The following is a 55,227-nucleotide window of genomic DNA, read 5'->3' on the forward strand; positions in this document are numbered from 1 at the left end:
GTGCCTGCGGAATAAGCGCTTACGTCCTTTTGCGTGACGCGTTGCACCTGCCGGGTTTCGCCCTGGCCAATCACTGACACCGTGCCCAGTGTCACGGCAGCGGTGTCGTCGCTGGTGGGCACCGTGACTGAGGTTGGCACATCGTCATCGGCCTGAATGAACGGGCTGATCAGGCACAGTGAATTCAATGAAACCAGCAACGCAAGGCGCGTTATCGGGAATCGAGAAGCACGCGGTATCGATCGATTGTTCATGAAAAGGTTTTCCTGGGGCGTCAGGGCGCCGCGCTTGCGACGGGGAATCTGCAGGACGGTGTTAGCGTTGACATGAGTCCAGTTCGCCCTTCAAGACGTACGAGTCTGTCGTGTTTTCGAGGGGCTCGTTTCAACGAAAGGGCTCGTTTGAACTGGGGGTGATATTAATACTCGCTGTGTGTATTAATTATGACCAGTGGCGTGTTATCCCGATTTTTCTGCCGGTCAATGCCGACTCGGCGTGTTGGCAGTTGGTCGTAAATTTCATTAGGCAAGGCGTCCGTTGCGATGCTATCTGTCCAGACTCAGTGGGTTCAGCCCAATCGTGAATACGTATTTCCGAAGGCCGGGCAACAGGGCATCACCCTCTGAATCCGCGGTTTGCACCTTGGACTGAAACGGGAGAACTCGATGAAATTGCTTCGTTACGGTGAAAAGGGCCAGGAAAAGCCAGGCCTGCTTGATGCTGCCTACCAGATCCGCGATCTGTCCGCACATGTCACGGACATCGCTGGCGAGGTGTTGAGCCCGGCAGGCCTTGCCAGCCTGGCTGCGCTTGATCCCGAAAGTCTGCCTTTGGTGGCGGGCCGACCGCGCATCGGGGCGTGCGTCGGGCAGGTCGGCAAGTTTATCTGCATAGGCCTGAACTACGCCGACCACGCAGCCGAATCGCGGATGGAAGTGCCCAAGGAACCCATCATATTCAACAAGTGGACCAGCGCAATTTGCGGCCCGGACGATAACGTCGAAATTCCTCGCGGTTCGCTCAAGACTGACTGGGAGGTCGAGCTGGGCGTGATCATCGGCAAGGGCGGGCGTTATATCGACGAAGCCGTTGCCATGGAGCACGTTGCCGGTTATTGCGTGGTCAACGATGTGTCGGAGCGCGAGTGGCAGCTTGAGCGCGGCGGAACCTGGGACAAGGGTAAAGGCTTCGATACCTTTGGCCCGATAGGTCCTTGGCTGGTGACCCGCGACGAGGTTGCCGACCCTCACTCGCTCGACCTGTGGCTGGAGGTTGACGGTCATCGTTATCAGAATGGCAATACGCGCACGCTGATTTTCAACGTGCCGCAACTGATCGCCTACCTGAGCCGTTGCATGAGCCTGCAACCGGGTGATGTCATCTCCACGGGTACGCCGCCGGGTGTGGGCCTGGGCGTCAAGCCAGAGCCTGTCTTCCTGCGCGCAGGGCAACGCATGCGCCTGGGGATTGCGGGGCTGGGCGAGCAGAATCAGTTGACCGTTCAGGCCGACTGATTCGCTGCCTGCGGGGAGTCGGCAACCGACTCCCTGTTACATAAAAATATCAGCCCTGCACAAACGCCAGCAGGTCTTTGTTGAGTGCCTCGGCATGGGTCACGGCAAAGCCGTGCGGCGCGCCGGGATAGACCTTCAACTCTGCACCCTTGATCAGCTCGGCGGCGCGCTTGCCTGATGCTTCGAACGGCACAACCTGATCACCATCGCCATGAATCACCAGGGTCGGCACATCGATTTTCGCCATGTCCGCACGGAAGTCGGTTGCGGAGAACGCCGTCACGCAATCCAGCGTGCCTTTGAGCGAGGCGAGCAGGGCGATGTTCAAGGTCTGGGCCTGTACGCCCTCGGAAACCTTCTGGCCTTTGTTCAGGCCGTAGAACGGCGTGGCAAAATCACTGATGAATTGTGCGCGGTCCTTGAGCAGACCCTCCTTGATGCCATCGAACACTGATTCGTCGACGCCTTCCGGATTGTCGTCAGTCTTGAGGAAAAACGGTGTGACCGAGCCCAGCAAGGCCAGTTTGGCAACTCGCTCGCTACCATATTTTGCGATATAGCGCGTCACATCGCCGCCGCCCATTGAAAAGCCCACCAGCGTCACGTCGTGCAGATCAAGGTGCTCGATCAGCTCGGCGATATCGTCAGCGAAGGTGTCGTAGTCATAACCGGTCCACGGCTGGCTGGAACGACCGAAGCCTCGGCGGTCGAAGGCAATGGTGCGATAGCCCCGGCTGCTGAGGTATTCCATCTGGTATTCCCACATATCCGCATCCAGCGGCCAGCCGTGGCTGAACAGTACCGGCTTACCCTCGCCCCAGTCCTTGTAATAGATCTCGGTGCCATCTTTTGCGTTGAACGTGCTCATGCAGATTCCTCTCGATGTCGGGTTGATCGGGCAAGCGCTCTGGTGCACAGGCTCATGCATGCCTTCGGCAGCCGCCGATAATTCCGGCAGTTGGCGCTTTGCATAGTTCAGTCGGGAAGAATGAGCGTACTGTTCTGGCGCAATTTTTTGAAACATCGGCTCATCGTATTTCCCTGCCGGAACCGAACTTGCCGGGCATACGGGAATCAGTTCCTTGGGATCAAAGCGCGCTTTGGCCTGTGCATGGTTGTATTTGTCCATAGAAGGAGAGAACTGCGTGGCGTCTCAGCTGAAAATCTTGATCCTGTCGGGTCTGCTGCTATTCGCAGGCAGTTTCAATCTCCAGGCAGCTGATGTACCTGCGCTGCCAATGGGCGCTGCGGTGCCGACCGACGACAAAGCGGCCGAGAAGGCCGATGGCAAAGCAGCTGACAAACCTGCGGCGAAAGCGGATGACAAGGCCGCTGAAAAGGCGGATGCGAAACCGGCAGACGGCGGGGAGCCAGCAGCGGCCGAGGCCCCGGAACTTCTGGTGCAGGGCGGGTTGCTCGGTGCCATCAGTTCCAGCATTGATGACGTCCAGGAAAAGCTTAATCTTGACGACAACCTCTTCGACGCCTGGCAGCTGCGCGCCGACCGTGCAGCCGACGAGCTGGAGAAACTGGTCAACAAGCGAACTACACGTTCTCCGTGGAGTGTTGCCGGGGACTTCCTTGCCCTGTCGTTTGTCTGGATCGGCTCGTTTGCCGTTCTGACCACGTTGGGTCGTTTTCTGGCGGTGCGCTTGTGCCGAACGCCATTCATGCGGGTGCGCGAGCGCAGTCAGGCGCTGCTCAAATACGTATTGCCGTTCACCTTGCCAGCCATCGTCTGTCTGCCATTGACTCTCTACGTCAGCCACTTCATGCCGTCTTCAGTGGGCCGTGCGCTGGCGCTGTGCTTTGCCTATGCGACCAGCAGTGGCATCGTGTCGACCTCGGTGCTGCTCTGCGTGATTGTGATGTTCAACTCCGGGCACAAGCGCGCCGCGGTACGCATGATTCGCCGCTACGCGCCGAGGCCACTGTTTGTGGTCGGTTTTCTGGCGGCGCTGAGCGATGCACTGACCAGCCCGCAGATCGCCCGCCAACTGGGCAGCAACGTCACCACCAGCGTTGCGGTGTTCACCGGGCTGTTTGCGTCGGTGGTGTTCTGCATGCTGATCATCAAGGTGCGCCGCCCGGTGGCGCACCTGATTCGTAACCGTTCCTTGAGCAGCCGCCTGCAACGGCCAGCACTGCAGCAGTCGCTGAAAATCTTCTCCAACCTGTGGCACTTGCCGATCCTGCTGATGATTCTGGTCTCGGCGATCAACCTGATCGGAGCCGGTGAAGACAGTCAGGAAGCGCTGCGTTGTGCGTTGTTCACCACCATTCTGCTGATCGCCACGGTATTTTTGAGCACAGTGTTCCAGCACCTGTTCAAACCGACCGAATCCCTGGGGCGCGGCGGGCATGTGTACAAGGCGCGCCTGCTGAGCCTGGTGTACGCGGTGTTGCGCATTGCGCTGGCCATCGGGTTCATCGAGATACTGGGGCGGATCTGGGGCTTCTCGATGTTCGAGTTTGCCCAGCGCAATACGCTGGGGCGCGTGATCAGCGATTCGCTGAGCAGCATCGGCCTGATATTTGTGGTCACCTGGCTGCTGTGGGTGGTGCTCGACACGGCTATTCAGGAAGCCCTCAAACCACCAGCGAACCATCGCAGTGGCCGCCAGCCGAGTACACGAATCAAGACCATTTTGCCGCTGCTGCGCAACGCGGTGAAAATCATTCTGGTGGTGATCTGCGCGATCACCACCATGGCCAACCTGGGCATCAACGTTGCACCGCTGCTGGCGGGTGCTGGGGTCGTCGGTCTGGCCATCGGTTTCGGTTCGCAACAACTGGTGCAGGACGTGATCACCGGTCTGTTCATCATCATCGAAGACACCTTCTCGGTGGGCGATTGGGTAGTGCTCAGTACCGGCCACTCCGGATCGGTGGAAAGCCTGACCATCCGTACCGTGCGCCTGCGTGACGGCAAGGGTTTTGTCCATTCCGTGCCGTTCGGGCAGATCAAGGCGGTTACCAACCAGTCGCGGCAGTTCGCTTATGCGTTCTTCTCGGTGCAGTTCACTTACGACTCGGATATTGATGATGCGCTGGCGCTGATCCGCGAAACCGGGCAGTCGATCAGCGATGACATTCTGCTCAAGCACAACCTGCAAGGGCCGCTGGAGGTGTTCGGCGTCGACAGCATGAACCTCAACGGCATGGTGTTGACCGCGCAATTCCGCACCTCTTCCGGTGGTCAGTACGCAGTGGGGCGCGCCTTCAACGAGCGCCTCAAGCGTCTTGTGGATAAAAACCCGAACGTGCGTTTCGCGCAGACTTATCCACAGATGGTCATGGGGCCGGGCTTCAACAACCCGCAGGCTGGCGTCGAAGCCGAGGGGCCTCCTGCGCCCTCGGACCCTGCCGCTGCGACACCTTCTGCGCCGACACCTGCACCGCTTGGTCTGCCCAAGGGCAACAGCCCGCCGGGTCCGGCAGCTCAGTGATCAATCGGGCGGCATGAGACGGCTGCAACGCGTTGTTGCGGCGTCATTGCCCCGCCGGGCTGCGCAACTGTTGGGGGTTGGCAGGCAACGTGTTATGTTTGCAGGCGTTTTTCAATTGTTCGTTTGATTATCTGATACCGAGCCTGCTGACTCTATGCGAATGCGCCTTATGCTGTTGGGCGGCGGGAATGCCCTCGGGCAGGCGCTGATTCGTCTGGGTGCCGAGGAAGACATTGGTTTCCTCGCACCACGTCCACCGCAAGACGGCTGGGACGTGGCGAGCCTCACGCAACTGCTTGATGACACCCGCCCCGATGCCCTGATAAACCTTGCTTACTACTTCGACTGGTTTCAGGCGGAGACCGTGAGCGCAGCGCGCCTGACCCACCAGGAGCGCTCTGTCGAGCGTCTGGCCGAACTGTGTCAGCACCACAACATCACGCTGGTCCAGCCTTCCAGTTATCGTGTGTTCGATGGCTCGCGCGCGACTGCCTACAGCGAAAAAGACGAGCCAGTGCCCTTGGGTCTGCGCGGTCAGGCGCTGTGGCGTATCGAGCAAAGCGTGCGCGCCACCTGTCCGCAACATGTGCTTGTGCGTTTTGGCTGGTTGCTGGATGACAGCGCCGATGGCGTGCTTGGCCGCTTTCTTTCGCGCGCCAAAGAACCCGGAGAGCTGCTGCTGGCCGATGATCGACGCGGCAACCCGACGCCGGTCGATGATGCGGCGCGGGTGATTATTTCAATCGTCAAGCAACTCGATTGCGAAGCGCCGCTGTGGGGCACGTACCACTACGCCGGGCACGAAGCGACCACGCCACTGGCGCTGGGTCAGGCGGTGCTCACCGAAGCACGTCTGCTGCACCCGCTGGCCATTGAATCGCCCACCGCACAGGCTCACGCCGCGCGTCCCGATGCAGCCGAGGAACCGCAGCACGCGGTGCTGGCCTGCAAGAAAATTCTCCACACTTTCGGCATCAAGCCCCGCGCCTGGCGGGCCGGCTTGCCAAGCCTGCTGGACCGGTATTATCGACATGTCTGACGCTCCTGTTCTGATTACGGGAGGTGCGGGTTTCATTGGCTCGCACCTGACCGATGCATTGCTTGCCGACGGGCATTGCGTGCGTATCCTCGACAACCTCTCGGCGGGCAAGCGCAGCAATCTGCCGCTCGACAACCCGCGGGTTGAACTGATCGAAGGCGACGTAGCCGATGCCGAACTGGTCAAGCGCGCTGCGCAAGGCTGTAAGGCAGTGGTGCATCTGGCGGCGGTGGCCTCGGTTCAGGCGTCAGTTGATGACCCGGTGCGCACCCATCAAAGCAACTTCATCGGCACACTGAATGTCTGTGAGGCCATGCGCGAAGCGGGCATCAAACGCGTGATCTTTGCTTCCAGCGCGGCGGTATACGGCAACAACGGCGAAGGCGAAGCTATCACCGAAGACACCACCAAAGCACCGCTGACTCCGTACGCATCGGACAAGCTGGCCAGCGAGTTCTACCTGGACTTCTACCGCCGTCAGCATGGTTTGGAGCCGGTGATCTTTCGCTTCTTCAACATCTTCGGCCCGCGCCAGGATCCGTCGTCGCCGTATTCGGGCGTGATCAGCATCTTTGCCGAACGCATCCAGAAAGGCCTGCCGATCAACGTGTTTGGCGACGGCGAGCAGACACGCGATTTCTTCTACGTGGGCGACCTGCTCAAGCTGCTGCTGCAGGCCCTGTCACGGGAAAGCGCCATCGAGGGCGCGATCAACGTCGGCCTGAACAAGACCACTTCGCTCAACGAGCTGCTGGCCGCGCTTTCGCAAGTGGTCGGAAAACAGCCGGAAGTGAGCTATCAGGCACCGCGCTCGGGCGACATCAAGCATTCACGGGCCAGTAACCAGCGTCTGCTGGAGCACTTCAGCATTGATGAGCCGACACCACTGGTTCGTGGGCTTGAGTTGCTGATGGGGCAATGAGCCCCGCATCGACTGTAAGTGCTGATCGTCCCCACGCTCTGCGTGGTGATGCATTTCTGGACGCTCTGCGTCCGCTCTTGAGCGTGCGGTGCAGCGCCTATTTGTGACGCAGAGCGTCACGAACTGCATGCCGACGCGGAGCATCGGTACGATAGCCAGGAGTCCGGGCCGGGTTAAATCACGGCACGATAATCAGGAATCCGGCACGCAGAGTTCAAACCACAAAACACAAAGGCACCCGCTGAGGGTGCCTTTGTGTGTGGCGCTTGAAGGTGTGCAAGTCAGAACTTGTAACCCACGCCCACCATGTACACCCACGGGTCGATATCCACGTCGACCTTGGTCTTGCCGACGGCCAGGGCAGAAGGGCCGTCCACAGTCGCTTTGGTATCGATGTCGACGTACCAGACCGAGGCGTTGACCAGTACGTTGTCAGTGATCATGTAGTCCATGCCCAACTGAGCAGCCAGACCAACCGAGTCCTTGAGCTTGAGGTTGCTGAAACCCTGATCCTTGCGATTGCCGGTCAGGTCGGTATCGAAGAAGGTGGTGTAGTTGATACCCACGCCCGCATACGGTTGAAATTTCGACGAAGGTTCCATCGGGTAGTACTGCAACGACAGCGTCGGCGGCAGTTGCTTGATATCAGCCAGCTTGCCGTCCAGGCCTGGCCCCAGGCCTTTTACTGAAACGGTGTGGCTGAACGGTGTAGCAGCCAGCAGCTCGATGCCGACATGCTGGGTCAGCATGTAAGCGAAGGTCAGGCCGAGCTGGTTTTCGCCATCGACAGTGGCTTTGGTGCCGGAGACCTTGGCACCGTCCAGACGGACTTCGCCGCTGTCTTCATTGGGCTGGACGTGCGCAACACCGGCGCGAACGATGAAGTCGCCAGGCTCGTAGGCATGTGCCGCGACCGGGGCGGCGATGGCAAGCGCGACAACAGACGCGCGTAGCAAGTGCTTGTTCATGGAGGCTCCAGAGATCAGTCAAAATTTATGGGCATAATGTTAAAGCGCTGTCGAGCGGCGACTTTGACTCAGCTCAATGAAATCGCTGGGAACCTCGTCATCCTTATGAATCCGGCAACTCGTAGACAAGTATCTTGTCTGCCTGCATCTGATAACCCGCTTCTGCCAGTTCGCTGGTAGACGATTTGGCCTGCATCGGTCCTTCGATCCAGTACGGCTGATACAGCTCATCGACCTTCACACCCAGCTCACTCGTGACATGCACGATCTGGTTCGCTGGCGGCGGCGGCACATGGATGCAGGCACCGAAATACGGCACCAGCAAAAACTCCGTCACTCTGCCTTCCTCGCTGACCTCAAGTGGCACGATGTAGCCCGGTAAACGCACCAGCTTGCCATCCAGTGCCTTGACCACTGGCGCATGCGGAGCCAGTTGATGGGCCGCAGGCGCTGCCTCCATGGCCAGTGCATCGGACAGCTTGGACATATCGTGTATCGGAGCCGTTACCGGCTTCACCACGGGTGCATCGGGTGGAATCATGTCATTCCAGGTCAGTTCACGCGGCTCGGCGGCCCACAGTTGAGTGGAAACCGAAAGCAGCAGAGTGAGTAGCATGCGCCGCATCATGAAGGTCCTCATAAACGAATCGACAGTCCATCGGCCAGTGACTGCCTGTAGGCTCGCCAGGCTGGCACGGTTCCCATCAACAGCGCGCAACCGAGAATGGCACCGAGCAGGGTCCATTCATATTGGCCAGGTGGCATAGACGACAGGTACAGACCGTAGTTGTCGAGCACGTAGTCTCTGGCCACGAAGATGCCGATATAGAGCAGTGCGAGGCCGCTGATGACACCCGCAAGTGCCAGGGCGAAGGCTTCAAGTATAAGCAGACTTGCGATATGCCAGGGCCGTGCGCCGACCGAGCGCAGGATGGCCATCTCCCTGCGTCGTTCATTGAGGCTGGTGAGAATCGCGGTCAGCATGCCGATCAGACCGGTCAGCACCACGAACAGCGAAATTACGAACAGTGCCTTTTCAGCGGTGCCCATCAGGCTCCACAGCTCTTGCAGCGCCACGCCGGGCAGAATCGCCAGCATGGGCTCGCCACGGTATTCGTTGATTTCGCGTTGCAGGCTGAAGGTTGAGATCTTGCTGTTTAAACCCAGCATGAAGGCGGTGATCGCAGTCGGCGTCAGATCCATATTGCGTGCCTGATCGGCAGAGATACGCTCGTTGCCTCGCGCCGGTGCGCCGTTGTGCCAATCGATATGAATGGCTTCCATGCCGCCCAGGCTGATATGCAGCGTGCGGTCCACCGGTGTACCGGTCGGCTTGAGTATGCCGACCACGGTGAACGGCTTGTCGTCATGCTTGACCAGACTGATCGCCGCCACACCGTGCGCCAGTACCAGCTTGTCGCCCAATTTATAATGCAGCGCCTTGGCGACCTCCGAGCCCAGCACTACCTCAAAGGGGTCAGTCTTGAATTCACGTCCTTCGGCCATTTCCAGATGTTGTTGGCGACCGAACTGATAGTGCTCGAAATACGCTTCGTTGGTGCCCATCACCCGATAGCCACGATGGGAGTCGCCCAGCGAAATCGGGATCGCCCATTTGACCTGTTTGCTCTGGGCAAAATGCTCAAAGCTGTCCCAGCGAATGTTGTTGGTGGCGTTGCCGATGCGAAATACCGAGTACAGCAACAGGTTGATCGAACCGGAACGTGCGCCGACGATCAGGTCGGTACCGCTGATGGTGCTGGCGAAGCTGGAGCGGGCTTCGGTGCGCACCCGCTCTACGGCCAGTAACAGGCACACCGACAGCGCAATGGCGAAGGCAGTGAGAAACGCGGTGAAACGGCGGTTGGCCAGGCTGGCCATGGCCAGACGAAACAGATACATCTCAAATCTCCACGGCGACGGCGGCGCGATTCAGGTCGCTGAGCGACAGATTGCGATCAAACAGCGGTGCCAGGCTCTGGTCATGACTGACAAACAGCAGGCTGGCCCCGGCCTCGCGGCATTCGGCGAACAGCAGGCGAATGAACGCTTCGCGAGAGTCGGCGTCCAGCGCCGAAGTGGGTTCGTCGGCGATCACCAGTTCAGGTTGACCGATAAGCGCACGGGCCGCGGCCACGCGTTGTTGCTGGCCGATGGACAGTGAGTCGGCACGTCGCGTCAGCATCGCCGGGTCTTTCAGGCCCAGGTGGGCGAGCAGGGTGGTGGTCGCTTTTTCGACGCTGCCGTGGCGTTGCTTCGCACGCTCGGCGCGGACGTTGGAAAAGTGGCAGGGCAGCTCGATGTTTTCTCGCACCGACAGAAACGGCAACAAATTGAACTGCTGAAAGATGTAGCCGGTGTGATCGACTCGGAAGCGATCACGTGCTGCCGCCGACAGTGTCGACAGGTCCTGATTCAACAGGCGAATGCTGCCGCTGACAGGTTTTTGCACGCCGCCCAGCAGGCCCAGCAAAGTGGTTTTGCCGCTGCCGCTGGGGCCTTTGAGGAACAGGGTTTCGCCGGTTTGCAGGCGAAATTCAGGGATGTCCAGTAACTGCGGATGGCCTGGCCAGTTGAAGCTCAGGTTCGATAGCTCGATCAGTGCTTGGGTCATGGGCTGACTCACGCTAGGTTGGAAATTAAAAGACCGGGCCAGGCCCGGTCGTTGTACCGCAGAGTGTGATCAGAATTTCAGCGTTGGGTTGGCTGCGATCACTTCTGCGCCCGATTGGCCGCCTGGCGAGATCAGTTGTACCTGAAGCTTCTTGGTGTCGGGAAAGGTTTTGAAGATTTGCGACAGGTCGAGCCTCTTCAGAACGGCCGGTGCGTCACAGACGAACTTGTAGTGACCGTGAATTTCGCTGTGCTCATGATGATCGGCATCGCCGCCCTGAGCGTGCTCATCGTGATCGTCATCCTTGTCGCCGAACAGCGGGCTTTCCAGTTTCACCGAGGTGGCCGAGCAATTGGCGGCATCGGCGATGCTGAACAGCGCGTTGGGCTTGAGTAGCAACTCGCGCGCCTTGGCGACTTTGGCCTTGTCTTCATCCGAAGTTGCAACGTGCTCGAAACCGACGATATTCATGGCCGGGCTGTCGAATTCAAATTCCAGCGTCTTGCCTTCCAGCACCACATCCAGACGTCCTACGCCATGCTCGTGGGCTCCCAGACTGCCGTGTTCATCGCCGTGATCATGGTCATGTACTTCGGCTGCGTGGGCAGCTACGAGTGGCAACAGGGCGAAAGGCAAGGCGAGTAGCAAACGGCGCATAGCGGACTCCGGGGACAATATTGATGAAATTTGTTATGTGATCTTATAACAAGTGCCGGTGGGCGTGGACGTGTTTTTGTTCAAGCACTGGACTATCCGGTCTTCATGGACCGTTATTTGGCGGCGTTATCTGGAATACCCTAGCCCGTGCTTATGCTGAAGTAGTCTCAGCCTTTGCGTCATCAGGTCCTACTCTGAAAAATGAAAATCGCTGTACCTGCGCCGGATGCGCCGGGAGGGTTTTCATCGCCAGCCGAGTGTGACATCAGGGAAGATACTCATGAACAAGCTCCATCCGAATAGAGAAATCCTGCGTGCGGTGTACAAGGATCCAACTCGAATTACCGAATTCGCCGACGCTGACATTGTGCTGCACAAAGCCGATCAGGGCGCTGGTGGTGGCTTGTCCATAGCCATTGGCAAGGACGCAGTGCTTTCCCACGAAATCAATCTGATCAGGCGCACACGTCAGACCCTCTACATGGATGTCCACGACATCATTGCCAACGAGCACTATGGCTCGGTGCTGGGAGAGATGCGCGCCAGTTGCGAGGGCCGGAAGATCATCATGCCGTTTTGCGGCCTGTGGCGGTTTCGTGATGGCAAAATTGTCGAGCATTGGGAAAATGTCTATGACGTGCGGGCGCTTGGCAACTTCATGAACGGCAAAGAGCCGGTCATCAGCCAGTGGCGTTACGGTTGATCATGGGCATGCGCGCCAGCCTGTGGGAGCATGTATGCCTGACTGTCAGCAGGTACACATCATGTTGCGTATTCGTGGAACCGTAGGCCAGTGGCCGGTGGATTTGACTCTTGAACTGGACGAAGGCGACTGGGCGCAACTGGGCGCGCAGCTCAAGGCGGCAGCTCCCGACTTATCGGCCGCCGTGGTCGAGAGCAAGCCGCTCAACCAGGACGACAGGCTGTGGCAGGTCGCACAGGAGTTGTTGCAAAAGGCCGGGCAGATGAGTGGGCCGGATCTGCTGGGGCAACTGGAAGGGCTGGCCGGCAGTACCGCGGCAGGCAAGCATTTGCTGGTGCGCCTGCGTCACTCTGCGAACGTGAAGGTCGAGAGCGGCGGGGATGCGCCGCTGTACAGCTGGGTCGACGCGACGTGATCTGACCTGGTTGTTCAGTCACCGGCACCCGCGCGGTGCCGGTGGCAAGCTGGCTTAATACAGCGCGGCGAACAGCTTGCGACGGTATGCGGTCACCAGTGGATGCTCATTGCCCAGCAGGTCGAACACTTGCAGCAGCGTCTTGTGCGGCAGGCCCTCGGCGTAGTTGCGATTGCGAATGAACAGTTTGAGCAAGCCATCCAGCGCGGCTTCGTACTGTTGACGCGACAATTGCTGAATCGCCAGTTGATGCACCGCTTCGTCATCCTGAGGGTTTTGCGCCAGACGACTTTTCAGTTCGGCCACATCCGGCAGGGTGGCCGCTTGTGCCAGGAACGTCAGTTGCGCCTTGGCACCCGCCAGCTCGGCTTTGTGTGCATCACCGGTAACGGCGTCCAGCACTGCCTTTGCCTCGCTCAGTTCGCCACGTTCTGCCAGGCAGCGCGCATACAGAATCAGTGCTGCGGCATTGGTGTTGTCTTCGCCCAACAGCACCTTGAGCAGTGCTTCGGCTTCGGCAAAACGGCTTTCGGCAAACAGCTCTTGCGCTTGCTTGAGTGGATCGGCGGCCGGCGGAGGCGGCATGACGACATGCTGTTCGAGAATCTTGCGGATTTCCGATTCAGGCTGGGCTCCGGCAAAACCATCCACCGGCTGGCCGTCCTTGAACAGCACCACGGTCGGCAGGCTACGAATACCGAAGCGCGCAACAATGTCCTGCTCGATGTCGCAATTGACCTTGGCCAGCAGCAATTCGCCCTGATAACTCTCGGTGATTTGCTGCAGCAGGGGCATCAAGACCTTGCAGGGCGCACACCACTCGGCCCAGAAATCGACCAGTACGGGCTGGTCGAACGATTTGTCGATCACCAGTTGATCAAAGTTCGCGGCGGTTGCGTCGAAGATGTAAGCAGTTTCCTGGCTCATTGCACGTCTCGAAGAATCTGAATGCCGCCAACTATAAAGCCCGCAGGGCAATGCTGAAAGCGGCGTCGGCGGTGGGGCATCGTCCTTGCCCCGCACGCTCAGCGCTATCCACACATCTGCTTTTGATTCTGGCCGAAGGCCGTGGGAGCGAACGTGTTCGCGAAAGGGACGGAAAACTCTCTGGAAATTTATCGTTTGAACGACCTCCTTCGCGAACAAGTTCGCTCCTACAGAGACCGTTTAGCTGAGCGCTCCCGAGCTGTTATTTAGCGCTCACCGCGCCGCATGATACAGACTCACATCCCGAAACTCGTGGGGTTCAGCCAGGTCCGGCAGGGTGTGCGCATGCAGCATCGTCAGGCGCTGGTAAGCAGCGTGCTTGAAGTCGCGCACGCGGGAGTCTGCCACCAGTGCTTCGCGGCCCCGGGACAGAAATTGATCCAGCAGCGGCAGGTTGGCGCGGTCGTACAGCACGTCGGCAACCAGAATCAGATCAAAGCGATCCGCTTCGGCGAAAAAATCCGTCGAGTAGCTTAACTGCACCTGGTTGAGTTCGGCATTGGCCCGGCAGGCAGCGATCGCCAACGGGTCGAGATCACAGGCCACCACCTCAAGTGCCCCGGCCCTCAGCGCGGCAATACCTGCCACGCCCGAACCAGCACCGAAATCCAGTACCCGCTTGCCTTCTACCCAGTACGGGTTTTCGGCCAGAAAGCGCGCCAGAGCCAGGCCGCTGGCCCAGCAGAAGCTCCAATACGGTGGCTCTTCCAGAATGCGGCGCGTTTCATCCGGGCTGAAGGCACGGTCCATGTTGGCATCGTCGATCAGCCACAGTTTCAGCTCAGTGCCCGGCAACGTTGTGACAACCAGCCGGGCGTCGCCGAGCAGTTCGCTCAGCGCGTCCTGAAGGTGTCGCGGAGCAATCATGGCGCCTTGACGAATTGCAATTGCCCCAGTGCCTGAGTGGTGGGCTGGTCGATGCGCATCGACGGCAGGTGCAGTATCAATTGCCCCGACTGACTGGCGCGGCCGCGCAGTTCGACACGCCCGCCTACCGGAAAGGCTTCCGGGTTGAAGCGTAACTGGAACGGCAATGACTGGCCGTTGCCCTTCAGCAAGGTGTTGGTCAGCAGCTTCTGTGGACGACCGCGCTCGTCGATCACCAGCATCGCCAGTTCGACCTCGGCCCCGGCAGGTACGCCGAGCAGTTGCCCGCTGAGTTCACGTTGGTACGGTTGCAGCGGGCCGGGCCCGGCAGGCACTTTGATTGCCGGGGCGACGGGCGGTGCCGCAGCCGGTTTTGGTGCGTCATTGCTGCTGCACGCGGCCAGCAAGCCAATGAGGCTGAGTAGAATAACGGGGCGTAACGTCATCAAGAGCTCCACAAGACAAAAATCGAAAGGCTGAGTGACGCCATGCATGCAGTATTACCGAGCGCAGGCAATTTCACATCGCTTTAATGCGCGTCTATATACCGTAAACCCTCAGCCTTGTCTTGCCAGCAGGATGCGCTAACATGGCGCTCCTCATTCTTTCGTTGCCAGCCACCATGCACTGTCCCTTCTGCGGTGCCAATGACACCAAAGTCATCGACTCCCGCCTCGTCGCCGAAGGCGAGCAAGTACGCCGCCGACGCGAGTGTCTGGCCTGCGGCGAGCGCTTCACGACGTTCGAAACTGCCGAGCTGGTTTTGCCGCGTCTGATCAAACAGGATGGCAGTCGTCAGCCTTTCGATGAAGAAAAACTGCGCGCCGGTATGCAACGTGCGCTTGAAAAGCGTCCGGTGAGTGTCGAGCGCCTCGAGGCGGCACTGGTGCACATCAAGCACAAGCTGCGAGCGACCGGCGAGCGCGAAGTCAAATCGCTGGTGGTTGGCGAACTGGTCATGGCCGAGTTGCAAAAGCTCGATGAAGTGGCTTATATCCGCTTCGCCTCGGTGTACCGCCGCTTTCAGGACCTCAACGAATTTCGTGAAGAAATCGACCGTCTGGCCCGCGAGCCGGGTAAGGAATAAGTGCATTGCTGACTGAACAGGCGGCTCTCGACGTTCATTACATGGCGCGTGCGCTGGAGCTGGCGCGTAACGGGCTCTACTCCACGCACCCCAACCCGCGCGTCGGCTGCGTCATTGTGCGTGACGGCCAGATCGTCGGCGAGGGCTGGCATGTACGGGCTGGCGAGCCGCATGCCGAAGTGCATGCCCTGCGCCAGGCCGGCGAACTTGCCAGAGGCGCGACCGCCTACGTCACCCTTGAACCGTGCAGCCATCAGGGGCGCACGCCGCCCTGTGCCGATGCGCTGGTCAACGCCGGGCTGGCGCGGGTCGTCGCGGCCATGCAGGACCCCAACCCTGAAGTGTCCGGTCGTGGCCTGTTGCGCCTGATGAATGCCGGTATCGGCGTTCAATGCGGCGTGCTGGAAAGCGAAGCGCGAGCGCTGAACAAAGGCTTTCTCAAGCGCATGGAAACAGGACAGCCCTACATACGCGTGAAGATGGCCATGAGCCTGGATGGCCGAACCGCTATGGCCAGCGGCGAAAGCCAGTGGATCACCGGTCCCGAGGCGCGTTCCGCCGTTCAGCGTCTGCGCGCGCAGTCGAGCGTAGTGCTGACCGGAGCCGATACGGTGCTGGCCGACAAGGCCCGCCTCACCGTGCGCCCCGATGAGTTGGGTCTCAATGCAGAATTGACCGCGCTGGCCGCTGCGCGTCCGCCCCTGCGGGTATTGATTGACGGTCGTCTGCGTGTGCCGCTGGACGCGCCGTTCTTTCAGGCGGGCAGTGCGCTGGTCGTGACCTGTGCTGCGGCGTCGGCGCGAGGTCGCTATCAGGAAGAAGGCCACGAAATGCTGGCACTGGCTGACAGCGCCGGTCATGTGGACCTGCGCAAGTTGATGGGCGAACTGGCCACGCGTGGCGTCAATGAAGTGCTGGTCGAAGCCGGTCCGCGGCTGGCGGGTGCCTTTGCGCGTCTCGGGCTGGTCGACGAGTTTCAGATATTCATTGCCGGCAAGTTTCTCGGCTCATCGGCCCGGCCGCTGCTCGACCTGCCGCTGGCGCAGATGAGCGAAGCGCTGGAGCTGAACATCGTGCAAATGCGTGCCGTCGGTAATGACTGGCGAGTCATCGCTCTCCCTGTGCGCGCACCCGGCGTATAATTCCCGGCTTTCGCCTTGCGCGCAGCCCTTGTTCTCCCGGAGGACCCATGTTTACCGGCATTATCGAATCCATCGGCAGCATCCGCGCCCTGACTCCCAAGGGCGGCGACGTCCGCGTTCACGTGGAAACCGGCAAGCTCGACCTGAGCGACGTCAAGCTCGGCGACAGCATTGCCGTCAATGGAGTATGCCTGACCGCCGTCGAATTGCCCGGCGACGGCTTCTGGGCTGACGTCAGTCGTGAAACCCTGACCGTAACTGCCTTCGTCGATCTGAAGAGCGGCAGCCGGGTCAACCTGGAAAAGGCCCTGACTCCGACCACGCGTCTGGGCGGTCATCTGGTCAGCGGCCATGTTGACGGCGTGGGCGAAATTGTTTCCCGTGCCGATAACGCCCGCGCCATTCAGTTTACGGTGCGTGCTCCGCGCGAGCTGGCCAAATACATCGCCCATAAAGGCTCGATCACGGTCGACGGCACCAGCCTGACGGTCAACTCGGTCAATGGTGCCGAGTTCGAACTGACCATCGTGCCGCACACCCTCAGCGAAACCATCATGGCCGACTACCAGCCTGGCCGTAAGGTCAACCTGGAAGTAGACCTGCTGGCACGTTACCTGGAGCGCCTGCTGCTGGGCGACAAGGCCGCCGAGCCTGGCCACGGCACGATCACCGAAAGCTTTCTGGCCGAAAACGGCTACCTCAAATCCTGAATTGATTGAAGGGGGTGCCGCGTGGCGCTCAACACTATCGAAGAACTGGTTGAAGACATTCGCCAGGGCAAGATGGTCATCCTCATGGATGACGAAGACCGCGAGAACGAAGGCGACCTGATCATGGCCGCCGAATGCGTGCAGCCCGAGCACATCAACTTCATGGCGCGTTTCGCCCGTGGCCTGATCTGCATGCCGATGACCCGCGAGCGCTGCGAAACCCTCAAACTTCCGCTGATGGCACCGCGTAATGGCTCCGGCTTCGGCACCAAGTTCACCGTTTCCATTGAAGCCGCGGAAGGTGTGACCACTGGTATCTCCGCAGCTGACAGGGCACGTACCGTTCAGGCTGCCGCCGCAAAAGAAGCCAAAGCCGAAGACATCGTCAGCCCGGGGCACATCTTCCCGCTGATGGCTCAGGCCGGTGGCACTCTGGCTCGCGCCGGTCATACCGAAGCGGCCTGCGACCTGGCGCGCATGGCCGGCTTCGAACCGACGGGGCTGATCTGCGAAGTCATGAACGACGACGGCACCATGTCGCGTCGCGCCGAACTTGAAGAATTTGCCCGGCAACACGACATCAAGATCGGCACCATTGCCGACCTGATTCACTACCGGATGATCCATGAACGTACCGTTCAGCGGATTGCCGAGCAGCCGATGGACAGCGAACTGGGCAGTTTCAACCTGGTGACCTACCGCGATTCGGTCGAGGGAGATGTGCATCTGGCGCTGACCCTGGGCAAGATCTGCGCAGAAGAACCAACCCTCGTGCGTGTTCATAACATGGACCCGCTTCGCGACCTGCTGATGGTCAAACAGCCCGGCCGCTGGAGCCTGCGCGCCGCCATGCGAGCGGTTTCCGAGGCTGGCAGTGGCGTTGTGCTGTTGCTCGGTCATCCGCTGGATGGCGATGTGCTGCTGGCTCACATTCGCGAAACGGCAGGGCAGCAACCGATCAAGACGCCGACCACTTACAGCACGGTGGGTGCCGGTTCGCAGATCCTTCGTGACCTCGGCGTGCGCAAAATGCGCCTGATGAGTTCACCGATGAAGTTCAATGCGATATCCGGTTTCGATCTGGAAGTTGTAGAATACGTGCCCTCCGAATAAATACCGGCAGGTCGGGGCGTGCGAAAGACGGTTTTTCGCAGCTTTTGGCCTGACAGTTGCGATTCGTGGCCTAATATCCCTCAAAGTCCGCCCCAAGGCGGGCTTGCTCTTTAATACGAGACTCACCGAATGACCTTGAAGACCATCGAAGGTACCTTCATCGCCCCACAAGGCCGCTACGCCTTGGTAGTGGGCCGTTTCAACAGCTTCGTCGTGGAAAGCCTGGTTAGCGGTGCCGTTGATGCGCTGGTACGCCACGGTGTCAGCGAAAGCGACATCACCATCATCCGTGCGCCGGGTGCGTTCGAAATCCCGCTGGTCGTGCAGAAAGTTGCCCAGCGCAGCGAATTCGCGGCCATCGTCGCACTGGGTGCGGTGATCCGTGGCGGTACTCCGCACTTCGAATACGTTGCAGGTGAGTGCGTCAAAGGCTTGTCTCAGGTGTCCATGGAGTTCGGCGTTCCGGTCGCTTTCGGCGTACTGACCGTCGACTCCATCGAGCAGGCCATCGAGCGTTCCGGCACCAAGGCCGGTAACAAGGGCGCTGAAGCTGCTCTGTCCGCCATTGAAATGGTAAGCCTGCTGTCGCAGCTGGAGGCCAAGTGATTTCCGACGATACCGACCAGTTCAACCCGCGCGACGCCAAATCGCCGGAAGCTGCCAAGGGCAAAAGTGCCAAACGTCGCGAAGCGCGGCAGATGGCTACTCAGGCCCTTTATCAGTGGCACATGGCTGGCCATGCGTTGAACGAGATCGAAGCACAGTTTCGTGTCGACAACGATTTCAGCAATGTCGACGGCGCCTACTTCCGTGAACTGCTGCACGGTGTGGCCACCAACAAGACCGAGATCGACACCGCGCTCTCGCCTTGCCTCGACCTGACCATCGAAGAACTCGACCCGGTTGAACTGGCCGTCCTGCGCCTGTCCACCTTCGAGCTGCTCAAGCGCATCGACGTGCCTTACCGCGTTGTGATCAACGAAGGCATCGAGCTGGCCAAGGTTTACGGCTCTACTGACGGTCACAAGTTCGTCAATGGCGTGCTGGACAAGCTGGCACCGCGCCTGCGTGAAGTCGAAGTGAAGGCCCACAAGCGCTGAATCGCGCCTGACCTTTATGGGAGAGTTCGAGCTGATCCGCAATTACTTCGCCGCCGCGCCCTGTGCGCAGGCAGGCGGGGAAGTTGCTCTGGGGATCGGCGACGACTGCGCGCTGCTGGCGTTACCGGCCGGCGAGCAGTTGGCGATCTCGACCGATACCCTGGTTGCCGGGGTGCATTTTCCTGACGTCTGTGACCCCTTTCTGCTTGGCCAGCGAGCGCTGGCGGTATCTGCCAGTGATCTGGCGGCCATGGGCGCTCGTCCTGTCGCGTTTACCCTTGCCTTGACCCTCCCGCAGGTCGATGCCGACTGGCTGCAGGCATTTGCTCGCGGCCTCAATCACATGGCGCAGGGCTGTTCGCTGCGTTTGATCGGCGGCGATACCACACGCGGGCCCCTGAGCCTGACGCTAACGGTGTTCGGCGCTGTTCCAGCCGGCTCGGCCCTGACGCGCAGCGGCGCTTGCGCGGGCGACTTGCTCTGCGTTGGCGGCGCGCTGGGTGATGGCGCAGGTGCGTTGCCGCTGGTCTTGAAGCAACGCAGCACCGAGGCTTCGATTGCCGAGGCGTTGCTGGCCCGCTACTGGTCGCCGCAACCTCAACTGGCGCTGGGGCAGGCATTGCGGGGCAGGGCGACGTCGGCGCTGGACATCTCCGATGGGCTGCTGGCTGATTGCGGACACATTGCCCGTGCATCAGGCGTCCGGCTGGTCGTCGAGCGTGACAGGCTGCCGATGTCTGATCAGTTGCTGACGTTGTTCGATCTGCCGTCTGCCCGGCAGGCTGCGCTTAGCGGTGGCGACGATTACATCCTGGCTTTCACGCTGCCGTCCGGGCACCTTGCCCGTTTGCTGGATGAAGGCTGGCCGGTGCACGTTGTTGGCCGGGTAGAGAAGGGCCAAGGTGTCGTTGTTGTCGACGGCGCAGGGCTGGATGTCACGCCCGATACGCGTGGCTACCAGCATTTCGGCAGCGCGCAGTGAAGCGATGCACTGCGTCTATCTATCGAACTTTATGATCTAAATGCCCGAGAATTCAGCCTGAGCGTCCGCAGGAACCTGCTGTTACAATGCGAATCTTGCGAATTTCCAGTCTTCATACTGATCAGGAGCACACGGTGCCCGTCGTATTTGTCGCCGCTTCCAAACTGCCCACCCCCTTTGCAGAGTTTGCCATGCACGGCTTTATCGAGTCGGCAACCGGCCGTGAACATGTCGTCCTGAGTCTGGGCGATGTGGCGGACGGTGCGCCGGTTCTTGGCCGCGTGCATTCCGAATGCCTGACAGGCGACGCCCTGTTCAGTCAGCGTTGCGATTGCGGTTCACAACTTGAAGCCGCCCTGCGCGCCATTGCTACCGAAGGGCGCGGCGTATTGCTGTATCTGCGTCAGGAAGGGCGCGGTATCGGCCTGATGAACAAGATTCGCGCCTACGAGCTGCAGGATGGCGGCGCTGACACAGTAGAGGCCAATGAGCGTCTGGGCTTTGCTGCCGACCAGCGCGATTACGCGATCTGCCTGCCGATGCTTCAGCACCTGGGCGTTCAATCGTTGCGTCTGATGACCAATAACCCGCGCAAGGTCAAAGCCTTGACCGACATGGGCATCACGGTCGCCGAGCGTGTGCCGTTGCACACCGGACAAAACCCGCACAACCGCCTTTATCTGGCGACCAAGGCGGGCAAGTTGGGACACATGATGGGTAACGAGCATCAAAGCGAGGTCGGCCCCGCGTGACACGCAGCGAGGTGCGCCAAAAGCTGGAAATGGCGTGGTGGCGTCAACTGGGTCTGACCCTGGCACCATTGCTGGTGGTCTGTGTGTTTTTCGGTGCCAGCGAGCCGCTCATTCCTGTGTTGGCGATACCGCTGTTCATTGCCGGGATAGGCTCGATGTTCGTCAGCCTGAAGCCCTTCGGGGCTTACAAGCGAGCGTTAACGGCTACCCAGGCTGCACTCGACACGCCGGAAGAACCGGCAGCATGGCTCAAACTCGCTGCTGTCCGCCGTCTGGCCTTTCTCGCTGCCGGGCTGCCCGCCTGGATCGCCGCCATCGCAGTGCTGTTCGGCTTGCACCCTTTGCCGGTCTGCCTGCTGGCGTTTGCCAGCGCAGTCCTGCTCTACCTGTACCGCATTCCTGCGCTTTCCCGCTGATCGACCCTGGCTGATTTTTCCAGACGAAGTGGGTACGACCAGCCGGAAATCCGATCAGCCCGCCAGCAACCACACACCCGTTGCCGCAGAAGCTGCACCTGCGATGCGCACCAGCGGTGCTGCCGCCTGAGGCAATACGCGAACCACGGCATAACCTGCCGCATGCAAGGCTGCAGTCGCTGCCACGAAGCCTGCTGCGTAAGCCCATGGGCTGGACATGTCCGGAAGCTCAAGGCCATGCGCCACACCGTGGAACAACGCAAACAGTGCTGTCGCTGCAACGGCCAGTGCCAAGGGCGGACGCACCGCCAGTGCCACAGCCAGACCCAGCGCCAGTACCGACGCGGCAATGCCGCTTTCCAGTGCTGGCAGGTTCAGACCTTCAAAGCCCAGCACGCCGCCGATCAGCATGGTGCCGACGAAAGTGCAGGGCAGCGCCCAGCGTGCGGAACCTTGCTGTTGTGCGGCCCACAAGCCGATGGCAAGCATTGCCAGCAAATGATCCAGACCGCCAATCGGGTGGCTGATACCCGCTATCAGACCGTTATCGCCATGACCGGGGTGGGCCAGCGCCAGGGTCGGGATCAGCAGCAGCGCGAGGGCGCCAAGGGCTTTTTTGTAGTTCATCGACGGGTTCCTTTTGGTTGTGAATTCAGGCGGCTGCAGTGAGCAGACCCTGGCGTTCAATGAAGGCAATGATCTGTTCCAGACCCTGACCGGTTTTCTGGTTGCTGAACACGAACGGCTTTTCGCCACGCATCCTGCGCGTGTCGCTGTCCATCATTTCCAGTGACGCGCCCACCAGCGGTGCGAGGTCTATCTTGTTGATCACCAGCAGATCGGACTTGCAGATACCCGGGCCACCTTTGCGAGGCAGTTTGTCGCCTGCCGATACGTCGATCACATAAATCGTCAGGTCGGAAAGCTCCGGGCTGAACGTTGCGGAAAGGTTATCGCCACCGGATTCGACAATGATCAGGTCCAGGCCCTCAAAGCGGCGATTGAGCTGGTCAACCGCCTCCAGGTTGATCGAAGCGTCTTCACGAATGGCGGTGTGCGGGCAGCCACCGGTTTCAACACCGATGATGCGCTCAGGGGCCAGTGCCTCGTTGCGCACCAGAAAGTCAGCGTCTTCGCGGGTATAGATATCGTTGGTCACGACCGCCAGGTTATAGCGGTCGCGCAATGCCAGGCACAGCGCCAGAGTCAGAGCTGTCTTACCGGACCCTACCGGGCCACCGATGCCGACGCGCAGAGGTTGGCTGTTCATTGGGTTCTCCATAAATACTGATCAGGACCGGAATAACCGGCTGTATTGACGTTCGTGCGCCATGCTCGCCAGGGACAGGCCGAAGGCCGCGCTGCCAGCATGGTGGGTATCTTGTCGGGTGGCATTGACCTGCGCTTGCTGCAGTAACGGCAACAGCTCGCTGGTCAGGCGTTGCGCAGCTTGCTGGCCGAGTGGCAGGGTTTTCATCAGCACGGCCAACTGGTTTTCCAGCCAGCTCCACAGCCATGCGGCCAGTGCGTCTTGCGGGCTGATCTGCCAGGCACGTGCGGCCAGCGCCCAGCCCAGGGCCAGATGCGGCTCTGCAGTCTGTTCAAGAAAGTGGCGTGCATCGCGATCCAGCTCAGGCAGGCCATTGAGCAATTGTTGCAAGGAATAACCCATCTGCCGGCTTTCCTGATGCAGCTCGCGCGTTTCACGGCTGGCGCGGTGTTGCTCGCTGACTTGCAGCAGTTGGCCCCAGTCACCGGCCGACGCTGCTTCACAGTGGGCCAGCAGCAAGGGGGCCTCGAAACGGGCGAGATTGAGCAACAGCTGATCGCTGATCCAGCGCCCTGCAGTCTGCGGGTCTACCACGATGGATTGCTCCACGGCCATTTCCAGCCCTTGTGAATAGCTGTAGCCACCAATCGGCAGCTGCGGGCTGGCCAGACGCAAAAGCGCCCAGGCGCTGTTCACTTGCGCACGCCGAACTGGTGCATGCGCGGCGGATAGTTGAAATCCTCTTCGCCTGCACGCGAGTGGTGATGCCCGCCGCCATAGGCACCATGTTCCGGCTGGAACGGCGCTTCGATGGTTTCGACGGTGGCACCGAGCTGATCGAGCATGGCCTTGAGCACGTAGTCATCGAGCAGGCGCAGCCAGCCGTCGCCGACTTGCAGGGCTACGTGACGATTGCCGAGATGATAGGCCGCGCGGGTCAGTTCGAAGGTACTGCTGCAAGTAACGTGCATCAGCTTTTCCGGGCGTGCGCAGACACGCACCACGCGGCCATCTTCGGCCTTTAGAAACTCGCCATCGCGTAGGGGCGATTGACCGCGTTGCAGAAACAGGCCCACGTCTTCGTTTTCCGCACTGAAGCAGCGCAGGCGACTCTTGCTGCGTGCCTCGAAATTCAAATGCAACTCGGCGGCCCATTCGGCCTGAGGTTCGATTCGGTTGTGAATCACCAGCATTAGATAGCTTCCAGCCAATTGCGATGCTTCAAATCAGAGCAAGGGGCTTGCCAACAGGGCAGGCTGTAGGAAATTGCTGGCGGAAGTGGCTGACTTTTAATTGTGCACGGCCTTATCGTGCTCATTTATGGTGCGCAACAAAAAAAGCGACCTGTTTTGGTGCTATCACTGACTTCAACTGACGCTCAATCGTGACTGCCGAGCCCACGCCAGTGCCGTGCGCCGATAAAGATGAAGCGCAGTTGCTGGGTAATCTTGGCCTGAGGTGTCAGGTGCGGTGCAAGCGAAGCGGGTGGAGGGTCGATCAGTTCCGGCAGCATGGCGAACACGCTTTTGACCACAAGGTCGGCGATGATCGACAGCGCGTCAGCGTTCAGGTGCTGCCATTTGGGCATTTTTGCCAGGTCGGCCGTCAGGTCGGCGCTGATGCCCTCGCGCAGAGCCCCCAGAGCCTGACGCACTTTAAGAGAGCCGCCATACTGTTCACGGGCCAGAAAAAGAAACTGCGAGCGATTGGCCGAAACACGCTCTAGAAATATCTTAACTGACGCGCGAATCAGCCCGCCCATGGCGAATTCGTTGTGGCGTACCAGCCGGATGGTTTCGCGGAAGGTCTGGCCGACCTCACTTACCAGCGCCAGGCCCAGCTGGTCCATGTCTTCGAAGTGACGATAAAACCCGGTCGGCACGATGCCCGCCGTGCGTGCCACTTCCCGCAGGCTAAGGCTGCCGAAGCCGCGCCCGCTTTCCATCAACTGATGGGCAGCGTCAAGCAAGGCTCTTCGGGTCTGTTGTTTCTGTTCGGCGCGGGGCAGCATGGCTCAAACGATTCTTGGATTAGGCTGGACTGCACTTTAGCAAATGCGCTTTACCTGCGTCGAAAGGGTTTTCATTCAGACTCTTTTACGTGCGCTGCAGCGCGGGTGCTGGCCTTTGGTGCGATTTCGTATTCAAATCAAACCCTCGGCGCGTTTGTCAGTCGAACATTCATGTCGTATTCAGCGCGCCAGGGTTGGGGCGCTGTTTTCTGGAGAGTCACGCATGACGCGCAGCCGCAAGATTTTCGCCTGGACAGGTGCCACGTTGTTGGTGGTGCTGGCCATACTGGTCATTGTGCTTGTCACGTTCGACTGGAACCGCATCAAACCTACCCTCAATGAGAAAGTCAGCGAAGCGCTGCATCGCCCGTTCGCCATCAATGGTGACCTGGATGTGCGCTGGACGCGCGAGCCCGAGCTCGGTGGCTGGCGTGCCTGGGTGCCGTCGCCGCACTTCGTGGCCGATGACCTGACACTGGGTAATCCCGAGTGGTCGAAAACTCCGCAGATGGTCACTCTCAAGCACGTTGAGTTTCGTCTTTCGCTGTTGCCGCTGCTGGCTCAGCAAGTGGCCATCCCGCGTATCGATTTGACCGGTCCAGAGGCAAAGCTTGAGCGGCTGGCCGATGGTCGCGCCAACTGGGTGTTCGACCTGCCCAAATCCGACCCGAACGCTGAACCTTCCAAATGGGTGGTGGATATCGGGGCCATCAAGTTCGACAAGGGGCTGGTGAGTTTCAATGACCAGACACTGAATGCCAATCTGGATGTGGTGATCGACCTGCTCGGCAAGCCGATCCCGTTCAGCGAAATCGTTGGCAGCAAGGAAGCGCAAAAGGCCCAGGAAAAGGGCGCAGTACCTCAGGACTACGCGTTTGGTCTGGCTGTAACAGGCCAGTACCACGGTCAGAAGCTGAGCGGCACCGGCAAGGTGGGTGGCCTTCTCGCACTCAAGGATGCCAGTCAGCCTTTCCCGGTGCAGGCCGATGTGAAGGTCGGTGATACCCACGCGGTCATCGCCGGGACCCTGACCGACCCACAGAACCTGGGTGCGCTGGATCTGCGCCTCAAACTTTCCGGCGCGAGCCTGAGCAATCTGTACCCGCTGACCGGCGTGACCCTGCCGGACTCTCCGGCTTACTCCACCGATGGCCGCCTGATCGCCAAACTGCATGACCCGGCAGGAGCCAACTTTCGTTACGAAGGCTTCAACGGCAAGATCGGCAACAGCGATATCCACGGCGATCTGGGTTACGTAGCCAGCCAGCCACGGCCGAAGCTGAGCGGCGTGCTGGTGTCCAATCAGTTGTTGTTCAGCGACCTCGCGCCACTGATCGGTGCGGACTCAAATGCCGCTCAGAAAAAGCGCGGTGGCGAGAGCAAGCAGCCATCGGGCAAAGTCCTGCCCGTAGAAGAATTTCAGACCGACCGCTGGCGAGCGATGGATGCCGACGTGGAGTTCACCGGCAAGCGCATTGTGCAAAGCCCGGACTTACCGTTCACCGACCTGTATACCCATCTGATTCTCAACGATGGTCAATTGAGCCTGGAGCCGCTGCGCTTTGGAGTGGCAGGCGGCAAGCTGGATGCGGATATCCGCCTCGACGGCCGCAACAAGCCGTTGCAGGGCAGGGCGAAGCTGTCGGCGCGCAACTTCAAGCTCAAGCAGCTGTTCCCGACCTTTGAACCGATGAAAACCAGCTTCGGTGAGCTGAATGGCGATGCCGACATCAGTGGCCGAGGCAACTCGATTGCCGCTTTGCTCGGCACCGCCAACGGTGAAATGAAAATGCTGGTCAACGACGGCGCGATCAGCCGTGGCCTGATGGAAATTGCCGGGCTCAACGTGGGCAACTACGTGGTGGGCAAGCTGTTTGGCGACAAGGACGTGAAGATCAATTGCGCGGCTTCTGACTTCGGCATCAAGGACGGCTTGGCGACCAGTCGGCTGTTCGTCTTCGATACCGAGAACGCCATCATCTACATCAATGGCACCGCAAACATGAAGACCGAGCAACTGGACCTGCAGATCAACCCGGAATCCAAGGGCTTCCGCGTGTTCTCGTTACGCTCGCCACTGTACGTCAACGGCCCGTTCGCCAAGCCCAATGCAGGCGTGCAGTCCGGCCCGTTACTGCTGCGCGGCGCCGGTATGGTTCTGCTCGGTGCAACCGTAGGCCCGGTGGCCGGTCTGCTGGCGCTGGTCGCGACAGGCGATAGCGCACCGAACCAATGCGGCCCGCTGCTGGAGCAGATGCGCACCGGCAAGGCGCCGAAGACGGTGAAGTGATTGCACACTCAAGGATCAGCGGTGCGATGCAGATCTGTGACGCAGAGCGTCACGCAAGGCATTCCGACGCTGGAGCGAGCGGAACGATAATCTCAACTATCGTGCGACGCTCCGAGTCGCATGCCGCTCTGGACGCTCCGCGTCCGGTCTTGATGTACGGTGCGATGCAGGCTTGTGACGCAGAGCGTCACGATCGGCATGCAAAGGGAGCACAGGGAACGATAGTCGTGCGTCGAACACGCATTCCAGTTGTCCACAAAAAAAGCCAGGACACAGGTCCTGGCTTTTCACTTGTGGCCGCTTGTTACAGGCCTTCGAGGATGTCCGACATGTCGTCGGCGTGCTCTTCTTCCTGAGCAAGAATCTCTTCAAAGATGCGGCGGGTGGTCGGATCGCTGTCACCGATGTACTGAATGATCTCGCGATAGCTGTCGACCGCGATGCGCTCGGCAACCAGATCTTCGTACACCATTTCCTTCAGCGTGTTGCCCGCAACGTATTGTGCGTGGGAGTTCTTCGACAGCAGGTCCGGGTTGAATTCCGGCTCGCCGCCCAGCTGCACGATGCGCTCGGCCAGCTTGTCGGCGTGCTGTGCTTCCTGTTCAGCGTGCTCCAGAAACTCGGCTGCCGCCACGCTCGCCTTGAGGCCGGACGCCATGTAGTAGTGGCGTTTGTAGCGCAGCACACAGACCAGCTCGGTCGCCAGCGACTCATTGAGCAGGCGCAGCACGGTTTCGCGGTCAGCGCTGTAACCTTCAGTCACAGCACCATTTTCAACGTTCTGGCGCGCACGCTGGCGCAGAGTATTTACATCGGAAAGCTGTGATTGCGGTGCAGAAATCATCATTTATCTCCAGGGTTCATCAGGTTTTGCTGTCCCGCTCTGTATGGTGCCCGGCAGGATCAGCAAAGGTTGTGAGTGCTGGAGGAGGGGAAAAGTTTTATCGGATTTTCGCCGGTGCGGACGGTTGTGACTGAATGTAAAAATATAAGAAACGAGTGCAGAACGCTGCGGTCCCAACCATGAGACCCAAATAAATCGTGGAGATACACAATGCTTAAGTTTCTGGGAAGCACCGTCGGCATCATCTTTCTGATCGGCCTGGTCGTGGTTATTGCCCTGTTCAAGCTGGTTTTCTAAGCGTCAACCTGCTGGTGGGCCTGATACTGCGCTCTGGAGGGTTCTCTGGGGCGTGGTGTACCTTCTAACCTGGGGAATGTGCTGTGATTCGTCGGGTAATTTAGGCAAATCACCACCGTCTACCCTGCGCCCGGACCTGCTTGGGTGCGCGTCATTATCATCTTTCAAGCGCGGGGAATCACAAACTGCGTGAGCCAGATCAATGCCATAAGCACCACGATCTGCGCTGTCCAGGGGATGAACAGCAGGTACTTCATGTTTTTAGGAAAGCTTCTGGATTCCTTTATATCCATAAGGCCTCGTTTCTTACCCAAGCCGGGAAAAATCAAAAACAGATACATCATCCCGCATCGCACCATTTTTCCAGGCATGCCTGCGTCGCCGTACGTGGATTTGTTGTCTGTGATGAGCTTGCAGTTGGGTAAGTGGGATTCGAAAATGTGCGTGTAATTATGTGCTACGTAGGCTGACGCGAGAATAATGATGAACAAGGCAGCGTACAAAAAAATCCCAATCAGGCCCGGCTCGATACTGGTCAAGTTCTGATCTCGCTCATGAATACTGTTCCCTTGTACGCTTTATGAAAGGGGCATGTATGCCTTCTATCCTGTCGTCATCGAGTGCTAATTCTGGCCCGGAAAAATACGAAGTGCCATCATCGCTATAAATAAAGAAAAATTTACGACTGTCGGGATTATCAAAAGTTTTTTATAAAATGCTGGGAGTTTCTCGACCTCTTTGGCATCAATGACGCCTCTCTTGGCGCTTAGCTTTGGCACCATCAGTACTATTGAAATAACGCCGCCGCGCATGACTTTTCCGAGCAGGCCGCCGCCTGACCATGCTTCTCTGATGGTCTGCACGGAGGAGCAGTTTGGTAGCTGCTCCTCTATAATTTCAACGTATTTGTGCGCAATGACGGCGGTGGCGATGAGATTTAGTATCATCGGTACCATTATGAACAGGCCGATCAGGCCTATCGGGATATTCGTCATGACCTGATCGACCTTCAACATGGCGTATGAGCGTTTTATTCAAAGTAATACTTTCTATTCGGGCAGGTTTTTAAAATCCCCAAAAATAAGCTGAAACCCTGAGTGCCATAAGGCAGAAAAACAAAAAGAACGTCACGATTGTCGGGATGAGTAAAGATTTTTTGTAAAACCCTGAAAGGTTTCTGACTTCCTTAATGTCGATAAGTCCCCTTCTGGTGCTCAGGTTGGGGGCCATGAGTATTGTTGCGATAATGCCGCCGCGCATGATTTTTCCAATCAGACCACCTCCCGACCAGGCCTCTCTAATTGTCTGTACAGAAGAGCAGTTGGGTAGTTGTTTCTCTATAGTCTCAACATACTTGTGCGCAATAACTGCCGTGGCAAATAGATTTATTATGATGAGTATCAATAGCGCTCCAAAAATGAGACCTATTAGATCACTTGTCATTCTGTAATTTCCTTGTAGAGCATTTCACCCAAATGCTCGCCGCCCCATTCGCCTGCTTCCCCCCCAGCCCACCCACCAGCAGCACCTCCAACGACGGTACAAGCCAGCGCACCTGGACCTGTTGTAATTCCGAGAGCTAAAACGCATAAGCCTGTAGCAAGGAAGCCGCCGCCCGCCCCGCCCAAGCCTGCCCCAGCTACACTGCCTACCAACGAACTACCCTTGACATATTTTGCCTTTCGACACTGTTCCTCTCGGCCTAGCGTACAGGCATTACGGATCTCAATCGCTTTAGAACCAACTTCAAGCGCGGTTCCGATGTAGGCTCCTCTCTTGATCCATTTAGAGGCTTTGGCCACTCCGGACACCTTGTCAGCGTATCCTGCGATTTCTCCTGTGTGCATGTAGCTGCTGGTTGAAAGCCCGAGCAGTCTCTTGATCGAACCTTCGTGGCGTAGCCCAGATCCATAGGACAGAAAATTACGCAGTTGTTTGTCAAGCTTTATAAAAAGCTCTGTACGTTTGGCATAGAACTCGTCTCGTTGTGTCATGGCGCCGGAGCCCATATGTTGCTGGTATAGCTTTTCGATGTCTTGAAGCGATTCCTGAATAGACTTCAGGTGTTTACTCCAGCCATCACTTGCTGCGCCTATGCCCATGGATGTGTAGGAGATCGCCTGCTTGAGCAGCTCAAAGTTCTCAAGAAAAAAGTCATCCCCACCAGCGCCATTGACCAGCAACGCCGTATGCACCTGCGCAGCCTTGGCCATCAGGAACGCTTCCTGAGCAGTGGACGATGGGGTGGACGCGTCGCCGAGGATGACTATCTCGCCGGGCAGGACGACGCCGCCCGAGATGTGTGAATTGAGGGCGACGAACTTGGCCTTGCTGTTCTTTGGCAGCGCAAGGTTCGTTTTCAGAGAGTCAAAAGTCTGTGTTCTGGGGTTTATGAACGATCGTGCTTCGGCCATGGTCATGCCTCACGAGTACTTTTTATTATTGATCCGGTCCCAACCGCCGGCCACGTTACCGCCCGCTGTGCCATCGACACGTTTCTGCAGGGTGTAGGTGGTTTTGATGCGGCCGTAATTGAGCTGCACGATTTCGATGGGGATGCCGGCGCTTGCGCTCTGGGTGTAGTCGGCGATGATGACTTCCTCGAGAACCATTTCGTAATATTTGAGCTTGTCGGTGCCTGCGCGGCAGAGTACCAGCTTCACTTCCTTGAGGTGCTGGCCTGCGCAGCTGGCTTCCATGAGCTTGCAACTGGCGCTGTCGAGGTATTTGGTAAACGTGAAGTTGGTCATGGTGGTGCGACCGGATGAAGCGCCGCCCGAGGAACTGGCGGTGGCAGAGGTGCTTTGGTTGACGCCAAAGTTATAGCCGGTGATTTCGATCCACTTGCTGTACTTCTCGTCCAGCGCCTCGCCCGGGATGTCTGCGATCTGAATAAAAGCGTCGAAAGCCATATGAACCTTTCCTTGGTCATTAGTGATGCGGTGTAGTGATTTTAAGATGAGTGGCTATGACAGCAAATTTGTACACGTGTTTCAAGGCGCAAGCGGTGGTTTGAAACGCAATGTCTAATGACGGGTTTAATACTTAAACATCAAAATAGAAATGCCCGGCGCATTGCGCGTCGGGCGTCTGTAAGTTATTTCCGTTACATCGCTTTTTCGTTTTTCTCGCGTTGTTCGCAGGTCATGAAACCTTTGTTGGTCACGCGGCCGTCGCTGTTGAAGCTGACGTGGTAAACCTGTTTGTGGCCATCTTTGGCCAGGACGTAATTGTTGCAGGTGCCTGGGTTGACCTTACGCTCGATGGTGCTCGACGGCTCGCCGCCGATGGTCAGGACCTGCTGGCTCGTCATGCCGTTCTCAACCTGCTTGACCAGCGGTTCGTTGCGATAAGTGACGTAATCCACCGGGTTCTGCACGGTTGTGTTGCTGCAGCCGGCCATCGTCGCCAATACAAAAGTCGCCGCGAAGATTTTCTTGTACATCGTTATTGCTCCACATGTCAGAGCCGGTCTTGGCCCGGTAGCGCTTTGAGCAGGAAACCGGGCTAAGAGTTCGAAAAAAAGATGGCGATACGGCAGTACCTCTCGCGACAATCCCTGACCGCGAGGTGGCCCTTTGAATATTCGCCAGCACGTTCCCGAAACCGCGAGGTCAATCTGATGGCACGGTCGGACATTAGGGTCCGGCCCTGGGCTCGGTCATCGGTTGTCGGACCGTAGTTCGTTAATCAGCCGCTCCTCAGTGACGGCCAGGAAGATGCGATGAGCGATAAAGAACTGTATGAAATCGAGTACACCTTGCTGGGCGAGCACCACGTAGACGTCATCGAGAATTTGGATGTGCCCATCATCGAAGTGGTACACGAGCTGGCGCTCAAGCACCATGTCGAGCTGGACGATCTTGCAGTCGGTGAAGCCGGCATGGCTCACGCCGCCGGAATCACCGATGTGTCAATTCATAGTGTGGAGGGCAGTGAGGGCAGCGCGACTGCCTAACTCGTCTTTGACCGCAGCGGGGTCGTCCAGCGTTCTGCAAGGATGACGCCGCACAGGGTCAGCGCTCCGCCGAACAGGTGATAGAGCGCAAGTTGTTCGCCCAGCGTCGCCGCGGCAATCAATGCCGTGGCGATCGGCATAAGGTTAAAGAACAGCGTTGTGCGGCTAGGCCCCAGACGCATGATCGAGGTCATCCACAACCATGGCGCAAGCATGGAAGTCGGAATGGCTGCATACAGCACCATCGGAATGTTACTGGCATTCAAGCCGGTTTTTGCCGACAGGATAAAAGGCGGCAGCAATACGATAAGCGCCAGCAGAATCTGTACGTAAAGCAATTGCAGGGGCGGCAGGCACAACTGCCACTTCTTGAGCAGCGTGCTGTAGACCGCGTACGACGCTGCGGCCACCAGCACCATCGCATCGCCCCGATTGACGCCATGATCGATCAGCCCAGCGGGATTGCCCGCCGACACCACGACTACCACTCCCACGAATGACAGCACAGCGCCCAGCAGTGCGCCACGGGTCAGGCGATTGCCCAGGCAGGCTATCGACAGCCCCAGCGCCATCATGGGCACCAGCGACTGAATGATCCCCATGTTGGTGGCGGTCGTCAGGCTTGCAGCGAAATACGCCAGGCTTTGATACATCGCAGTGCCGAGCACGGCAAGAATGAAAATTTTACCCAGCACCGGTTTGATCGCGGCACGGTTCGCCCAGACAGGCCTGAGCATGAAGGGTGTGAACAGCAAGCCTGCCAGCGCCCAGCGATAAAAGCCTATTTCAGCCGGAAAGATCACTCCGGCAGACGCCTTGGTGACGGCCGTATTGATCGCCCAGATAAGGACTGTAATCAGTGGAAAAGCGTATTGCATGAGGGAATCATCGTTAAAGCGAGGCGTAATTATCCGCCTGTTGGTCGAGAATGCCAGCGGCGATGCAGTGTGCCCCGTCATGGGTCGCAACATCTGACTACACTGAATCACAGCCTGCGCCGTCCGGTGCGGTGGTTCTGGAGAGTGGATCGATGAAGAAGCTCGGTATTCCTTTATTGCTCGTTGGCTTGATGCTGTCTGCTCAGGGGTTCGCGGCGACTGCACAGCAGAACAAAATGACCACTTGTAATGCCGACGCCAGCGCCAAATCGCTTAAGGGCGATGAGCGCAAGGCATTCATGAGCACTTGCCTGAAAGCGGCACCAACGCCGGCAGCTACCCAGCAGGACAAGATGAAGACCTGCAATGCGACCGCCAGTACTCAGGCACTCAAGGGCGACGCTCGCAAGAGTTTCATGAGCGATTGTCTCAAGAAGAAATAATTTTCCAGCCATCGCCATCGCTACAGACAAGGCGCGCGGGTGCAGTAAACACTGCACTTTGGCGCCGTTATCGAGCCGATCATCGGGCAGATGATTGCGCCGCACTTTTTCCGGCTTTCGGATCACTGGTTCTCGACTGAGAAGGCTGGCAGACTGCCCACCTTCCTTGTGTTGCCCGTTGAGGGTCTATGCCAACGTTTTCTGCGCGTCAGGTGTTAATAGCCAGCTGGATTCTTGTATTTGGCGGTCTGTTATTGGTGTTGCCATTCAAGTTGCTGCCCAGCCTGCTGGCCGGACTGTTGGTGTTCGAACTGGTCAACATGCTGACCCCCAAGTTGCAGCGTCTGATCTCTGGCGAACGCGCCCGCTGGCTGGCGGTAGCGCTGCTGGGTACTGTGGTGGTCAGCCTGCTGACACTGATTTTTGCCGGTGTCATCAGCTTTGTGCTGCACGAAGCCGAAAACCCCGGGGCCTCGCTGGACAAGTTCATGACCCTGGTGGATCGCGCGCGCGGTCAGCTGCCGCCGTTCATTGATGCCTATCTGCCTGCCAGTGCGGCGGAGTTTCAGGTCTCCCTTGGGCAGTGGCTGCAGAAGCACGTCGGCGAGTTGCAGTTGATCGGCAAGGGCGCAGCACACATGTTCGTTACCATGCTGATCGGCATGGTGCTGGGGGCAATCATCGCCTTGCAGCGTATTTCCGATGTCCATGCGCGCAAGCCGCTGGCGGCCGCACTGTTCGATCGTCTGTATCTGGTCAGTCGCGCATTTCGCAACATCGTTTTCGCCCAGATCAAGATTTCCCTGCTCAACACGGCGTTTACTTCGGTATTCCTGGCCATCGTCCTGCCGTTGTGCGGGATTCACCTGCCGCTGACCAAGACCCTGATCATCATGACCTTCCTGCTCGGCCTGTTGCCGGTGGTGGGTAACCTGATGTCGAATACGCTCATTTTCATTGTCGGCATGTCGATCTCGATCTGGGTAGCGCTGGCTGCGCTGGGTTACCTGATCGTGATTCACAAGGTCGAGTATTTCCTCAATGCACGCATCGTCGGCGGACAGATCAATGCCAAGTCGTGGGAGTTGCTGCTGGCGATGCTGCTGTTCGAAGCCGCATTCGGCCTGCCGGGTGTGGTGGCAGGGCCGATTTACTATGCGTATTTGAAGAGCGAACTGCAGAAGGAAGGGTTGGTCTAGGGCGCGTGGATATCTGACTGGCTAGAGTCTGCGTTGCGGCTGGAATCTGTGACGCAGAGCGTCACGAACGGCATTCCCACGCTGGAGCGTGAGGAACGATAGTTCTTTAACTACCGTGCCTGCGCTCCGAGTCATGCCACTAGCCGTAACGCTTCTTCGCTTCAATCGCCAGGCCGCTGCCGATGCTGCCGAAGATGTTGCCTTCGACGTGGCGGGCGTTGGGCAGCATCGCCGAGACGCTGTTGCGCAGGGCGGGAATGCCGCTGGAGCCGCCGGTGAAGAACACCGTGTTGACCTGTTCGACACTCACGCCCGCGTCGCTGAGCAAGTTCGTCACGCTGTTGCGCACGCGCTCAAGCTGAGCGTCGATTGCCGCCTCGAACATCACCCGGCTCAGGTCCACACTCAATCCTGCTTCCACCCGGTCCATTGGCAGATGGCGGTTTTCAGCGTGGGTCAGCTGGATTTTGGTTTCTTCCACTTCCATGGCCAGCCAGTGCCCGGCGCGCTGTTCGATCAGCTTGAACAGGCGGTCGATGCCACCCGTGTCTTCAATGTCATAACGCATGCTGCCCAGCGCCAGCTGCGACTTTTGCGAGTACACCGCATTGATGGTGTGCCAGGTCGCCAGGTTCATATGGTGGCTGGTCGGCATGTAGGCACCGCTTTTCATACGGCTGCCGTAACCGAACAGCGGCATCACGCCTTGCAGGCTCAGCTGCTTGTCGAAGTCGGTGCCGCCAATGTGCACGCCGCCCGTGGCAAGAATGTCCTGTTGGCGATCATCGTGCTGGCGTCGCTCGGGTGACAGGCGCACCAGCGAGAAGTCCGACGTACCGCCGCCGATGTCGACAATCAGTACCAGCTCTTCGTCTTTGATGGTGGACTCGTAGTCGAATGCCGCAGCAATAGGTTCGAACTGGAACGACACGTCCTTGAAGCCGATCTTGCGGGCCACTTCGGCCAGTGTGTCTTCGGCTTCCTGATCGGCCTGTGCATCGTCATCTACGAAATGCACCGGGCGACCCAGTACCACTTGCTCGAACTCGCGTCCGGCCGTGTGCTCGGCGCGTTTTTTCAGCTCGCCGATAAACAGCGCCAGCAAATCCTTGAACGGCATCGCCGTGCCCAGCACGCTGGTGTCATGCTTGATCAGCTTTGAGCCCAGCAGGCTCTTGAGCGAGCGCATCAGGCGGCCTTCATAACCTTCCAGATACTCGTGCAGCGCCAGGCGGCCATACACCGGGCGGCGTTCTTCCATATTGAAGAACACCACCGACGGTAGGGTAATTTTGTCGTCCTCCAGCGCGATCAACGATTCCACGCCGGGTCGTTGCCAGCCGACGGTGGAATTGGACGTGCCGAAATCGATGCCGCAGGCACGGGCCGGGGATTGGTCATTCATGTCTTTTACGTTCCAGTCAAAAAACGGCCGCGCAGTTTATGTCAGCGCGCGCCAATTGCGTAGCGCGACACGTCGCTTATATTTACCTGACTGTATTTACCGTCAAGGCTTGAACTGAAGCCCGTTACCCCCAATCTTGAAGGGATTCTCGGTAGACCTGGCTGTCGAACACGATGTTGTCGAGTGATCGACCCGTCTGCAAAGACGGCCGGCTATCTATAAATTTTCGACGTTAGGTAATCCAGATACCTCGTAAACAGAGGGAGCTGGGCGCGTGACGCCAGCGTATCTGGCTTTGCCGGATAATTCGGATGGGTGATCGTTACATGGATTTCAAAGACTACTACAAGATACTTGACGTTGAGCCGACTGCGGACGACAAGGCGATCAAGACCGCCTATCGCAAACTGGCGCGCAAGTATCACCCTGACGTCAGCAAGGAAGCAGGCGCTGAAGACAAGTTCAAGGAAGCGTCCGAAGCCTATGAAGTGCTCAGCAGCCCTGACAAGCGCGCCGAGTACGATGAGCTGCGCAAGTACGGTCGGCAGGGTCGTCCGTTCCAGGCTCCGCCAGGCTGGCAAAGCCGGGCTGGCGCAGGCGCTGGAGGATTCGAGGAAACGGCAGACTTTTCAGAGTTTTTCAGCTCCATTTTCGGCGGCCGGCCACAGCAGGGCGGCCGTACCCGCAACCCCGGGCGTACCGGGCAGGACGTTGAGATGGAGCTGGCAGTCTTCCTTGAGGAGACCTTGTCGGGTGAGTCCAAGCAGGTCAGCTTCAAGGTGCCGCAGCACAGCCCCAACGGGCAGCGCATGAGTGATATCACCAAGACCCTGAACGTGAAGATTCCTGCGGGCGTCGTCGACGGCGAGCGCATTCGTCTCAAGGGCCAGGGCGCGCCAGGAGTGGGCGGAGGTGCCAACGGCGATCTGTACCTGATCATTCGCCTGGCACCGCATCCGCTGTTCGAGGTCGAGGGCCATGATCTGGTCATCACCGTTCCACTGGCGCCCTGGGAAGCAGTGCTGGGCACCAAGGTGGCGGTACCGACGCTGAACAGCAGGATCAACCTGACCATCCGCCCGGACAGTCAGAACGGTCAGCGTCTGCGGATCAAGGGTAACGGCTTGATGAACAAGAGTGGCGAACGCGGTGATCTTTACGCGCAGCTGAAAATAGTCGTGCCCAAGCACACCGACGAGGCTACCCGGGCGCTGTGGCAGAAACTGGCAGACAGTTCCTCGTTTGACCCCCGGGCGCAGTGGAAGGGTTGAGCGTAGCAGTCTTGCGATTCTGTCTTTTCTGAATGGGCTGATGCGCCACCCGCATCAGCACGCAATCAGCCTTGATCAGTTTTTCGGCAGCACCACATTGAAGGTCGTGCCCTCACCAATGGTCGAGGTCACAGTGATGCTGCCACCGTGGGCGTTGACCACTTCCTTGACGATGAACAGGCCAAGACCCAGGCTGGTCGATGTACTGCGTGTTTCGCTGTTTTCCTCGGTGCTGCGCACCAGCGGATCGAAGATCGTCCCGATAGCGTCTTCGGCAATCGGCTTGCCTTCGTTGTGTACCACCAATATCACCGCTTTCTCGGCACCCGTAACACTGACCGTTATCTCGTGACTGGCCGCACCGTGCTGCAGGGCATTGCCGATCAGGTTCTGCAGCATCTGGCTGATCCGCCCGGCGTCCCAGTGCCCTTTGGTGTTGCCTTCGATGTTCAGCACCGGAACAGAGTCCGGTCGCCCGGCGCAGGCTTCCTCGATGGCTTCACGGCAAGCACTGGCCAAATCCATGTATTTGCGTTCAACCGGTAGCCCGGCGCCCAGGCGGCTGCGCACGAATTCCAGCAGATCGCTGACCATCGAGCCCATATGGCGGGTGCTGGTCTGGATACGCGAAACATAGGACTGGGTCTTTTCGTCCAGCGCTATCTTGCGTGCCAGCAATTCCGTCGACATGCTGACGGCCTGCAGCGGCGCGCGCAGATCGTGACCCAGAATGGCAAGAAATATATCCCGTGAACGGCCAACCCGTTCCGCATAGGCAGCGGTGGATTCGGCAAGCGCCTCGTCGATGGCTTCGTTGAAACGAATCACGTCCTGAAAATCGGCCAGTTGCGGCGCTGCCAGGCTTTCTACCCAGAGGCGGATGACGCTGGCGCGCAGATGGCGAAATTCCGACGTCATCTGCACCAGATCAAAGCCGACCTCATGACGCAACTCGCCATGGCTGCTGGCTGCTTCGTCCAGGCTTGGCGTCTTGTTCAGCTCTTCGCCTCTGGCCTTGGCAATCTCCTCGCTTTTGCTCTGCGCAGTTTTCATGTCCCGTGCAGCTGCGAGCAGAATCGATTTGGCGTGATCGCGCAGCTCTAGCTTGCTCATCGAGTCGGCGGCAGGTTTCAGAGTCCTGGCGAAGTCTTCCCATTCATCGACAATGCGATCCACATGAACAACGATGAACTCGGAAAGGCGCATGGCCGACTACCTTGTTGGAGGAGCGTGACGGAAGATGGCGCATATTATCGCTTTTACATGACACGACAAACAGGGCGTTTACTGTCATTTCTGTCAGTAGACGCTGATTGTGGTCAGCAGTAGCTTGGTAGTCTGACTAACATTTGGATAATGACCATGTTGAAGACAGAGTTTGCAGCGTTCGTCGAAGAGCAGATCGCGCTGGCGGGGGAGATACTGGCAGATGCAAAAGTAAGCAAACGGGACTATATGTCGGGAGGCAAACTCAGCGTTTTTCTTGCTCTGCATCGGGTGTTGCAGGGTAAAGCGACTGAACAGGATCTGGGCATGCTCGACGCCATCAACGACTCGCTGCAGTCGTTGCAGATACTGAACTCTAAAGAGACATTCCTGGAGCGTCTTGAGCCTTAGGGCTTTAATCCAGTTTGTACGTCGAGCAGCAGGGGCTCAACAAGAGCCCCCACTTTCGAGCGCTTTGCTAGAACAGAAAATACCGTTGTGCCATCGGCAGCACATCGGCCGGTTCGCACCATAGCAACACGCCGTCGGCCTTGACCTGATAGGTCTGTGGGTCAACTTCGATGTCCGGCAGGTAGTCGTTGTGGATCAGGTCTTTCTTCTGCACGGTGCGACAGCCTTTGACTACGCCGATCTGCTTCTTCAGGCCCAGTGACTCCGGTACGCCTGCGTCGAATGCCGCCTGGCTGATAAAGGTCAGGCTGGTGGCATGCAGCGAGCTGCCGTAGCTGGCAAACATGGGGCGGTAGTGAACCGGTTGCGGGGTCGGGATCGAAGCATTGGCGTCGCCCATCAGGCTGGCGGCAATGGCACCGCCCTTGAGGATCAGGGTCGGTTTGACGCCGAAGAATGCCGGACGCCACAGCACCAGGTCCGCCCACTTGCCGACTTCGACGGAGCCCACTTCATGGCTGATGCCGTGGGTAATTGCCGGGTTGATGGTGTATTTGGCGATGTAGCGCTTGGCGCGGAAGTTGTCGTTGCCGGGACCGTCCTGCGGCAGGGGGCCGCGCTGCTTCTTCATCTTGTCGGCGGTTTGCCAGGTGCGCATGATCACCTCACCAACCCGGCCCATGGCCTGGCTGTCGGAACTGAGCATCGAAAAGGCACCCAGGTCGTGAAGAATGTCCTCGGCGGCGATGGTTTCCCGGCGTATACGGCTTTCCGCGAATGCCACGTCTTCGGCGATGCTCGGGTCCAGGTGGTGGCAGACCATGAGCATGTCCAGGTGTTCGTCGATGGTGTTACGGGTAAAAGGCCGGGTTGGGTTGGTCGAGCTGGGCAGCACGTTCGGCGAACCACAGGCCTTGATGATATCCGGCGCGTGGCCGCCACCTGCACCTTCAGTGTGGTAGGTGTGGATGGTGCGGTTCTTGAACGCGGCGAGGGTGGTTTCGACGAAACCTGACTCATTCAGCGTGTCGCTGTGAATCGCGACCTGCACGTCGTATTCATCGGCAACGCTCAGGCAGTTGTCGATGGCTGCGGGTGTGGTGCCCCAGTCCTCGTGCAGCTTCAGACCGATAGCGCCCGCCTTGACCTGCTCGATCAGCGGGCCGGGCAGGCTGACGTTGCCCTTGCCGGTGAAGCCAATGTTCATCGGAAACGAATCCGAAGCCTGGAGCATGCGCGCCATGTGCCACGGACCGGGCGTGACCGTGGTGGCGTTAGTGCCAGTGGCAGGGCCGGTGCCGCCGCCGATCATGGTCGTCACGCCGCTCATCAGCGCTTCTTCGATCTGTTGTGGGCAGATGAAATGGATGTGCGTGTCGACGCCGCCAGCGGTGAGGATCATGCCTTCACCGGCAATGACTTCGGTGGCCGCGCCGACCGCAATGGTCACGTCTGGCTGGATGTCCGGGTTACCGGCCTTGCCGATGGCTGCGATGCGTCCATTCTTGATGCCGACGTCAGCCTTGACGATGCCCCAATGGTCGATGATCAGGGCGTTGGTGATCAGCGTGTCGACCACATCGGCGGCCATTAGCTGGCCTTGGCCCATGCCGTCACGGATGACCTTGCCGCCGCCGAATTTCACTTCTTCGCCATAGGTGGTGAAGTCCTTCTCGACCTCGATCCACAGCTCGGTGTCGGCCAGGCGAACCTTGTCGCCGACGGTGGGGCCGAACATGTCTGCGTAGGCTTGTCGGCTTATCTTCATCTTTCGTACCTCGGATTCAGAGCGGCAAGCTGCAGGCCGCAAACTGTAAGTTTTTCAAAGCGACCAGCGGCGAGCTGCAAGTCGTTAGTCGTCAAAGCTTTTGATTCTCGTGCCGAGTGCCCATCGTCATACACACGTCCCGATTGGATGCCTGCATGACCGTTGCGGCGATCCGCATTGCTCACGAAGACGTTAGTCCGAACGCCCTGTTTCTGGAGGCTGTACCGGCCTCTTCGCGAACAAGTTCGCTCCTACGGCCTTCGGCCAGAATCAAAAGCAGACTTGTATGTAACGATGAACGCGGAGCGTAGGAACGGTATTCAAAAAGGCTTCAATCCAGATCGCCCATTACCCGTCCGGCAAAGCCGTAGACCTTGCGCAATCCGGCCAGGTCCACCAGCTCGACTTCACGGGACTGGCCCGGCTCGAAGCGCACGGCGGTGCCGGCCGGGATATTCAGGCGCATGCCGCGGCTGGCGGCGCGATCAAAGGTCAGTGCGTCATTGGTTTCGAAAAAGTGGAAATGCGAGCCCACCTGAATCGGCCGGTCGCCGCTGTTGGCAACCGTCAGGCTGAGGGTACGGCGTCCGGCGTTGAGTTCGATATCGCCGGGCTGGATCTGGTATTGACCAGGGATCATGTCGGTTGCCCCAAGGTTTTGAAATAAATGGCGGTCGGATGAAGGCGACCGTCCGGTGTGGCGCAGTAGCCTGGCAGTTCGCCGACGCGGGTGTAGGCCAGCGCGCTATAGAATGCTTCAGCCACCGAGCCCGCTTCGGTGTCCAGGTGCAGCAGCCCGCGTTTGTGTTTTACTGCAACCTGCTCGACTTCGTCCATCAGTTGCCTGCCCAGACCACGACCTCGGGCGCTGGGCAGCACCATCAGTTTCTGCACTTCGGCGCGGTTCAGACCATTGGGCTTCTGGCACAGTGACAACTGCGCGCTGGCCAGCACATTATCGTCTTCGGCCACCACCCACAGCAGCAGACTGCCTGCGGCGATATCGGCCTTCAGGCCATCGCACCAAGCGTACGCCTGCTGCATATCCAGATCAGCCATGAACCCCACCGATGCGCCGCCGTGAACCGTTTCAAACAGCAACTGCGCCAGACCATGGCGATAATGGGCGAAGCTTTCAGCGGTAACACGTCGCAGTTGTGCATGGTTCATGGCGTGCTCTCTAGAAGGGCTTGGGTGCTTGTGACGCGGGTGCCGGAACACCGGGCGACAAATCCAGTTGCATGAAGGTCAGGTCCAGCCAGCGGCCGAACTTGGTGCCGACTTGCGGCATCCGTCCGGTAGTCTTGAAGCCGAGGCGTTCATGCAGGGCGATGGAGGCCGCGTTGCCGCTTTCGATGGCGGCTACCATCATGTGTTTCTCACAGTCTCTGGCTCGTTCGATCAGCGATGCCATCAGGAGCGGCCCCAGCCCCTTGCCGCGCTGGTCTGCGCGAACATAGACCGAATGCTCCACCGTATGGCGAAACCCTTCGAAGGGGCGCCAGTCGCCAAACGATGAGTAGCCCAGCACCTCGCCTGCGTGGTCGACGGCCACCAGAATTGGATACGCCTGACTCTGGCGAGCTTCGTACCAAGCCTGGCGGTTGGCCAAGTCGACCGGTTGTTCATTCCAGATAGCCGTGGTATTGAGCACTGCGTCGTTGTAGATCTCCAGAATGCCCGGCAGATCGTCCGGCAGGGCATCGCGAATCACGTCCTGCATGATCACTCCTTCAGGCAATCGGCTGATGCACGGTGACCAGTTTGGTGCCGTCCGGAAAGGTGGCTTCCACCTGAATCTCCGGGATCATTTCCGCGATACCTTCCATGACCTGATCGCGGCTCAGCAGGGTCGTGCCGTAGTGCATGAGCTCAGCGACGGTCTGTCCGTCACGCGCACCTTCGAGCAGTGCCGCAGAGATGTAGGCCATGGCTTCCGGGTAATTGAGCTTCACACCGCGTGCCAGACGCCGTTCGGCGACCAGTCCGGCGGTGAAGATCAGCAGCTTGTCTTTTTCGCGTGGTGTCAGGTCCATGGGGCTTCCGTTTGTTCAAATTCGGTGGTTGATCGTTCCCAGGCTTGAGCCCTCATCGTTATGTATAAGTCTGTTTTGGGTTCTGGCCGAAGGCCGTGGGAGCGAACTTGTTCGCGAAGGGGCCGGTGTAGTCGCCGAAAATGCAGCGCCTAAAACATTGTCTTCGCGAACAAGTTCGCTCCCACGCCCTGCGGGCAGAAGCGCTAAAAGCCCCGATTTTCGGGCTTTTCAGGACTTATGTACCACGCTGAGTGCATCAGCGCCGAGGGTGTAGCCTGGAATGCAGAGCGTCCAGTCATCAATCAGGTGTTCCAGATTCTTGGCGTTACCGCCTCGCGTCCCAGCAGGGCAGGGCGCAGGTATTTCCAGATTTGTATCAGCCAGGCCCTCGCGTGCAATGCTTCGTCTGCCAGGCAGCGAGCCACTACAAGGCCCGGCAATTGGGTCAGATCACCGCGTACCGGGTTGGGCATCGACAGCGAGCGACAGGCCTCAAGCAGATCGCTGCTCACTTCACCGGTCAGCAGCAGGGTGGCGAATACCGTTTTGCCGTCCAGACCGATGGGTGAGTCCAGCAGCCCGTCGCCACCGATAATGCGTTGCCGTTCGTGCCAGAGCAATGTGCCGTCGCGGCGGATATCCAGATGCGACTGAAAATGTCCCTGCTCGAAACGCTCGCCGCTGGCCGGACGGCCCAGTGCTACTACATCCCAGTAGCATAGCTTCGCGTCACCGTGCAGTTCTATGCGGGTGGTAAGTTCTGCCTGGGCATTGCTGAAGACGATGGTTTCCTGCGGCAGCCATTCCAGCGTCGCGCCGGGCTGGACATGCAGCTCCAGTTGCTGAAAGGCCGGGCTGGCGGCGCGATACCATTTCGCCGCGCCAGGGCTGGTCAGTTGTGCCCAGGCATCGGCACCGACCGTGGCTGAAATGTCCAGCCGGTCTCCCCCGGCGATACCGCCCGGTGGGTGAACGATGATGTGCTGGCACACCTGCGGTCCTTCGGCATATAGATGCTTTTGAACCCGCAGCGGCCCTTTGTGGCGACGTTGGGTCGGGCGTGTGCAGTCATCGAAACGGCCATAACCCAATTCCAGCTCGGCATGCCAGCTGGGGGTAAAAAGGGCGGTGTTGGCAGGCAGATTCATGGTGTCTTCATTGGCTTGTCGAGTGCAGCACGATAACGGATTGGCGCATTAATTAAATAGTCACCAGACCGCGAACCCCTTCGGTCTCCATGTTCTCGCCACGGCCCTGCTGGACGATTTCTCCCCGTGACATCACCAGGTATTGATCGGCCAGTTCCGCCGCGAAGTCGTAGAACTGCTCGACCAGCAGAATCGCCATGTCGCCGCGCTCGGCCAGTTTTTTGATCACTGCGCCGATTTCCTTGATCACCGAGGGCTGAATACCTTCGGTGGGTTCGTCGAGAATCAGTAAGCGTGGACGACTCGCCAATGCCCGGCCTATCGCCAATTGCTGCTGCTGACCACCGGACAGATCGCCGCCACGCCGATGTTTCATCTGCAGCAGCACCGGGAACAGCTCGTAGATAAATGCCGGCACTTCCTTTGCTTCGGAGCCCGGAAAGCGTGACAGGCCCATCAACAGGTTTTCCTCGACCGTCAGCCGGCCGAATATTTCCCGGCCTTGCGGCACGTAAGCAATCCCGGCATGCACCCGCTGATGCGTCTTGAACTGGGTGATGGCCTTGCCTTCCCATTGCACCGAGCCTTCCTTCGACGGCAACAAGCCCATCAGCACACGCAACAGCGTGGTCTTGCCTACGCCATTGCGGCCCAGCAGGCAGGTGACTTCACCGACCTTCACATCAAACGACAGACCACGAAGAATGTGGCTGCCACCGTAATACTGATGAAGCTTTTCGACCTGGAGCATGGTGAATGTTCTCGTCGGTTGCAGCGTAATCGTAATGTTGGGACGCGGGGCGTCTGGACAGGTATTTCCGTGCCGCGCGCCGATCAGTTCGTTGCGTCAGCGCCCTAAATACACTTCGATTACGCGTTCGTCGGCCTGCACGTCGTTCAGCGAGCCTTCGGCCAATACGCTGCCTTGGTGCAGCACGGTGACGTGGTCGGCAATCGAGCCGACGAAGCCCATGTCATGCTCGACCACCATCAGTGAGTGTTTGCCGGCCAGGCCCTTGAACAGCTCGGCGGTGAATTCGGTTTCGGCGTCGGTCATGCCCGCCACCGGCTCGTCGAGCAGCAGCAATTGCGGGTCCTGAACCAGCAGCATGCCGATCTCCAGAAACTGCTTCTGGCCGTGAGACAGCAAGCCCGCCGGGCGGTGCATGGAGGTGGTCAGGCGAATGGTTTCCAGGACTTCGCGTATCCGGTCCTGCTGTTCGCCGCTCAACCGCGCACGCAAACTGGCCCATACCGATTTGTCGGTCTTTTGAGCCAGTTCAAGGTTCTCGAACACGCTCAAGGCTTCGAACACCGTCGGTTTCTGGAACTTTCGGCCAATTCCGGCCTGAGCAATCTGCACTTCGCTCATCTGCGTCAGGTCCAGCGTTTCGCCGAACCAGGCCTTGCCGTGGCTGGGGCGGGTCTTGCCGGTGATGACGTCCATCAGCGTGGTCTTGCCAGCGCCGTTGGGGCCGATGATGCAGCGCAGCTCGCCCACGCCGATGTACAGATTCAGATCGTTCAGTGCCTTGAAACCGTCGAAGCTGACGCTGATGTCTTCCAGCGTCAGGATCGTGCCGTGTCGTGTGTTCAGCCCTTTGCCAGCGCTTTTGCCGAGGCCTACCGCATCGCGGCTGGTGCCTGCATCAGAGTTGGGTGCCAGAACCGGTTCAAGCATGAACGACGGGGTAGGAGTGGTTTTCATTGCTCGCTCCTTTTCTTCAGCAAGCCGATCACGCCTTTGGGCAGGTACAGCGTGACGATGATGAACAGCGCGCCGAGAAAGAACAGCCAGTATTCCGGGAAAGCCACGGTGAACCAGCTTTTCATGCCGTTCACCAGACCCGCGCCCAGCAATGGGCCGATCAACGTGCCACGGCCGCCCAATGCTACCCACACTGCTGCTTCGATAGAGTTGGTCGGGGACATTTCGCTGGGGTTGATGATGCCGACCTGCGGCACATACAGGGCCCCGGCCAGGCCGCACAGCACGGCGCTCAAGACCCAGACAAACAGCTTGAAGCCGCGCGGATCGTAACCGCAGAACATCAGGCGGTTTTCCGCATCACGCAACGCCGTCAGAACCCGGCCGAACTTGCTCTGCGCCAGGCGCCAGCCGATGTACAGGCTGGCAATCAGCAATAAGACTGTCGCCAGAAACAGCGTTGCTCTGGTTCCTTGGGAACTGATGCTGAAACCCAGAATGCTGCGAAAGTTGGTAAACCCGTTGTTGCCGCCAAAGCCGGTCTCGTTGCGAAAGAACAGCAGCATGCCGGCAAACGTCAGGGCCTGGGTCATGATCGAGAAATACACACCCTTGATCCGCGAGCGGAAGGCGAAGAAACCAAACACCAGTGCCAGCAACCCCGGCGCCAGGACCACCAGGCACAGCGCCCAGAGGAAATTGTCGGTGCCTGCCCAGTACCACGGCAGTTCGGTCCACGACAGGAACGTCATGAACGCAGGCAAACCGTCGCCTGCGGCCTCGCGCATCAGATACATGCCCATGGCATAACCGCCCAGCGCGAAGAACAGGCCGTGGCCCAGCGACAATAGCCCGGCGTAGCCCCAGACCAGATCCAGCGCCAGGGCGACAATGGCGTAGCAGAGGATTTTGCCTACCAGGGTCAAGGTGTAGGCCGAGACCTGAAAGCTGTTATCGGCAGGCAACAACGACAGCAACGGCAGTGCCAGCAGCACAGCCAGTATCACAATGCCTGCGGTCAACGTGCCTTTGGGGCCGACTTTTTGTGCGGCAGTTACCATCAATGGCTGGCTCATCAGTCGATCACCCGTCCTTTCAATGCGAAGAGGCCTTGCGGACGTTTCTGGATAAACAGAATGATCAGCGCCAGGATCAGGATCTTGCCCAATACAGCGCCGATTTGCGGTTCGAGAATCTTGTTGGCGATGCCCAGCCCGAAGGCCGCCATCACGCTACCGGCCAGTTGTCCGACACCGCCGAGCACCACCACCAGGAATGAGTCGATGATGTAGCTTTGGCCAAGGTCGGGGCCGACGTTGCCGATCTGGCTCAGGGCGACGCCGCCCAGACCTGCAATGCCCGAGCCCAGACCGAATGCCATCATGTCGATGCGCCCGGTCGGCACACCGCAGCAGGCAGCCATGTTGCGGTTCTGGGTGACGGCGCGCACGTTCAGACCCAGTCGGGTCTTGTTCAGCAGCAGCCAGGTCAACACGACCACGAACAGGGCGAAGGCGATGATCACGATGCGGTTGTAAGGCAATACCAGGTTAGGCAACACCTGAATGCCGCCTGACAGCCATTGCGGGTTGGCGACTTCAACGTTCTGCGCGCCGAAGGCCAGACGTACGGCCTGAATCAGCATCAGGCTGATGCCCCAGGTGGCAAGCAGGGTTTCCAGTGGGCGGCCATACAAGTGCCGGATGACCGTACGTTCCAGGGCCATGCCGATCGCGGCGGTGACAAAGAACGCCACCGGCAGTGCGATCAGCGGATAGTATTCGATGGCGCCCGGCGCATAGCGCTGCAGCATCAGTTGCACGACATAGGTTGAATAGGCGCCCAGCATCAGCATCTCGCCATGGGCCATGTTGATCACCCCAAGCAGGCCGAAGGTGATCGCCAGGCCCAGCGCCGCCAGCAGCAGGATCGACCCCAGCGACATGCCGCTGAACGCCTGACCGAGGATTTCACCGATCATCAGCTTGCGCTTGACCTGTGCCAGGCTGGTTTCAGCCGCCACGCGTACCGAAGCGTCGGTCTCCACGCCGGGCGCCAGCAATGACTCAAGACGGGTACGCGCCAGCGGGTCACCGGTTTCACCCAGCAGTCGCACGGCAGCCAGACGTACTGTCGGGCTGGAGTCGACCATTTGCAGGTTGGCCAGCGCCAGGGCCAGCGCGCTTTTGACGCTGGAATCGGTTTCGCTGGCGACACGTTCGGTCAGCAGCTCCAGTTGTGCAGGGCGAGCGCTTTTTTGCAATTGCAGGGCTGCTGCCATGCGCAGTTGCGTATCGGCTGCCAGCAACTGGTGGCTGGCCAGCGCTGTTTCAACCAGACCACGCAGCCGGTTGTTCAGGCGCAGTTTGCGCGGTTCGTCAGGGTTTGGGGCGTCGGCTGCTGCAGGGGCTTGTGCATCGACCGGCACGTATTGATCGTTGTTTTCGATCCAGGCGCGCTTGCTGATGTCGGCGGCAACACGGCCATCGCGCAGAGCTTCAAGCAGTTCAACGCGTTCCGCTGTCGGCTTGGCTGCCCAGGCCTCCAGCAGCTCGGCCTGTTGTGCAGAACTGGCTGCGACAAAATCACTGGCATCGCTGGCCTGAGCTGCAAGGGGCAGCAGCAGGCTGATAGCGAGGATAAAACGGTAGAAGTAGGAAGGCATATCAATATGGCCTTGATTGAGTGTGGCGCCGTCTGCTCTTGATTCTGGCCGAAGGCCGTGGGAGTGAACTTGTTCACGAAAGGGCCGTTACATTCACTGAAGATGTATCGTTTGAACAGCCGCCTTCGCGGACAAGTCCGCTCCTACAAAAAAAATGCTTTCCACCCTGAGGCCGAGCGAACGTATTCGTACGACTAGCGCTGGAGCGTAGGGGCGAGAGTTATTGTGCTCTCAGCCCCGTCACATCAGTTGCTCTTCACGGGATGATCAGGCTTTTTGTCGTTGCCAGAAATGTAGGGGCTCCATGGCTGGGCGCGGATCGGCTCTTTGGTCTGCCAGACGACGTTGAACTGACCGTTGTCCTCCACTTCGCCAATCATTACCGGCTTGTGCAAGTGGTGGTTGGTTTTGTCCATGGTCAGGGTGAATCCCGACGGTGCTGCGAAGGTTTGTCCGGCCATTGCCTCGCGTACCTTGTCCACGTCAGTGGTTTTGGCTTTCTCGACTGCCTGTGCCCACATGTGAATACCGACGTAAGTAGCTTCCATCGGGTCGTTGGTTACCGCTTTGTCAGCGCCTGGCAGGTTTTCCTTTTTGGCGTAGGCAGTCCAGTCAGCGACGAACTTCTTGTTGACCGGGTTTTCCACCGACTGGAAATAGTTCCAGGCGGCGAGGTGGCCTACCAGTGGTTTGGTGTCGATGCCGCGCAGTTCTTCTTCGCCTACCGAAAACGCTACAACCGGTACGTCGGTGGCTTTCAGGCCCTGGTTGGCCAGTTCCTTGTAGAACGGTACGTTGGAATCGCCGTTCACGGTGGAGATAACCGCTGTCTTGCCACCTGCAGAGAACTTCTTGATGTTGGCCACGATGGTTTGATAGTCGGAGTGACCGAACGGGGTGTAGACCTCTTCGATGTCTTTATCCGCTACACCCTTGGAGTGCAGGAATGCACGCAGAATCTTGTTGGTGGTACGTGGGTAGACATAGTCGGTGCCGAGCAGGAAGAAGCGCTTGGCCGAACCGCCTTCTTCACTCATTACGTACTCGACCGCAGGGATCGCCTGTTGGTTAGGCGCGGCACCGGTGTAGAACACGTTGGGCGACATCTCTTCGCCTTCGTACTGCACGGGGTAGAACAGCAAGCCGTTGAGTTCCTCAAAGACCGGCAGCACCGATTTGCGCGATACCGATGTCCAGCAACCAAAGACCACCGCCACCTTGTCCTGGGTCAGCAATTGGCGGCCTTTTTCGGCGAACAGTGGCCAGTTGGAAGCCGGGTCGACAACCACTGCTTCGAGCATCTTGCCGTTGACGCCGCCTTTGGCGTTGATTTCGTCAATGGTCATCAAGGCCATGTCTTTGAGCGAGGTTTCGGAGATCGCCATGGTCCCGGACAACGAATGCAGAATACCGACCTTGATGGTTTCGGCAGCCTGAACGGTCCAGGTCAACCCCATGGCGGCGATCGATGCGGACAGGGTAAAGGCTTTGATCAGGCTGCGACGCTTCATTGACTAGCTCCCTTGGTTCATTTTTTTGATAGGTCTGCGGCGGTGCATTACGTTGCTCTTTCAACCGTTAGCAAGGTCTGGGCCAACCTAAGCGCGTCGCAAAATGGAACGAATGTGTCGCGCAGTAAAGGGTATGCGCACCAACCTGGAACGGGGGCAGGAAGAGGGTGTGCGCTATGCGCTGCAATGGTGCGGACCATGAAATACCAGCATTGTCTCTACTGGCTGTGTGTTCAAACGGCCAAGCGCCTCATACCCAGAACTCCTGTGCTCCGGTGTAAAGATCGTAGGTCTGGTCAACGAGTCGCTCGGGAGCATCGAACCAGGCGAACAGCTGGCCGTTGACCCGTGTTGTCGCACCCAGTTGCACGCGAGTTCCAGGCGGGATGGCGACGTGATCACCGAGAAAGCCGGTAAACATGTTCTTCTTGGGCACATTCGGCGCGAAGATAAAGAATACCGGGTGATTTTCCGAGTTGGCGTTACTGCTCACAAATCCATCCTGGCTCCATCTGGAGGCATTGGCTCGCGATACCGATGCGGACTGCACGCCATTATCTGTAAATACCGCACCTATCTCGCGTTCCAGGCATGCCACTCCTTCGCTGGATACATACGTGGAGCGAAAGGCAGTGCCATGCCATGGCTTGAGTTTGTAGAACTGGCGGAGAAACCTGCTTGTGGTGGCGTTGCGCATACCGTTTCGCAATACAGGATTGATGGCTGCCGAACCACCCTCTGTATAAGCTGCTATTTCGGAAAAGCTTTCTGCGTTGGACGCTTTACTCAGGGCGAGGTAATCGGCCTCGAACTTCAAACGTTCAGCGCTGCTTGCTTCTTCCAGGGACGCAGGCCAGGCAGTTGTCAGGCTGGTCAGCTGTGCTTGGGCATTGCGGATGGCTGGCTGACTCAGCCGCGGTATTTGTTTTCCCACGGTTTTCCAGGCACCGCTGGTAGTACGCAAGGCAAACTCCTGCTCATGCACCAACTGCGTTGCATCCATCGGGTTCGGCCGATAAAGGCGCGAGTGGCCAAACATGTTGGCACGACGGCTTATGAAGCAGGTCTGGCCCTCTATCTCGATGGCAGTGAAGCGGTGAGGGTCCATAGCGACGATTAATTTAGAGTCTGCAAAACGTGGGGCTTTGGAATGCGACAGGAGATAGCCAATCTGCATCTGCCCATCGCGACCCACCCTGCGAATCAGGTGCGGACTTCTTGCTGCTCCGGAGGCATGCGTTACCGGTTTAAGGGCTAGCGCCACATGGCCAATGAGAGCAGTGGCAAGATAGCCAATGGCGCTCAGAAACTCCTCGGCAGCTCCTTCGTGGTCGCCTTCGTCTATTTTCGAAAAGGCGTTCCAGGTTTTATACAGGCCCACGCCCAGCGCAACAGGCATCATGATCGGTTCAGGCAGAAACAGAATCGCGATACCGGCGATCAGATCGAAGCCTGGGCCGGATTTCCCCGGATTGGTTTCCTGGCTCATTTGCCGATTGGCTTCGCTGATCAACTGAGTGATCCTGGTCTCGTGAATTTCCTCGTAAATATCTTTGCTCTGACGGATAAAAACGACTGGATGCAGCAGCCTTGAAGGGATCGGTAAAAGCGAAAATTGAGTCAGTACCTGTGGCGGGCGCCAGTGCTTTGCCTCTTTCTCGTACTGCATGGCACGCAGCGTCTCCAGACGCCTGGACAGCGGTATTTGCTTAAGCAGGTACTGCTGAAACGGGAATTCTTCCAGAAAGGTGGTGGTGAGACGAAACATGCTGTTGAACCAGCGGAAAACGATGCCGTCGGAAGCATTCAGTGTGCACAGTACAAGCGGTCCCTTATCGAATTTCCCCGCGGGAGCGATCAGCATGACATTGGTCATCTTGAATTGATTGACAGTGAAAAACCTGACTTCGATGGCTTCACCTTTGATGGTTCGGCGCCCTTGCGGTGCTGGCGAATCCAGCACTGCTTTGATCCACTCTCGACCCGCTGGCGCAAACGCCAGTTGTTCGATCTCCAGCAGCATCATCTTCATCTGAGCTTCCAGCAGGACTTTTCGTGACTGCTTGAGTTGTTGTGCATACGCCGATGTTTTCAGATTGAGGTCGAGGTACTCGCTGAGGTGCTGAGGGGTCTCGATGGTTGTAACCAATTCCTTGATGGTGGCTTTGTCCAGTTTCCTGATGACTGCGCCTTCACTATCCATAGCCTGGATCAGCAATGCATCCTTAGCTTTGGCCCGGTAGGCATGGGTGTGTGCCAACTGCCATAGCGAAGTCTTCGCGGTCTCGGTTGCGGGCATCATAGGCGCGCCGGGAATATCCAGCACTTCAGTGCCGGTTATATAGGTCAGTGAAACAATAATGTGCTGCGCTGCTACCTCCATTGAGGCTCGTTTCAATACGTCCTCGAGCTGCTTGTCGATATAGCGCGTGAAGTAAGTTCGGCTGTCGTTATCCGACTGACCGAAGTGGTCCTTGCTGTTTTTGCGAATATTCACAACCGATTGGCCAAACCGCTGCGCCTGCTCATGCCATTCAATGCGCTGCGACTGCTTCATGGTTTTCCACCATGCAGGCATCTGGCTTTCCACCAGATCGTTATCGAGCCGGTCCAGGCGCCAATGGTGGTCGAAGTAAACTTCTGATCCCAGTAGTTGCACTATCGATTGCTCGAAACAAACCGCATCCATTCGTTGGGTGCGGGCAAGCTGTACGGCCTGAGCGAACATAGATTGCTGTCTGGTGATCTGGCGTGTATGCAACAGGCTTAGAAAGTTGCCTTCCAGCAAAGTGTATTGCCACTGCAAGATGCTGCTGTCAGGTGCAGCCTGGACTGGTTGGTCAGCCCCGGAATCAGCCAGCAGACGTCGTCTGTAATCAGGTTCAGCCCCTCGTCGAGCAAGGGCTTCGTTCATTTGTGTCAAGGATGCAAATGCTTCCAGCCCGTCATGCGGGGTGAACAGCAGCACATCTTCAAGCTCCTCCTGATCGATCTGCACAGGTTCATCACGAAGGCGTCTTGCGATTACAAACGCCCCGTAAAGCGAAAGCGGAGGGCTATCACCAGCGCTTGCCGAAAGTCCATAAACGCTGTGTGGCTGCAGCTCGGCAGTATTTCCGTCGGGGCCAGGGGCGCAGGCTGCCAATGCTGCCGACAGCAGGCTGTAGTGCCCGGTCGTCATTTTTTCGAGGGCAATCTGCACCGCGCATTCAGATTTCATGCACTCGATCTGCTCGGCGACAAACTGGTGTCCCTTGGTTTCGCCATCCGATGTTGCAATGCTCCAGTAGTCCGCAAGTTTCTGGCTATAGAACTGCTCCAGTTGCTGGCTGACCTGGGTATAGAAAGTCGCGATAGCTGCGCGGCCCAGCGGTTGGATGGCTGGTGTTTGCGAAGTGGACGACGGGGCCGGGTAAAGGCCTTGCACATCATGGTCGGTCCAGTTCAGAAGGCCGGTGAAGTGCTCGATCAGACTGGGGATCAGCGGAACACTGTGAATATTGGCTCCCTCGTCCGGTATTTCTTTGCTGTCAAAGTAGGTCAGCCATGTTGTCTGCACATCCAGCTCGGGTTTGAGGGGGGAGAGCAGGGTACTGGCCAGCTCCTGGGTTGCTTTGCTGAAACCAGGTGGATACGTGTCGCTGGCAAGCGAACGTTGTGGAGGTGGTGCTGATGTTATGAGCGGTAGGTTCATGGTGCCGATTCGCCTACATGATGGATGATCCGCTTAAGGCATTGGCCGGGCGGTTCATTTCATGTAGTCAGGGCTGACGGCGCACCGCTATCGGCCAGCGCAGGTCGGTGAAGGCAGCATTGGCGATCTGGTCGGTAGGAAGTTTCGGGGGCATGGAAAGTTCAAAGCAGGGCGGGACCTGAAACCGGGTATGAGGAGGAATTCATCACAACGCCACTCAATGGTTTCAGGCCCCGCAGCGAGCAATCTAAGCTGTTGCCGCAGTTTTGGCAAAGCGTGAAAGCACTATTCGATCAAGCACCCAGACAATCAGCATCGAAATACCCACCAGAGGGAATATGACGCCCAGGGCAATCATGACCACCGTCGCGGTTTTCCAGCGTGGCAGGTCGTGGCGCAATGGCGGTACACCCAGCCCGCTTCGAGGTCGGCGCTTCCACCAGATCACCAACCCACTGACCGAGCTGAGCAGTACCATCAGGCAGACCAGCAGGATCAGCAACTGATTGATCCAGCCGAAAAATTTACCTTCATGCAGCATCACGCCCAGCTCGGTGGCCTTGGACACTGCGCTGTAATCAACGTAGCGCACGTCGGCCAGCACCTTGCCGGTGTACTGATCGATATGCAGCGTCGCGTCATCGCGCGGGTCGTCGGCGAACACCGACACAGTGAACACGCCATCAGCTGTTTTAGGCTGGGTGATGCTGTAGCCCGGTACGATCTCTCTGGCGCGTGCAATGTCGACAACTCGCTGCAATGACACGGTTGGCGCTGCCGGTGCGCTGGACATATGCATGTGGTCCATGTGCTCGGCGTGCTCGCCGGTTGAAACCGGCATCGGCGTATTTTCCATGGCCCATGGCACGGTCTGCACGCTGGCATTGTTCAACTCGCCAGCCTGCTTGTCGGACTTGGGCACGTCAGTCCACATGGCTGCCGGGAAGGTGTTCCATACCGCAGCGTATTGTTTGCCCCATAGCCCGGTCCAGGTCATGCCGCTCAACAGCATGAACAACAGCAAAAACGCGCCCCAGAAACCGGTCACCGCGTGCAGATCACGCCACAGCACGCGCCCCTTGGCGGTCAGGCGTGGCCAGAACACGCCGGCGGCCGAGCGGCCTCGGGGCCACCATAGATAAAGGCCGGAGACCACCAGCACAATCCCCCAGCCAGCCGCCAGCTCGACAAGCCGGTCACCCAGCGTACCGATCATCAGCTCGCCGTGCAGTGCACGGGCAATCGCCTGCAGGTTCTCTTTGGCGTCCTGGGTGCCAAGAATCTCGCCGCGATAGGGATCAATGAAGACATTCACCTCGCGGCCTTGCTCGCTGATCACAAACTGTGCGCTGCCCTCGGTGCTTGACGGTGGGAAATATTTGCCAATGGCTGCTTGTGGGTAAGCACTCTTTACCCGCTGTTGCAGCTCGTCGGCAGTGAGGCGGTGCTCGGCCGGTGCCACGCTGAGCAGGTCGTGGTACATCAGGTTGTCCAGTTGCGGCTTGAACAGGTAAATGATGCCGGTCAGCGATAACAGGATCATGAACGGCGCGACGAACAGCCCTGCATAGAAATGCCATCGCCAGGCAAGGTTGTAAAAAGAGACATCAGGTTTGGACACGTTCAACGCTCCCCAATAGGGATAACACAGCACGAATGGCGCGCAGCCTTGAGCTGCGCGCCGTCGTGGAATCTTTTTTTCGGGTTATGCCGTGGTGAGCGCTGGAGGTGCCCGGCTTCGGGCATTGGGGAATATAGCCTTGTGTGCATGCCCCGG

General features: G+C 58.6%; 60 protein-coding genes (2 of these 60 only partly in view). 21 read left to right on the forward strand and 39 right to left on the reverse strand.

From position 1 onward, the window contains the following. Positions 1-254, reverse strand: the 5' end (the start) of a protein-coding gene (locus tag RYC18_RS00320) for a TonB-dependent receptor (protein WP_316882025.1). Its footprint begins 2,053 nt before the window's first position; the window shows 254 of its 2,307 coding nt (coding positions 1-254); it begins with the start codon at positions 252-254; the stop codon falls past the left edge of the window. Between the two features lie 411 nt (positions 255-665). On the opposite strand from RYC18_RS00320, the gene RYC18_RS00325 reads away from it, so the two are divergent. Beyond that, positions 666-1,514 (forward strand): ureidoglycolate lyase, encoded by an 849-nt coding sequence (locus RYC18_RS00325; RefSeq protein ID WP_057404485.1) that lies wholly within the window; start codon positions 666-668, stop codon positions 1,512-1,514. A gap of 49 nt (positions 1,515-1,563) precedes the next feature. Here RYC18_RS00325 and RYC18_RS00330 read toward each other — a convergent pair whose 3' ends face one another. Then, positions 1,564-2,382: an alpha/beta fold hydrolase gene (locus RYC18_RS00330; protein WP_057404529.1), complete on the reverse strand. Its 819-nt coding sequence runs from the start codon at positions 2,380-2,382 to the stop codon at positions 1,564-1,566. A 277-nt stretch (positions 2,383-2,659) separates the two neighbouring features. Here RYC18_RS00330 and RYC18_RS00335 point away from each other — a divergent pair, with 277 nt between their 5' ends. From RYC18_RS00335 to RYC18_RS00345, 3 genes are all read left to right on the forward strand, one after another. Continuing rightward, entirely contained in the window at positions 2,660-4,963 is a 2,304-nt protein-coding gene (locus RYC18_RS00335; RefSeq protein ID WP_005782031.1) for a mechanosensitive ion channel family protein, read from the forward strand. A gap of 154 nt (positions 4,964-5,117) precedes the next feature. Then, positions 5,118-6,002: a sugar nucleotide-binding protein gene (locus tag RYC18_RS00340; protein WP_002555443.1), complete on the forward strand. Its 885-nt coding sequence runs from the start codon at positions 5,118-5,120 to the stop codon at positions 6,000-6,002. Further along, a complete protein-coding gene (locus RYC18_RS00345; protein WP_005745965.1) occupies positions 5,995-6,924 on the forward strand; it encodes an NAD-dependent epimerase/dehydratase family protein in 930 nt (309 codons plus the stop codon). The genes RYC18_RS00340 and RYC18_RS00345 overlap by 8 nt, the downstream gene beginning before the upstream one ends. 281 nt (positions 6,925-7,205) lie before the next feature. Here the strand turns inward: RYC18_RS00345 and RYC18_RS00350 are convergent, their stop codons facing one another. The 5 genes from RYC18_RS00350 to RYC18_RS00370 all read right to left on the reverse strand — a co-directional run bounded on the left by RYC18_RS00350 (position 7,206) and on the right by RYC18_RS00370 (position 11,163). After that, on the reverse strand, positions 7,206-7,892 hold the full coding sequence (locus RYC18_RS00350) for an OmpW/AlkL family protein (protein ID WP_004666334.1): 687 nt from the start codon (positions 7,890-7,892) through the stop codon (positions 7,206-7,208). 103 nt (positions 7,893-7,995) lie between these two features. Next, on the reverse strand, positions 7,996-8,520 hold the full coding sequence (locus tag RYC18_RS00355) for a DUF3299 domain-containing protein (protein WP_002555440.1): 525 nt from the start codon (positions 8,518-8,520) through the stop codon (positions 7,996-7,998). An 8-nt stretch (positions 8,521-8,528) separates the two neighbouring features. Next, positions 8,529-9,794, reverse strand: coding sequence for an ABC transporter permease (locus RYC18_RS00360; RefSeq protein WP_002555439.1), 1,266 nt, complete (start codon positions 9,792-9,794; stop codon positions 8,529-8,531). Position 9,795: 1 nt separating this feature from the next. Continuing rightward, positions 9,796-10,506, reverse strand: coding sequence for an ABC transporter ATP-binding protein (locus tag RYC18_RS00365; RefSeq protein ID WP_004655859.1), 711 nt, complete (start codon positions 10,504-10,506; stop codon positions 9,796-9,798). Positions 10,507-10,575: 69 nt separating this feature from the next. Next, the gene (locus tag RYC18_RS00370; protein ID WP_005753216.1) at positions 10,576-11,163 is read right to left on the reverse strand and encodes a DUF2796 domain-containing protein; all 588 of its coding nucleotides are present in this window, start codon (positions 11,161-11,163) and stop codon (positions 10,576-10,578) included. Positions 11,164-11,443: 280 nt separating this feature from the next. On the opposite strand from RYC18_RS00370, the gene RYC18_RS00375 reads away from it, so the two are divergent. Both RYC18_RS00375 and RYC18_RS00380 read left to right on the forward strand, forming a co-directional pair. Then, positions 11,444-11,866 carry a nuclear transport factor 2 family protein gene (locus tag RYC18_RS00375; protein ID WP_004655855.1) on the forward strand — a complete coding sequence of 141 codons (423 nt, stop codon included), beginning with the start codon at positions 11,444-11,446 and terminating at the stop codon, positions 11,864-11,866. A 61-nt stretch (positions 11,867-11,927) separates the two neighbouring features. Beyond that, entirely contained in the window at positions 11,928-12,281 is a 354-nt protein-coding gene (locus tag RYC18_RS00380; RefSeq protein WP_004655852.1) for a hypothetical protein, read from the forward strand. Between the two features lie 54 nt (positions 12,282-12,335). Here RYC18_RS00380 and trxA read toward each other — a convergent pair whose 3' ends face one another. The 3 genes from trxA to RYC18_RS00395 all read right to left on the reverse strand — a co-directional run bounded on the left by trxA (position 12,336) and on the right by RYC18_RS00395 (position 14,581). Continuing rightward, positions 12,336-13,208 (reverse strand): thioredoxin, encoded by an 873-nt coding sequence (trxA, locus tag RYC18_RS00385; protein WP_002555434.1) that lies wholly within the window; start codon positions 13,206-13,208, stop codon positions 12,336-12,338. Positions 13,209-13,481: 273 nt separating this feature from the next. Next, a complete protein-coding gene (locus RYC18_RS00390) occupies positions 13,482-14,135 on the reverse strand; it encodes a class I SAM-dependent methyltransferase (protein ID WP_005745960.1) in 654 nt (217 codons plus the stop codon). Further along, positions 14,132-14,581 (reverse strand): hypothetical protein, encoded by a 450-nt coding sequence (locus RYC18_RS00395; protein ID WP_005745959.1) that lies wholly within the window; start codon positions 14,579-14,581, stop codon positions 14,132-14,134. Before RYC18_RS00395 ends, RYC18_RS00390 begins: the two co-directional genes overlap by 4 nt. 176 nt (positions 14,582-14,757) lie before the next feature. Here RYC18_RS00395 and nrdR point away from each other — a divergent pair, with 176 nt between their 5' ends. From nrdR to RYC18_RS00440, 9 genes are all read left to right on the forward strand, one after another. Then, the gene (gene nrdR / locus RYC18_RS00400; protein WP_002555431.1) at positions 14,758-15,222 is read left to right on the forward strand and encodes a transcriptional regulator NrdR; all 465 of its coding nucleotides are present in this window, start codon (positions 14,758-14,760) and stop codon (positions 15,220-15,222) included. A gap of 41 nt (positions 15,223-15,263) precedes the next feature. Next, positions 15,264-16,364, forward strand: coding sequence for a bifunctional diaminohydroxyphosphoribosylaminopyrimidine deaminase/5-amino-6-(5-phosphoribosylamino)uracil reductase RibD (gene ribD / locus RYC18_RS00405; RefSeq protein ID WP_161798123.1), 1,101 nt, complete (start codon positions 15,264-15,266; stop codon positions 16,362-16,364). A 47-nt stretch (positions 16,365-16,411) separates the two neighbouring features. Beyond that, positions 16,412-17,074, forward strand: coding sequence for a riboflavin synthase (locus RYC18_RS00410; protein ID WP_002555429.1), 663 nt, complete (start codon positions 16,412-16,414; stop codon positions 17,072-17,074). A gap of 21 nt (positions 17,075-17,095) precedes the next feature. After that, positions 17,096-18,187 (forward strand): bifunctional 3,4-dihydroxy-2-butanone-4-phosphate synthase/GTP cyclohydrolase II, encoded by a 1,092-nt coding sequence (gene ribBA / locus RYC18_RS00415; protein ID WP_005745957.1) that lies wholly within the window; start codon positions 17,096-17,098, stop codon positions 18,185-18,187. 129 nt (positions 18,188-18,316) lie between these two features. Beyond that, positions 18,317-18,793, forward strand: a complete 477-nt coding sequence (gene ribE, locus RYC18_RS00420; RefSeq protein WP_002555427.1) for a 6,7-dimethyl-8-ribityllumazine synthase — start codon at positions 18,317-18,319, stop codon at positions 18,791-18,793. After that, positions 18,790-19,287, forward strand: a complete 498-nt coding sequence (gene nusB, locus RYC18_RS00425) for a transcription antitermination factor NusB (protein ID WP_002555426.1) — start codon at positions 18,790-18,792, stop codon at positions 19,285-19,287. The genes ribE and nusB overlap by 4 nt, the downstream gene beginning before the upstream one ends. A 16-nt stretch (positions 19,288-19,303) precedes the next feature. Further along, positions 19,304-20,269 carry a thiamine-phosphate kinase gene (gene thiL / locus RYC18_RS00430; protein WP_005782055.1) on the forward strand — a complete coding sequence of 322 codons (966 nt, stop codon included), beginning with the start codon at positions 19,304-19,306 and terminating at the stop codon, positions 20,267-20,269. A 134-nt stretch (positions 20,270-20,403) separates the two neighbouring features. Next, a complete protein-coding gene (gene ribA / locus RYC18_RS00435) occupies positions 20,404-21,021 on the forward strand; it encodes a GTP cyclohydrolase II (RefSeq protein ID WP_004655834.1) in 618 nt (205 codons plus the stop codon). Then, positions 21,018-21,437 (forward strand): hypothetical protein, encoded by a 420-nt coding sequence (locus RYC18_RS00440; RefSeq protein ID WP_004666326.1) that lies wholly within the window; start codon positions 21,018-21,020, stop codon positions 21,435-21,437. Before ribA ends, RYC18_RS00440 begins: the two co-directional genes overlap by 4 nt. A gap of 54 nt (positions 21,438-21,491) precedes the next feature. Here the strand turns inward: RYC18_RS00440 and RYC18_RS00445 are convergent, their stop codons facing one another. From RYC18_RS00445 to RYC18_RS00465, 5 genes are all read right to left on the reverse strand, one after another. Further along, positions 21,492-22,064 carry a HupE/UreJ family protein gene (locus RYC18_RS00445; protein WP_057404486.1) on the reverse strand — a complete coding sequence of 191 codons (573 nt, stop codon included), beginning with the start codon at positions 22,062-22,064 and terminating at the stop codon, positions 21,492-21,494. A 25-nt stretch (positions 22,065-22,089) separates the two neighbouring features. Then, positions 22,090-22,707, reverse strand: a complete 618-nt coding sequence (gene ureG / locus RYC18_RS00450) for an urease accessory protein UreG (protein ID WP_003368915.1) — start codon at positions 22,705-22,707, stop codon at positions 22,090-22,092. Between the two features lie 21 nt (positions 22,708-22,728). After that, positions 22,729-23,403, reverse strand: a complete 675-nt coding sequence (locus RYC18_RS00455; RefSeq protein ID WP_002555420.1) for an urease accessory protein UreF — start codon at positions 23,401-23,403, stop codon at positions 22,729-22,731. Beyond that, the gene (ureE, locus tag RYC18_RS00460) at positions 23,400-23,900 is read right to left on the reverse strand and encodes an urease accessory protein UreE (protein ID WP_004655826.1); all 501 of its coding nucleotides are present in this window, start codon (positions 23,898-23,900) and stop codon (positions 23,400-23,402) included. The genes RYC18_RS00455 and ureE overlap by 4 nt, the downstream gene beginning before the upstream one ends. Positions 23,901-24,085: 185 nt before the next feature. Continuing rightward, positions 24,086-24,718, reverse strand: coding sequence for a TetR family transcriptional regulator (locus tag RYC18_RS00465; RefSeq protein WP_005782057.1), 633 nt, complete (start codon positions 24,716-24,718; stop codon positions 24,086-24,088). 223 nt (positions 24,719-24,941) lie between these two features. Here RYC18_RS00465 and RYC18_RS00470 point away from each other — a divergent pair, with 223 nt between their 5' ends. Next, positions 24,942-27,008 carry an AsmA family protein gene (locus RYC18_RS00470; RefSeq protein ID WP_016982345.1) on the forward strand — a complete coding sequence of 689 codons (2,067 nt, stop codon included), beginning with the start codon at positions 24,942-24,944 and terminating at the stop codon, positions 27,006-27,008. 304 nt (positions 27,009-27,312) lie between these two features. Here the strand turns inward: RYC18_RS00470 and RYC18_RS00475 are convergent, their stop codons facing one another. The 7 genes from RYC18_RS00475 to osmE all read right to left on the reverse strand — a co-directional run bounded on the left by RYC18_RS00475 (position 27,313) and on the right by osmE (position 31,594). Continuing rightward, complete coding sequence (locus tag RYC18_RS00475) at positions 27,313-27,852, reverse strand: bacterioferritin (RefSeq protein ID WP_004655820.1); 540 nt, start codon at positions 27,850-27,852, stop codon at positions 27,313-27,315. 461 nt (positions 27,853-28,313) lie between these two features. After that, positions 28,314-28,688: a hypothetical protein gene (locus RYC18_RS00480; RefSeq protein ID WP_016982346.1), complete on the reverse strand. Its 375-nt coding sequence runs from the start codon at positions 28,686-28,688 to the stop codon at positions 28,314-28,316. Between the two features lie 84 nt (positions 28,689-28,772). Then, on the reverse strand, positions 28,773-29,144 hold the full coding sequence (locus RYC18_RS00485) for a hypothetical protein (protein ID WP_029241045.1): 372 nt from the start codon (positions 29,142-29,144) through the stop codon (positions 28,773-28,775). Between the two features lie 70 nt (positions 29,145-29,214). After that, a complete protein-coding gene (locus tag RYC18_RS00490; RefSeq protein WP_016982348.1) occupies positions 29,215-29,592 on the reverse strand; it encodes a hypothetical protein in 378 nt (125 codons plus the stop codon). Beyond that, a complete protein-coding gene (locus RYC18_RS00495; RefSeq protein WP_016982349.1) occupies positions 29,589-30,563 on the reverse strand; it encodes a hypothetical protein in 975 nt (324 codons plus the stop codon). The genes RYC18_RS00490 and RYC18_RS00495 overlap by 4 nt, the downstream gene beginning before the upstream one ends. A 9-nt stretch (positions 30,564-30,572) precedes the next feature. Next, positions 30,573-31,061 carry an Hcp family type VI secretion system effector gene (locus tag RYC18_RS00500; RefSeq protein ID WP_057404487.1) on the reverse strand — a complete coding sequence of 163 codons (489 nt, stop codon included), beginning with the start codon at positions 31,059-31,061 and terminating at the stop codon, positions 30,573-30,575. A 194-nt stretch (positions 31,062-31,255) separates the two neighbouring features. Then, positions 31,256-31,594, reverse strand: a complete 339-nt coding sequence (gene osmE / locus RYC18_RS00505; protein WP_316882026.1) for an osmotically-inducible lipoprotein OsmE — start codon at positions 31,592-31,594, stop codon at positions 31,256-31,258. 279 nt (positions 31,595-31,873) lie between these two features. Here osmE and RYC18_RS00510 point away from each other — a divergent pair, with 279 nt between their 5' ends. After that, positions 31,874-32,107 (forward strand): hypothetical protein, encoded by a 234-nt coding sequence (locus RYC18_RS00510; protein ID WP_005732119.1) that lies wholly within the window; start codon positions 31,874-31,876, stop codon positions 32,105-32,107. On the opposite strand, the gene RYC18_RS00515 is transcribed toward RYC18_RS00510, so the two are convergent. Further along, entirely contained in the window at positions 32,104-32,985 is an 882-nt protein-coding gene (locus RYC18_RS00515; RefSeq protein WP_002555411.1) for a DMT family transporter, read from the reverse strand. The two genes, RYC18_RS00510 and RYC18_RS00515, sit on opposite strands and share 4 nt — an antisense overlap. 152 nt (positions 32,986-33,137) lie before the next feature. Between RYC18_RS00515 and RYC18_RS00520 the strand changes: the two genes are divergently transcribed. Further along, positions 33,138-33,428 carry a PsiF family protein gene (locus RYC18_RS00520; protein ID WP_005732120.1) on the forward strand — a complete coding sequence of 97 codons (291 nt, stop codon included), beginning with the start codon at positions 33,138-33,140 and terminating at the stop codon, positions 33,426-33,428. Between the two features lie 188 nt (positions 33,429-33,616). Then, the gene (locus RYC18_RS00525; protein ID WP_002555409.1) at positions 33,617-34,627 is read left to right on the forward strand and encodes an AI-2E family transporter; all 1,011 of its coding nucleotides are present in this window, start codon (positions 33,617-33,619) and stop codon (positions 34,625-34,627) included. Positions 34,628-34,766: 139 nt separating this feature from the next. On the opposite strand, the gene RYC18_RS00530 is transcribed toward RYC18_RS00525, so the two are convergent. Next, on the reverse strand, positions 34,767-36,032 hold the full coding sequence (locus RYC18_RS00530; protein WP_002555408.1) for an Hsp70 family protein: 1,266 nt from the start codon (positions 36,030-36,032) through the stop codon (positions 34,767-34,769). A 326-nt stretch (positions 36,033-36,358) separates the two neighbouring features. Between RYC18_RS00530 and cbpA the strand changes: the two genes are divergently transcribed. Then, the gene (cbpA, locus tag RYC18_RS00535) at positions 36,359-37,303 is read left to right on the forward strand and encodes a curved DNA-binding protein (RefSeq protein ID WP_316884125.1); all 945 of its coding nucleotides are present in this window, start codon (positions 36,359-36,361) and stop codon (positions 37,301-37,303) included. Between the two features lie 75 nt (positions 37,304-37,378). Here the strand turns inward: cbpA and RYC18_RS00540 are convergent, their stop codons facing one another. Continuing rightward, positions 37,379-38,509 (reverse strand): sensor histidine kinase, encoded by a 1,131-nt coding sequence (locus RYC18_RS00540; RefSeq protein ID WP_004666320.1) that lies wholly within the window; start codon positions 38,507-38,509, stop codon positions 37,379-37,381. A gap of 156 nt (positions 38,510-38,665) precedes the next feature. Between RYC18_RS00540 and RYC18_RS00545 the strand changes: the two genes are divergently transcribed. After that, positions 38,666-38,920: a hypothetical protein gene (locus tag RYC18_RS00545; RefSeq protein WP_005746675.1), complete on the forward strand. Its 255-nt coding sequence runs from the start codon at positions 38,666-38,668 to the stop codon at positions 38,918-38,920. 67 nt (positions 38,921-38,987) lie between these two features. Here RYC18_RS00545 and ureC read toward each other — a convergent pair whose 3' ends face one another. From ureC to RYC18_RS00615, 14 genes are all read right to left on the reverse strand, one after another. Further along, positions 38,988-40,688 carry an urease subunit alpha gene (gene ureC, locus RYC18_RS00550; protein ID WP_316882027.1) on the reverse strand — a complete coding sequence of 567 codons (1,701 nt, stop codon included), beginning with the start codon at positions 40,686-40,688 and terminating at the stop codon, positions 38,988-38,990. 331 nt (positions 40,689-41,019) lie between these two features. Further along, entirely contained in the window at positions 41,020-41,328 is a 309-nt protein-coding gene (locus tag RYC18_RS00555) for an urease subunit beta (RefSeq protein ID WP_002555403.1), read from the reverse strand. Then, a complete protein-coding gene (gene ttr, locus RYC18_RS00560; protein WP_002555402.1) occupies positions 41,325-41,858 on the reverse strand; it encodes a tabtoxinine-beta-lactam acetyltransferase Ttr in 534 nt (177 codons plus the stop codon). Before ttr ends, RYC18_RS00555 begins: the two co-directional genes overlap by 4 nt. A 10-nt stretch (positions 41,859-41,868) precedes the next feature. Continuing rightward, the gene (locus RYC18_RS00565) at positions 41,869-42,411 is read right to left on the reverse strand and encodes a GNAT family N-acetyltransferase (RefSeq protein ID WP_005782078.1); all 543 of its coding nucleotides are present in this window, start codon (positions 42,409-42,411) and stop codon (positions 41,869-41,871) included. Positions 42,412-42,421: 10 nt separating this feature from the next. Continuing rightward, positions 42,422-42,724 carry an urease subunit gamma gene (gene ureA / locus RYC18_RS00570; RefSeq protein ID WP_003317023.1) on the reverse strand — a complete coding sequence of 101 codons (303 nt, stop codon included), beginning with the start codon at positions 42,722-42,724 and terminating at the stop codon, positions 42,422-42,424. Between the two features lie 302 nt (positions 42,725-43,026). Beyond that, complete coding sequence (locus RYC18_RS00575) at positions 43,027-43,872, reverse strand: urease accessory protein UreD (RefSeq protein WP_005746681.1); 846 nt, start codon at positions 43,870-43,872, stop codon at positions 43,027-43,029. A 52-nt stretch (positions 43,873-43,924) separates the two neighbouring features. Further along, positions 43,925-44,623: an urea ABC transporter ATP-binding subunit UrtE gene (gene urtE, locus RYC18_RS00580; protein ID WP_002555398.1), complete on the reverse strand. Its 699-nt coding sequence runs from the start codon at positions 44,621-44,623 to the stop codon at positions 43,925-43,927. A 96-nt stretch (positions 44,624-44,719) separates the two neighbouring features. Beyond that, positions 44,720-45,580: an urea ABC transporter ATP-binding protein UrtD gene (gene urtD, locus RYC18_RS00585; RefSeq protein ID WP_004655780.1), complete on the reverse strand. Its 861-nt coding sequence runs from the start codon at positions 45,578-45,580 to the stop codon at positions 44,720-44,722. Then, positions 45,577-46,656, reverse strand: a complete 1,080-nt coding sequence (urtC, locus tag RYC18_RS00590) for an urea ABC transporter permease subunit UrtC (RefSeq protein WP_005746682.1) — start codon at positions 46,654-46,656, stop codon at positions 45,577-45,579. Before urtC ends, urtD begins: the two co-directional genes overlap by 4 nt. Continuing rightward, entirely contained in the window at positions 46,656-48,245 is a 1,590-nt protein-coding gene (gene urtB / locus RYC18_RS00595; RefSeq protein ID WP_057404489.1) for an urea ABC transporter permease subunit UrtB, read from the reverse strand. The genes urtC and urtB overlap by 1 nt, the downstream gene beginning before the upstream one ends. A gap of 245 nt (positions 48,246-48,490) precedes the next feature. Then, entirely contained in the window at positions 48,491-49,756 is a 1,266-nt protein-coding gene (urtA, locus tag RYC18_RS00600) for an urea ABC transporter substrate-binding protein (RefSeq protein ID WP_005782082.1), read from the reverse strand. A 250-nt stretch (positions 49,757-50,006) separates the two neighbouring features. Next, positions 50,007-53,450, reverse strand: a complete 3,444-nt coding sequence (locus tag RYC18_RS00605; RefSeq protein WP_057404490.1) for a dermonecrotic toxin domain-containing protein — start codon at positions 53,448-53,450, stop codon at positions 50,007-50,009. A gap of 247 nt (positions 53,451-53,697) precedes the next feature. After that, positions 53,698-55,071 carry a PepSY-associated TM helix domain-containing protein gene (locus RYC18_RS00610; protein ID WP_005746685.1) on the reverse strand — a complete coding sequence of 458 codons (1,374 nt, stop codon included), beginning with the start codon at positions 55,069-55,071 and terminating at the stop codon, positions 53,698-53,700. A gap of 84 nt (positions 55,072-55,155) precedes the next feature. Beyond that, positions 55,156-55,227 carry the 3' portion of a DUF2946 domain-containing protein gene (locus RYC18_RS00615; protein ID WP_410478346.1) on the reverse strand. It continues 303 nt past the right edge of the window, so 72 of the gene's 375 nt are visible here — the last part of the coding sequence; its start codon lies off the right edge, out of view; the stop codon is at positions 55,156-55,158.

The organism is Pseudomonas syringae group sp. 247E2 (assembly GCF_032587795.1).
Taxonomy (GTDB): domain Bacteria; phylum Pseudomonadota; class Gammaproteobacteria; order Pseudomonadales; family Pseudomonadaceae; genus Aquipseudomonas; species Aquipseudomonas amygdali.

Bases quoted from the DNA above. Each gene is read 5' to 3' on its own strand.
- RYC18_RS00325 (WP_057404485.1), top strand. From the start codon at position 666: ATGAAATTGCTTCGTTACGGTGAAAAGGGCCAGGAAAAGCCAGGCCTG.
- RYC18_RS00330 (WP_057404529.1), bottom strand. From the start codon at position 2,382: ATGAGCACGTTCAACGCAAAAGATGGCACCGAGATCTATTACAAGGAC.
- RYC18_RS00340 (WP_002555443.1), top strand. From the start codon at position 5,118: ATGCGAATGCGCCTTATGCTGTTGGGCGGCGGGAATGCCCTCGGGCAG.
- RYC18_RS00345 (WP_005745965.1), top strand. From the start codon at position 5,995: ATGTCTGACGCTCCTGTTCTGATTACGGGAGGTGCGGGTTTCATTGGC.
- RYC18_RS00350 (WP_004666334.1), bottom strand. From the start codon at position 7,892: ATGAACAAGCACTTGCTACGCGCGTCTGTTGTCGCGCTTGCCATCGCC.
- RYC18_RS00355 (WP_002555440.1), bottom strand. From the start codon at position 8,520: ATGATGCGGCGCATGCTACTCACTCTGCTGCTTTCGGTTTCCACTCAA.
- RYC18_RS00360 (WP_002555439.1), bottom strand. From the start codon at position 9,794: ATGTATCTGTTTCGTCTGGCCATGGCCAGCCTGGCCAACCGCCGTTTC.
- RYC18_RS00365 (WP_004655859.1), bottom strand. From the start codon at position 10,506: ATGACCCAAGCACTGATCGAGCTATCGAACCTGAGCTTCAACTGGCCA.
- RYC18_RS00370 (WP_005753216.1), bottom strand. From the start codon at position 11,163: ATGCGCCGTTTGCTACTCGCCTTGCCTTTCGCCCTGTTGCCACTCGTA.
- RYC18_RS00375 (WP_004655855.1), top strand. From the start codon at position 11,444: ATGAACAAGCTCCATCCGAATAGAGAAATCCTGCGTGCGGTGTACAAG.
- RYC18_RS00380 (WP_004655852.1), top strand. From the start codon at position 11,928: ATGTTGCGTATTCGTGGAACCGTAGGCCAGTGGCCGGTGGATTTGACT.
- trxA (WP_002555434.1), bottom strand. From the start codon at position 13,208: ATGAGCCAGGAAACTGCTTACATCTTCGACGCAACCGCCGCGAACTTT.
- RYC18_RS00390 (WP_005745960.1), bottom strand. From the start codon at position 14,135: ATGATTGCTCCGCGACACCTTCAGGACGCGCTGAGCGAACTGCTCGGC.
- RYC18_RS00395 (WP_005745959.1), bottom strand. From the start codon at position 14,581: ATGACGTTACGCCCCGTTATTCTACTCAGCCTCATTGGCTTGCTGGCC.
- nrdR (WP_002555431.1), top strand. From the start codon at position 14,758: ATGCACTGTCCCTTCTGCGGTGCCAATGACACCAAAGTCATCGACTCC.
- ribD (WP_161798123.1), top strand. From the start codon at position 15,264: ATGGCGCGTGCGCTGGAGCTGGCGCGTAACGGGCTCTACTCCACGCAC.
- RYC18_RS00410 (WP_002555429.1), top strand. From the start codon at position 16,412: ATGTTTACCGGCATTATCGAATCCATCGGCAGCATCCGCGCCCTGACT.
- ribE (WP_002555427.1), top strand. From the start codon at position 18,317: ATGACCTTGAAGACCATCGAAGGTACCTTCATCGCCCCACAAGGCCGC.
- thiL (WP_005782055.1), top strand. From the start codon at position 19,304: ATGGGAGAGTTCGAGCTGATCCGCAATTACTTCGCCGCCGCGCCCTGT.
- RYC18_RS00445 (WP_057404486.1), bottom strand. From the start codon at position 22,064: ATGAACTACAAAAAAGCCCTTGGCGCCCTCGCGCTGCTGCTGATCCCG.
- ureG (WP_003368915.1), bottom strand. From the start codon at position 22,707: ATGAACAGCCAACCTCTGCGCGTCGGCATCGGTGGCCCGGTAGGGTCC.
- ureE (WP_004655826.1), bottom strand. From the start codon at position 23,900: ATGCTGGTGATTCACAACCGAATCGAACCTCAGGCCGAATGGGCCGCC.
- RYC18_RS00465 (WP_005782057.1), bottom strand. From the start codon at position 24,718: ATGCTGCCCCGCGCCGAACAGAAACAACAGACCCGAAGAGCCTTGCTT.
- RYC18_RS00470 (WP_016982345.1), top strand. From the start codon at position 24,942: ATGACGCGCAGCCGCAAGATTTTCGCCTGGACAGGTGCCACGTTGTTG.
- RYC18_RS00475 (WP_004655820.1), bottom strand. From the start codon at position 27,852: ATGATTTCTGCACCGCAATCACAGCTTTCCGATGTAAATACTCTGCGC.
- RYC18_RS00485 (WP_029241045.1), bottom strand. From the start codon at position 29,144: ATGACGAATATCCCGATAGGCCTGATCGGCCTGTTCATAATGGTACCG.
- RYC18_RS00490 (WP_016982348.1), bottom strand. From the start codon at position 29,592: ATGACAAGTGATCTAATAGGTCTCATTTTTGGAGCGCTATTGATACTC.
- RYC18_RS00495 (WP_016982349.1), bottom strand. From the start codon at position 30,563: ATGGCCGAAGCACGATCGTTCATAAACCCCAGAACACAGACTTTTGAC.
- RYC18_RS00500 (WP_057404487.1), bottom strand. From the start codon at position 31,061: ATGGCTTTCGACGCTTTTATTCAGATCGCAGACATCCCGGGCGAGGCG.
- osmE (WP_316882026.1), bottom strand. From the start codon at position 31,594: ATGTACAAGAAAATCTTCGCGGCGACTTTTGTATTGGCGACGATGGCC.
- RYC18_RS00510 (WP_005732119.1), top strand. From the start codon at position 31,874: ATGAGCGATAAAGAACTGTATGAAATCGAGTACACCTTGCTGGGCGAG.
- RYC18_RS00515 (WP_002555411.1), bottom strand. From the start codon at position 32,985: ATGCAATACGCTTTTCCACTGATTACAGTCCTTATCTGGGCGATCAAT.
- RYC18_RS00520 (WP_005732120.1), top strand. From the start codon at position 33,138: ATGAAGAAGCTCGGTATTCCTTTATTGCTCGTTGGCTTGATGCTGTCT.
- RYC18_RS00525 (WP_002555409.1), top strand. From the start codon at position 33,617: ATGCCAACGTTTTCTGCGCGTCAGGTGTTAATAGCCAGCTGGATTCTT.
- RYC18_RS00530 (WP_002555408.1), bottom strand. From the start codon at position 36,032: ATGAATGACCAATCCCCGGCCCGTGCCTGCGGCATCGATTTCGGCACG.
- cbpA (WP_316884125.1), top strand. From the start codon at position 36,359: ATGGATTTCAAAGACTACTACAAGATACTTGACGTTGAGCCGACTGCG.
- RYC18_RS00540 (WP_004666320.1), bottom strand. From the start codon at position 38,509: ATGCGCCTTTCCGAGTTCATCGTTGTTCATGTGGATCGCATTGTCGAT.
- RYC18_RS00545 (WP_005746675.1), top strand. From the start codon at position 38,666: ATGTTGAAGACAGAGTTTGCAGCGTTCGTCGAAGAGCAGATCGCGCTG.
- ureC (WP_316882027.1), bottom strand. From the start codon at position 40,688: ATGAAGATAAGCCGACAAGCCTACGCAGACATGTTCGGCCCCACCGTC.
- RYC18_RS00555 (WP_002555403.1), bottom strand. From the start codon at position 41,328: ATGATCCCTGGTCAATACCAGATCCAGCCCGGCGATATCGAACTCAAC.
- ttr (WP_002555402.1), bottom strand. From the start codon at position 41,858: ATGAACCATGCACAACTGCGACGTGTTACCGCTGAAAGCTTCGCCCAT.
- RYC18_RS00565 (WP_005782078.1), bottom strand. From the start codon at position 42,411: ATGCAGGACGTGATTCGCGATGCCCTGCCGGACGATCTGCCGGGCATT.
- ureA (WP_003317023.1), bottom strand. From the start codon at position 42,724: ATGGACCTGACACCACGCGAAAAAGACAAGCTGCTGATCTTCACCGCC.
- RYC18_RS00575 (WP_005746681.1), bottom strand. From the start codon at position 43,872: ATGAATCTGCCTGCCAACACCGCCCTTTTTACCCCCAGCTGGCATGCC.
- urtE (WP_002555398.1), bottom strand. From the start codon at position 44,623: ATGCTCCAGGTCGAAAAGCTTCATCAGTATTACGGTGGCAGCCACATT.
- urtD (WP_004655780.1), bottom strand. From the start codon at position 45,580: ATGAAAACCACTCCTACCCCGTCGTTCATGCTTGAACCGGTTCTGGCA.
- urtC (WP_005746682.1), bottom strand. From the start codon at position 46,656: ATGAGCCAGCCATTGATGGTAACTGCCGCACAAAAAGTCGGCCCCAAA.
- urtB (WP_057404489.1), bottom strand. From the start codon at position 48,245: ATGCCTTCCTACTTCTACCGTTTTATCCTCGCTATCAGCCTGCTGCTG.
- urtA (WP_005782082.1), bottom strand. From the start codon at position 49,756: ATGAAGCGTCGCAGCCTGATCAAAGCCTTTACCCTGTCCGCATCGATC.
- RYC18_RS00605 (WP_057404490.1), bottom strand. From the start codon at position 53,450: ATGAACCTACCGCTCATAACATCAGCACCACCTCCACAACGTTCGCTT.